Source organism: Solimonas variicoloris DSM 15731, from assembly GCF_000382285.1.
GTDB lineage: Bacteria > Pseudomonadota > Gammaproteobacteria > Nevskiales > Nevskiaceae > Solimonas > Solimonas variicoloris.
In genome coordinates, this window is sequence record NZ_KB907934.1 from 1 (window position 1) to 55019 (window position 55019).

Below are 55019 nucleotides of genomic sequence, written 5' to 3' on the forward strand. Positions count from 1 at the left end.
GCGCATGAGCGCCACATCGTCGGCTCGGGCCGCAAGGCCGTCGAGCATCCGGCCTTCACGGCCGTCAACATCGTGCTCGGCAATCTCAAGACCGCGATCACCGGCACCTATCACGCCTTCGATTTCGCCAAATATGGCCATCGCTATCTGGCCGAAGTCGCCTATCGCTTCAACCGTCGGTTCGATCTGTCCAGCATCCTCAGGCGCCTGATCCGCGCCGCCGCGCGGACCGCACCATGGCCTGATCCCAAGCTCAGGTTGGCTGCGATTCGCACCTAATCAGGTAGCGATTTGAATTGTCCCCGCGCGTTCACGCACATGCAATCGGCAGTTTTCTCTATGTGGCTCTGCAAAAGCCGTCTGCCGCGCTTTGCTAAAGTGCGCGCTCCATCCGTCTGACGTCGCATTCATGACCGCCCATCGGTGTCTTTTTCCGGCTCTGTTCGTCCTGACGGCGGCGCTGGGCGCCTGCAGCTCGCAGAACGACACGATCAGCACGCCGGTCGTGCGGCCGCCCAGCGTGGCCCCGGCCGGCATCTACGAAGGCACCTGGACCTCGACCGCGACCGGCGACAGCACGGCGGTGACCGCCTTCCTCGACAGCGACGAAACGATGATGGTGTTCGACGCCGACGGCGCGCTGATCGCCTCCGGCGTGTACGCGACGATCGAGGACGCGCGCAGCATCAGCTGGACGGCGCGCGTGTTCGAGCCGGTCACGAGTACCGACGCGACCACCGGCGAGACCACGACCAGCACCGCGATCACGACGCTGACCGCCGGCGGCAGCTATGCCGAGCAGGCCAGTCTGCTGCTGACCTTCACGCGTTCGGGCGGCGAGACCGGCACGCTGGCGCTGAACTACGACGAAGCGGCCTACGAATCGCGCTCCGACGTGTCGCTGATCCAGGGGCGCTGGGGCATGAAGGATGCCTACGGCGCGGCGACGATCAGCCTGAACGTCGACGCCGGCGGTGGCTTTTCCGGGTCCGACGAGAACAACTGCAGCTACAGCGGCCGATTTTCGATCATTACCCAGCAGTACAACCTCTACGGCGTGACGCTGACCAGCTCCTGCCCGGGCGACACCAGCTCGTCGACGACCTCCGGCCTGGCGACGCTGAAGGCGGCGACGACGACCAGCGCCAAAACGCTGATCTCGGTGTCCACCGCGCAGAAGGCCGCGGTGCTGCTCAAGCTCAAGCCGCTCTGAGCGGCGCCGCACCGAGGGCCGCGCGTCGCGCGCGCTCCACGCCGGCCATGCGCGCCACGCGCCCGTAGCTCCGCTGGGCAGAGCAGAGGCTTTCCAGGCCGATGCTCGCGATTTTCGCGGCAATCCGAACAGAAGCGCGGCACGGCGGGCGCACATGCGGGCACTTCCGCTTGGCGCGCGAGGGCGTTCATCCGCAGTCGATATAAGGGGCGCGCAAATCGGATACTCTCAGCGCGTTCACATAACAATTAATTATCAAGCACCTGCGGGGGATTAAATGCGCAAGGTCGACTCTGCTTTTCGTCCATGGCTGGTCTTGGCGCTTGCTCTGGCAGGGTGTAATGCGGTCACCCGGGAGGCGGGGCCGGACATCATCTTTCACGGTGGCCCCATCCTCACGATGGAAGGTGAGCAGCCGGCCTATGTCGAAGCCGTAGCTGTGAAGGACGGCAAGATCCTCTTCGCTGGCAGCGAACAGGAGGCCATGCGGCGGAAGGGCGCCAACACCGTCGTGAAGGACCTGGCCGGAAAGGCACTGCTGCCCGGCTTCATCGATCCGCACAGCCACTTCATCGACTCGCTCGCGTTGGCTGATCGCGTGAACGTCTCCGGCCCGCCGGTCGGCCCGGCCTCCAATCCGGACGAAATCGTTGCCGCACTGCAGGAGGGGGCGGCTGCCAAGCATTTGAAACCGGGCGAACTCCTGCTCGGTTGGGGTTATGACGAAAACTTGATGCCCGCGGGCCAGGTGCTTTCTCGTGCCATTCTCGACGAAGCCTTCCCGGACAATCCGGTGGGCGTCATCCATGTCTCGATGCACGGCGCGGTCATCAACTCGAAGGCGATGGAGCTCTACGGCTATCAGGATGGAATGCCGACGCCGGCGGGCGGAATCATCCTGCGCCAGCCGGGTACGCAGAATCTGCAGGGGCTCGTCATGGAGGCCGGCTATCTGCCGATGCACGCCAAGCTGCCGTCTCCGAATGCGGCGCAGGAAATGGCGGCCGCCCGCTCGGGACAGCTTCTCTATGCGGCGGCGGGCGTCACCACGGCCCAGGAGGGCGCCAGCACGCTCCAGATGGTGCAGCAGCTGCAGCGGATCGCGTCGCAAGGCGGCTTGATCATCGATGTCGTCGCCTATCCCTTCATCACGGAGCTTGATGCGATCCTGAAGGCCAATCCGCCCTCGACATTCGGACAGTACCGCAAGGGATTGAAGCTGGGCGGCTGCAAGGTCACCGTGGACGGTTCGCCGCAAGGCAAGACGGCTTGGTTCACCACCCCCTATCGCACCGGCGGCCCCGGCGGTGAAAAGGATTGGAAGGGCGAGCCCAGCATCCCGGTCGATGCCATCCGCGCCATGGTGAAGACCTGCTATGACAACAATCTGCAAGTGCTGATGCACGGCAACGGCGACGCGGCGATCGACTTTCTGATCGCCACCCACAAGCAGATGGCCGGAGCCGATCTCGCCAAGGACCGGCGCACGGTCTGCATTCACTGCCAGTTTATCCGGCCGGATCAGATCGCTGACTTCGCGAAGCTGAAAATCATCCCGGCGCTGTTCACCGATCACACTTTCTTTTTCGGCGATACGCACGTCGCCAATCGCGGGCCGGAGCAAGCGGCCTTCATCAGCCCGATGAAAGCCGCGATCGACGCAGGCCTGCGCCCCACCAACCACACCGATGCATTCGTCGTCCCCATCGATCAGATGATGACCGTGTGGACGGCGGTGAACCGGCAACTGCGTTCCGGCGGCGTGCTCGGGCCGGATCAGCGCATCACGCCCTACCAGGCATTGCAAGCAATCACGAGCAACGCTGCCTACCAATATCGGGAAGAAGCGACCAAGGGGTCGATCGCGCCGGGCAAGCAGGCGGACCTCGTGATCCTTTCCGCCGATCCCACCAAGATTGCGCCCCAGGCCATCAAGGACATCAAGGTGATCGAGACGATAAAGGGCGGGAAAACCATTTACCCGCAGCCCTGACGGTTCTGGCCAGGCTGGCACGGGATCGTCCCGGCGTGATCGTGGAGTTTCCGGGCGCGATGGGTTCGCCGAGCGGGTTTGCGATTTCACCCGCCGCCTAGCCACGGCCGAACCGGTGCTCACGCCGGAGAAAGTCGGGAAGCGCGCCGCGCTGCTGCGCGCTGAGTTGCACACGGATTGCCCGACGTGCGCCGGGCCGATACCCGCTTGCCGCACCGATTCGCGTGGACGATCGGGAATCCGCATCGGCGGCGCCCAAGCCATCCTGGCCCGAAGCGCCGCAGCGGGGGCGTGGCTGCAACCGCGTCCGCAGTGCTCTCTCGTTGTTCGGGAATGGCGCGCCCGGAGGGAATCGAACCCCCAACCCCGGACTTAGAAGGTCCGTGCTCTATCCAGTTGAGCTACGGGCGCGTCGGCGCGGAATTCTACGCGAGGTGTCGCGCCAGGTCTTCGGTCTGCAGAGGCGTAGCGCATGAGCATCTGCAGGATCCTGCAGCCGCCGCGACACGCCGAACACGGCGCTTCGGTCGGCGACGCGCGAGCTTCAAGGGCCTGTACTCGGCTTGGCGGTGGCGTTGAGCGCGCCGCTCTGCAGCTGCGAGCGGCGCAACTGTTCGGGCGTGGCGTTAAACCAACGCCGGCAGGATCGGTTCAGGGCACTCTGGTTCGCATAGCCCAGCAGGCCCGTCACCTGTGTCAGCAGCATTTCGGGTTGAGACAGGTGCGCTTCGGCAAGCCGACGCCGCTCTGCGTCGACGATGCCCGCAAGGGTCAATCCGCGTTCGGCGAGGCGTCGTTGCAGGGTTCTGGGATGGTGCCCAAGCGAACTGGCGACCGTGCCGATGCTGCAGTGCCCGGTAGGGAGCAGTCGCCGGACCACGTTCCGCACCTGGCCGTCGAGGGTGGTTCTCGTCCGACCGTGGTGGGCTTCGAGATATTCGGCGGCGATGGCGGCGGTCTCACGGTCTGCGCCGGCGACCCGCCGCTGCATCAACGACACCTCTATGTCGACGGCGCACAGGTTCTGCTCGAACCACACTTCGCAGCCGAAAGCCGCTTCGTACGTCTGCAGACTGGCCAGCCGAGCGTGGGGGAAACATATCCTTGCTGCTCGGACGTTCTCGCCGGTCAGCATGCGCGCGATCCGGGTGCCGTTGCCCATCAGCATCTCGAGAAACTGGCGCGAACGGACGATCGATGCATCGATGATCGAGATGCGCAGGCGCACCGCGCTGCGGGTGCCTCCCGCTTCGAGCGTGATCCGTACGCCGGGAGCTACGACATGCATGTAGTGGGCGACGGCCTGGAAGGCGTCATGCACCGTCGCGGCGTTGCGCACCAGGACGGCTACCGGGCCTAGCATCGCGATGCCTTGCAGCTTTGACAGTTGAATCCCGAAATCCGCGCAGTCAAGGTGCTGTGCGCAATGCTCCAGCAGGGCGATGCCCTTGTTGAAGGGGACGAACTGGTCGGCTTTGGCGGCCATGTTCACGGGCAGCTGGAATCGCCGCAGGAGATCATTCGGCTTGCCGCCCAGCGAGGTCACCAGAGCATCGAAGCCGGAAAAGACGCTGCAGCGCAGCAGGTAATCCATGGACGGAAGCGGTGTCGCGAAATGATAAAGAAGTGTCACGGAAAGATAATTGATGCGCAATGCCTGACCGTAGACTCCAGCCATCACCGACGGTCGGGAGTCTCCGCATGAAGGCAGCAGCACAGCAAGGGTTCTCATCTCGCACCGTGGCCGCTTGGCGTGCCGCGAATCTTCTCTGGGTCGTCGCGGGACTCATCCTGGTCGGCTACGGGCTGCTCGCCTTCAATGCCGGCACCAAGGTCTCGCCGCTCAATAACGACGGATCACAGTCGCTGGCCCGGGTCGAGCACATCATCGAGCAGGCCGATCGCGGCGTGGCGATGCAGGACAGCGAAGAGGCGCGAGCCGTCATCCCGTTCTGGATGAATCTGATCGCCCGCATCGAATCGAGCCAGTACGTTCACGGCAGCGACAGCCTCATGGAGGCCGAACGTCACTATTACGCGATGGCCGAAAAGAAGCGCCATGTTCTGAGCACGCACATGCTGTTGGGGGTGGTGCTGATGGCGACGGGCTTCCTGCAGTTCTGGCCTGCGTTCCGCCGTAAGCACAGGACCGCCCATCGCATCCTGGGCGTGGTCTATGGTCTGACTGCGGTCACGTCGATGAGCATGAGCAGCTACTACCTTCTCCACACCGAGGTCGCGGATGTCTACAGCCAGTTCGCGTTCTTCTCGGGGCTCTGGGCGCTCGTGGTGCTGTCCCTGTTCAGCCTCTCCATGGCGACGTGGTCCCTGCTAAGGCGCGATATCGCAGCGCACCTGGGATGGCAGGCACTCGCGTTCGGATGCTTTCTGACGGCCCCGACCCAGCGCATTCTCTGGATCTCGCTTTCTCCGTTCTCCGGCGGTGCGACCTTCAACGAGGTCAACATTGCGGTCAACGTGTTGCTCCTGCCGTTGTCGTTTTTCATTGGCTATGTCCTGTTCGTCGCCAATCGGAATTCTTCTCCGGCGAAGCCGGCTGCGGCGACCCTGTCGGCCGCGCCCGCTTGGCAACGTTGGACGTTGATCGCCCTGGCGCTTGGCATGGGAGTGCTCTCGGCGAGCCTGCTTCTGACGAACGGCCTGTCCGGCTCGAGCATCACAAAGAGCGTCGCGATGGCGTCCGCGGCACAGGCGCATGACGCGTCGGCGTTGGGGCCTCTGGGCCTGCTGGCGTTTGCCTGCCTCATCGCGACGATGATTGCCGGCATTCGTTTGCTCGCGTCCCCGAAGGGTGTCTCGGCCGGAACCAGGGCGACGATCGCTTCGGGCTTGCTGGCGTCAATGGCCCTGCTGGCGCTCGGCTATTCGATCGGCATGCCGTCCCACGCGCACTCCGTCGCAGGCTCCGCCTATACCTTCAATGGCTTGCTGATGCTCGTCGTGGTGGCATGGGGGGCTTACTACGTTCGAGCCAATGATCCCGGGAAAGCTCGCGAAATCTGCTGGTTCATCGTGCTGCTGAGCATGAGTCCGGCACTGACCTATGCCTTCATGTACTTCTTCGACGCCATCGACCTCGTTCCGTCACCGTTCGACGAGAAAGGCCACGGCTACCAGCTCGCGGCTGCCCTCGGCCTCATTCTGCCCACGATCGCGGCGCATCTGCGGGCCGTGTACTCGCAGGAGACCCGTCGCTACGCGGTCAATTGAAAGTGGGAGATCCGCGCCGCTTCGAGTCAATCAGCAATAGCGGCGACGCCGGCGCCGGGGGTTCTGCTTTTCACGTCGCGGCGCGCTAGTCCCGCCGGCTCCATTTTCTCTCGCCGCAGCGGCGGCATGCGCTTCAGAACTCGCCGTGACGGCCGCTGCCGTCGCGGAAGCGGCCGGCGCCAGCCCGCGTCTCGCCGCTGCCAAGCGTGCGCAGGCCGTGCGCGAACTCGTTGGCGATCGCCGCCGGCTCGTCGAGCCCCCATTGCTCGTAGGCGCTGTGCCGATCGCCGCGCAGGCAAGTCTGCGGAAAGGCGCTGAGCTGCGCGGCGAGTTGTAGCGCCGCCGCTTCGGCCTGGCCGGCGGCGACCACGCGATTGGCGAGCCCGATCGCCAGCGCTTCCGGTGCGTCGACCGGGCGGCCGGTGAGGATCAGGTCCATGGCCCGCGACATGCCGATCAGGCGTGGCAGGCGCACGCTGCCGCCGTCGATCAGCGGCACGCCGAAGCGGCGGCAGAAGACGCCGAACACGGCGCTTTCGTCGGCGACGCGCAGATCGCACCAGCACGCGAGTTCGAGTCCGCCAGCGACGCAGTAGCCGGATACCGCAGCGATCACCGGCTTGCTCAGGCGCAGACGGGTCGGGCCCATCGGCCCGTCGCCATCGGCGTCGAGCCGGTTCATGCGCGCCGCATCGCCGCTGGCGACGGCCTTCAGGTCGGCTCCCGCGCAGAAGTGCGCGCCTGCGCCGGCGAGCACGGCGACGTCGAACGCGGCATCGGCGTCGAAGGCGCGGAACGCATCGGCGAGCGCCTGCGCGGTCGGGCGGTCGACGCAGTTGCGCACGGCGGGGCGATCGATGCGGATCAGCAGCACCCGGCCGTGGACTTCGCGGGTGACGGTGGACGGGGATGCGGACATGGGCGCGGCGCCGGCGACGGAAGGTGCCGCAGTTTGCCGCCGCGCGCGGTCTTCGTCAGCGGGGCGCCGGCGCGTGCGGGCCGTCGGCCGCGGCGGCCGGCGCGCGCCGCCAGGTACGCGACTGGCCGAACGCACGCAGGCCACGATAGGCGTGCAGTTCCAGCGTGTCGCCGTGCACGCGGATTTCGGCGTTGGCGGTGACGCCCTGGGTGAGCCCGTCGCGCAGGTCCATCACGGTGCCGCCGCTCCAGCTGCCGTCGGCGCCGCGCAGGTTCCAGAGAAAGCGCAGGCCGGTGAGCGGCCGGCCGCGCAGCTCGCCGCCGCAGCCGGCGCAGACCGGCGCCAGCGCTGCGCCGTGGCGATCGACGATGCGGACGACACGACCGGCGACGGTCTCGCCTTCGCGATACAGCTCGACGACGGTGGTCGTGCCGGCCTCCGGTTCCTCGGCAAGCCAGCGGCCGAGCACGGCGTCGTCCGGCATGCCGGCGAAGGCCCGGCCGGCGCCGAGCAGCAACAGGAGAACGGCCAGCGAGCGTCGTTTCATGACGCTCAACGGTATCGGTAGACGAGGTCGATGCCAAACGCGCGCGGATCGCCCCAGACCACGGCACGGTCGGCGTGCGGCAGGTTGTCGACAGCGGTCAGCGGGTATTCCTTGTCGGCGAGGTTGCGGCCCCACAGCGACACGTCGAGCGCGCTGCCGGCACCGAGCCGCAGCTCGCCGGCGGTGAGCCGCGCGTTCCACACGCCGTAGCCGTCGATCGCGGTCAGGCCGCGCTTGTCCTCGGTGATGACGAAGCCCTGGCGGTCGCCGGTGTACTGGTAGTTCACGTAGGCGCGCAGATTGCCCCAGCCGCGCTGCAGGAAGGTCCAGTCGATGGTGCCGACGCCCGAATGGCGCGGCGCGGCGATGAACGGATAGAGATTGGCGACGTTGTTGCCGTTGATGTCGATGACTTCCTCGACCTTGGCGTCCAGGTAAGCGTACTGCAGCGAGACGATCAGGCCGGGCAGCGCGACCACGGCGCTGTCGAGTTCGACGCCGCGCATGCGCGCGCGGCCAGCGTTGCGCGCCTTGGTGTCGGAGATCGTGCCGGGGATCATGAAGTTGGTCTGCATGTCGCGGTAACGGCTGTCGAACAGCGCCGTGTTCAGGCGCAGGCGCCGCTGCAGCCATTCGCTCTTCAGACCCAGTTCGATCGAGCGCACTTCTTCGGGCTTGAAGCCCTCGACGAAGCCGAAGCCGTAGTTGGTGCCGTCCGACGCCGCGCCGGAGGCGGCCGAGATCTGTGGATCGCGCGTGTTGAAGCCGCCGCTCTTGTAGGCGGTCGCGTAGGAGGCGTAGGCGGTCGCGTTCCGCCTGAGGTCGTACTGCAGGTTGAAGCTCGGCGAGAAGTTGCTGTCCTTGCGCGAGGCCTGCACGTTGTCGAAGGTATCGGTGCCGCCGAGCACGAAGGACGGCACCGGCACCGCGGCGAGGCCGATCCCGAGCAGCTGCGCCTCGATGTATTGCTTCTGCACGAAGTCCTTGCGCGCCCAGCGTTCATCCCAGGACTGGCGCAGGCCGAGCGTCAGGCGCAGGCGCTGGTCGAACCATTCCGGCGCCCAGGTGAACTGGCCGAACAGCGCGGTTGCCGAATTGTCGATCGCGTAGTCGTAATCCCAGAACGCGGCGAGTCCCGGCAGCGCCGCGTCGCGCAGCAGCTCGCGCAGTGACGGGACGAGATCGAGGATGGCATTGAGCTGCGAGGGGTCGAGCTTGGTGTTGAAGATGTGATGCGTCGGTCCGCCGTGCTCGCCGCCCTGCTCGGTGAAGTAGTAGGCGCCGACGATGAAGTCCACATCGCTGAACAGCTTGCCGCTGAGCTGGAGCTCGTGCGACCACTGGTCCTGATAGGTGCGCGGGATCACCAGCGGCGTCGGCTCGCCACCGCCGGCGACGATGCCGGCCGGGCCATCATAGGCGTTGGTGTCGACGCGATAGCCGGTCGAACCGCCGCCGCCGCCGAGATCCGGATACTGATCGTCGGTCAGCTTGCGGTAGGCGCCGATGTACTTGAGATCGAGCTGCTCGGCCAGCGGCGAGGTGAGCACCAGGGCGTGGCCCTGCGTCTTCGAATGCGAGGCTTCGAGCGGCGCGCCGGTGGCCAGGTGGTCGAGACGCCGCGACGAGTAGACCGTCTGCGACTGCGCATACGGCTTGAAGAAGTCCGCCATGCCGTGCGGCGTGTTCGACGGAATCACCGCCTGGAACATCGCGTTCCAGTATTCGAGATCGGTGCGATCGTAGGTGTAGTCGGCGGTCAGCCAGTCGGCGGCGAGCCAGCGCGCGTCCAGGCGCGCCGCCCATTCGCGGCGGTCGCCGAAGTCGCCGCCGGGGCCGGTGTTCTCGACGAAGCCATCGCTGCGGCTGCCGAGCGCGGCGATCTTCACCGCCAGGCTGTCGCTGAGCGGAATGTTGAGCGAGCTCTTGGCGCGCAGCAGATTGCGCGAGCCGTAGGTGAGCTGCTGCTGCATCGAAAAACCTTCGAACGAAGGCCGGCGCGTCACCATGTTGACGGCGCCGCCGGTGGTGTTGCGGCCGTACAGCGTGCCCTGCGGGCCGCGCAGCACTTCGACGCGCTCGAGGTCGGCGAGTTCCAGCGCCAGTCCGGCCGAGCGCGCGAGATAGACGCCGTCGAGGTAGATGCCGACCGCCGGGTCCTGCGTGACCTGCGAATCGGTGATGCCGACGCCGCGGATCGTGATGCGCAGCGTGCTGCTCGACAGCGGATGCGGCTCGATGACCATGCTCGGCACGTTGGCGGCGAGGTCCTGCACGCCCTGAATGCCGCGCTGCGCGAGCTTGTCGGCATTGAAGGCTTCCATTGAGATCGGCGTTTCCTGCACCGAGGCGACGCGGCGCTGCGCAGTGACGATCACTTCCTCGAGCGCGGTGTTCGCGGCCGGCGGCTCGGGCGTCGGCGCCGGCTCGGGAGCGTCCGGCAACGGAATCGTCGCCAGCAGCTCGGGCGCTTGCGTCGCGCCGGCGTCGGCGACCTCGGCCGCATCGGTTTCGGCTGTCGCACCGGCGCTTTGCGCGAGCGCGATGCTCGTCGGCAAGGCCAGAAGGACCGTCAGCCATCGGCTGTGCTTGGACATCATGCTCCCCCTCTATTTTATGAACCGCTTGCGGCCGCGCTCTGGCGCGGTCCGTACCGCAATCGCTACAAGTTCCAGCGCAGCCCGGTCAGCGCTTCCGAGTGCTGCCACAGGCGAGTGGCCAGCGCGGCGTCGCGCGCCGCCGGGCCGAGCGGCGACACGCCCACGGGGCCGAAACTCTCGAACAGCCAGCGCGGACCGACGAAGCTGCCGGGCGTGAAGCGCGCGCCGGTGGCGACGGCGACGATCGGTTCGGCGCCGCGTTCCGGCGACTGGCCGACATAGCGCAGGCCGAAGCTCAGGCCGGCCGTCGCCAGACGCTGCCAGGCGTTGTCCTGGCTCGAGCGCGCGCGGTTGTGGCCGATCTGCGTGCGGCAGACGCCGGGATGCGCGGCGTAGCTGGCGATGCGCCGGCGGCCGGCATCGAGCCGCCGCTGCAGTTCGAGCGCGAACAGCAGGCAGGCGAGCTTGGCCTGCTGATAGGCGACGATCGGCTCGTAGGCCTGCGCGAAGGTGAGATCGTCGAAGTGCAGTTGTGCGCGGCGCTGCACGAGGCTGGAGATCGAGATCACGCGTGCCGCCTCGGCCTGCTCGAGCAGCGGCCACAGCGCGTGCGTCAGGCGGAAGTGTCCGAGATGCGCGATCGCGAAGGTCAGCTCGTGGCCTTCCGGCGACAGCCGGCGGCGCGCCGGCGGGTAGATGCCGGCGTTGTTGACGAGCACGTCGACCGGCTCGCCGCGCGCGCGCAGGCGCTGTGCGAAGGCCGCGACGCTGTCCGGATCGGCGAGATCCAGCGTCTCGGCCTGCAGGCGCGCATCGGCCGGCCCGCCGGCGGCGAGCGCCGCGACGGCACGCGCCGCGCCCTCGCGGTTCAGGTCGGCGATCGTGACGTGGTAGCCGAGGGCGCGAAAGCGCGCGGCGCAGCCCAGGCCCAGGCCGCTGGCGCCTCCGGTGATGACAACGTGCTTCTTCTCCATGCCCTCAACGATACGGTACGTATCGTACACATCGGCATCCCGCAAACGGACGAGGGTGGGCGGGCCTGCCGTGTGCTCAGGCCGGACGCGCGCGCCGCGGGCGGACGCCGTCGAGCAGCAGGCGCACGAGCTTGCGGATCCAGTCCTCGCTCAAGGCGTCGAAGAGAAAGTACAGGCGGATCGAGATCGCGCCCTGAATGACGTCGATCAGCAGTTCGGCGTCGCTGTCGTCCGGCAGTTCGCCGCGCGCGATCGCCTGCTGGATGACGTGGCGCAGCGGCGCGCGGCGGCGCTCGTTGACCTCGACCAGCAGTGCCGACAGCGCCGGATTGTTGATGCACTCGGCGACCAGCATCGGCAACACGCCGCGCAGCGGCGACTCCTGCATGATCTTCGAGAACTGGCGGAACAGCGCGATCAGGTCCGCTTCGAGCGCGCCGTGGCTTTCGGGGATGGCGATCGGCAGTTGCATGAAGACCGCGAGCACCAGGTGCTCCTTGGTCTTCCAGCGCCGATAGATCGTGGTCTTGCTGGCGCGCGCGACGGCGGCGACGCGATCGATGGTCAGGGCCGAATAGCCGCCTTCGTGGAGGAGTTGCAGGGTCGCGCGGAGAATCGCTTGTTCGGCCGCGACGCCGCGCGCGCGAGGGTTCGTGGACATGCTGCTCGATGCCATGCGGGAACCGGCATTCTAGGCGGCGCCGCGCCGAAGCGGGATCGTGTTGCCGGCGCGTGCTTGCGCGCGGCGACTGCGGGTGCCGGTCCGATGGGCGGCAGCGGACCTCAGCCGCGCCGCGTGCTGATCGGCGCGCCCTGCTTGACGGTCAGCGTCACCGGCGTCTTCTCGGCGATGGCGAGCAGCTTGTCCCACTGCTCGTCACTGAGTGTCGCATCGCTGTGCAGGCTGCGCTCGATCTGCGTGTTGCCGTCGCGATCCTTCAGCAGCGTCAGCTCGACCCGGAGCTCGCCGATATTCCAGCCTTTCTTCTCGGCATACATGCGCAGCGTGATCGCGGTGCAGGCGCCGAGCCCGGACAGGAACAGCTCGTACGGTGCCGGACCGGCGTCGAGGCCGCCGTGCTCGGTCGGCTCGTCGGCGAGCAGCGCGTGGCGGCCGGCCTGGATCTCGTGCCGGTAGTTCGGTCCGTCGGAGCGGACGTGGGCGTTGGCGATCGGTTTCATCGGCGATGGTCCGTGCAGGTGCGCGCGTCAGCCGCGCACGAAAGTGGCGTAGGCATGCAGGAAGTCGGCGAGTTGCCGGCGCAGGTTTTCGTCATTCAGCTCGCCGTCGGCGCCGAACACCTGGTGCGCGCGCGACACCATCAGGCGTCCGCCCGCCCAGTGCCGCACGCCGAGCGTGCGCAGCACCGGCAGCCAGCCATTCTGCGCGAGGATGGTGCCGAAGCCGCCGGGCGAGGCGCCGACCAGGGCCACGGCGCGCCCGCCGAACACGGCGCTGATGTCGCTCGCCGGCCGCGACAGCCAGTCGATCGCATTCTTGAAGACGCCCGGCACGCCGTTGTTGTACTCGGGCGTCGCCAGCAGCAGGGCATCGCAGGCCTGCACGCGCTGCTTGAGCGCCGTGACCGCTGGCGGCAGGCCCTCACGCTGCTCGAGGTCGCCGTCGTAGAGCGGGATGCCGTGCAGCGTCGCCAGCTCGATCTGTATGTCGTCGCCGGCCAGTTTCTGCGCGGCGCGCAGCAGCGCGGTGTTGTACGACTGCGCGCGCAGGCTGCCGGAGATGCCGAGGATCCTGATCATGTCTGCTCCCTGGGGTCCGCCGCAGTCTACGCGTTCGTCACCGGTCGCGGCGCCTGTGCGTTTCGTGTCTGGCGGTTATGCTTGCCATCTTGTACTTCCCGACCTTTCCGCGGCGCGGCGTCGCCGCGGGCTTCCCCCTCATTTCGCCATGCCTTCTCGAAAATCCCCCGCCGCCGAGCAGTGGCTCGACGTGCCGGCGCGCCTGCTCGCCGAGAGCGGCACGATCCGCCTGCGCGAGCCGCGCGGCAGCAATGTCTCGGACATCGTGCGGCGGCTGCGCGCCGGCGAGTACGACAAGCCTTTCGTCGTCGACGACGGCAAGTGCCGGCGCCTGCATTTCAATCTCGATTTCGTGCAGAGCGAGATGCGCATCGACGATCCGTACGCGCTGAATTTCGCGTACACGCGCAAGATGATGTCGTTCCTGCTCTTCGTGCCGCGCCCGAAGCATGTCGTGCTGGTCGGGCTCGGCGGCGGCTCGCTGAGCAAGTTCTGTTACCGCGAGCTGCCGCAGGCGCGCGTCACCACGATCGAGATTGACGGCGACGTGCTGGCTTTCTCGCAGCTGTTCGAGCTGCCGGACGACGAGGAGCGCATGCGCATCGTGCACGCCGACGCCGCCGACTATTTCGCGACCACCGAGGAACGTGCCGACGTGGTGCTGATCGACGGCTGCGACCGTCAGGGTGTGGCCCCGGCCCTGTGCAGCGAGGCCTTCTATCGCGACGTCGCCGCCCGCCTGCGGCCGCGCGGCATGCTGGTGATGAACCTGATCGGCCCGGCGCATGTCGCCGAGACGCATCTGCGCCTGGTCGCCGGCGCGTTCTCCGGCCGCATCTGGCTGCACAAGCTCCCGGTCGGCGGCAACCGCCTGCTGTTCGCGCTCAAGGATCGTCGCTACATGCCGGACTGGACGGCGATCCAGGACGCCGCCAAGCAGCTGAAGGAGGCGCACGGCCTCGACTTTCCGGCGTTTGCGCGCCAGCTGCGCCACGCCCAGCAGTTCCAGTTCGCCAGCTGAGCCGCCGAGCCGGCATGGCGGCGCCGCGCCTTCAGTGCAGTGCGGCGAGCTGTTCGAGCGTCTGTGTCCAGAGCCGTGCGGCGACCGCGGTGTCGCGCGCGTCGGCGCTCGCTTGCGCCGGCCGGCAGTCGCGGAAGTAGCCGCCGCCGGCGAGGCCGGGCTGCGTCGCGCAATACAGCGACGTCTGCGCGCCTTCGTCCGGCGTGCGCAGGAAGAAGGCTTCGACCGGCGCCAAGGTGCGGCGCAGCGCCTCGACGGCGCGCTGACCGGCGAGACCCTTGGCGGCGATGTTGGTGTAGACGGCGCCGGGATGCAGGCAATAGGCGCCGATGCCGTCGCCGCCGTAGCGGCGCTGCAGCTCGGCAGTGGCATGGACGAGCGCCAGCTTCGAGACGCCGTAGGCCACCCAGGCGTTGTACGGCTGCAGCGGCGCGAACAGGCCGGCGTTGCGGCCGCGCGCGTGCAGCATCGAGACGACGTTGACGACGCGCGCTTCGCCGCGCGCGGCGGCGGCGCGGCGCAGCGCCGGCAGCAGCGCCAGCGTCAGCTGCATGGTGCCGAGATAGTTGGTGCGCCAGTGCAGCTCGTGCCCGTCCTCGCTCAGCGGCGCGGTCTTCCAGGTCGACATCAGGTCGAGATGGATGCCGGCGTTGTTGACGAGCAGATCGAGGCGGCCGTCGAGCGCGGCCTGGCTGTCGCCGGCGAAGCGCGCGACCGACGCCGCCTGCGCGAGATCGAGCGGCAGGCCGTGCACGTCGGCCGGACGGTCGTCGGCGCGCAGCTCGGCGGCGAGCCGCGCGGCCAGCGCCGCCGCGTCGCCGCGCGTGCTGACGAGCACGCGCGCGCCCCAGCTCGCCAGGGTGCGCGCGGTGGCGTAGCCGAGCGAGCCGGGCGCGGCGCCGGTGACGATTGCGTGGCGGCCGCCGAGATCGACCGGCGTCGCGTAGCGTGGGCGGACGAGCCGGGCGCGCAGGCCCGTGACGCGGCGCTCCGGCATCGCTCAGGCGCCCAGATCGATGGCGTGCAGAATCGGCTCGCGGCGGTCCCAGTCGCGCGCGGCGACGACGCCGGCGGCGAAGCCGTCGCTGACCGCGGGCGTCGCCTCGATGTATTCGAGCAGCAGGCCGGGCTCGGCCGGGGATTCCAGATAGGCGACACGCACCGCGCCGTTGCCGGCCTCGAACACCGGCTGCAGGCCGCGGGCGCGCGCCGCCGCGAGATCGGCGTCGAGATCGTCGCTATGCCAGGCGATGTGGTGCAGGCCGAGGCGCGGCCGGCCGTTGGCGTGCTGGTACGGCGACGGGGTGCGGCTGCGGACCTGGATCAGCTCGATCTGCAGCTCGCCGCGATACGACAGGCCGACGTCGATCACCACGCGGGTGTCTTCGCCGCGATAACGGCCTTGCATCGCCGTGCCGCGGAACAGCGTCCACGGCCCGACGCCCATGCCGGCGGCCCAGTGCCGGACGCTGGCGTCGAGGTCTTCGACCAGATAAGCGATCTGCCGTATCGGCTTTTGCGTCAGCGCGTTCATGGCCGCCGTCCGGAAAGTGCGCCGGCACTACAGCAAGCCGCGAGCGGTGGCGCTTGCCCCGAACGGATGACGCGTGCCGCGGCTCAGGCGCCGGCGTAGAACGGGGCCACGCCCGGCGGCTGGCGGCGGAAGCGCTTGTAGCCCCACCAGTACTGCTCGGGGCAGGTGCGCAGGCACTGTTCGAGGCCGCGGTTCATCGCCGCCGTCGCCGTCTCGACATCGGCGTCGGCGATGCCGTCCGGCGCGGCGATGAAGTGCGCGATGAAGCCGGCGGCGTGCGCCAAGCGCTCGCCGAACATGAAGACCACCGGCGAGCCCGATTCGCGGGCGAGCTTGGCGACCAGCGTCGGCGTGTGCGCCGGCACGCCCATGAACGGCGCGAACACGCCGCGTCCGGGCGGCGGATCATGATCGGGCATGAAGTAGACGCCCATGCCGTCGCCGAGCAGTTCGAGCGATTGCTGGCGCACGCCGGCCTCGGTCGCGCGCAGATGGCCGCCGAAGCGCGTCCGGCCGCGGATCGACAGGGCGTTGAGCGCGCCGCGCTGTGGCTTGTACAGGCCGCAGAACGGAAAGCGCGCCGACATCGGGATCGCCACTGCCTCGAATGCGCCCTGGTGCAGCGTCAGCAGGATCACGCCCTTGTTCTGCGCGAACGCGGCTTCCAGCACCTCGATGCCGCGCCATTCCTTGACGGCGTCCTTGATCGCCTGCGCCGGGCCGAGCCAGACGCGCATCGTTTCGATGTAGGTCGTGAACTCGTGGCGCAACGAGGCGCGGGCGATGCGCTCACGCTCGGCGGCGTCCAGCTCCGGCATGCAGCGTTCGAGATTGCGCAGGGCGACGCGGCGGCGGCTGGAGCCGCTGACCCACGACAGCCAGCCGGCGAAGGCGCCGAGCGCCTGCAGCACGGACAGCGGCAGCTGCCCGAGCAGGATGAGAAGGATGCGCAAGGCTGGTCCTCGGTGAATGGAGAGCACAAGCCATGAATCCGGGGACCGAGAGCCTGCGGCGCGCATCATGCCACGCGGCGCTCGCCGTTGCCGGCGCGCCGCCGCCGCGGCTCAGGGCCGCCGCGTGCCGCCGTAGCGCTTCTCGACCCAGGCCGGATGGCGGACGAGGATGCGCGGATCCTTGTAGCGCCACAGATCGCGCAGCAGGGTGCCGAGTTCGTGCAGCTGCAGGAAGAAGGGGTTGTACGAGCGTGGCTGGCGTTCGGTGACGCCGTAGGCGATCGGGCCGGCGTCCTTCTCGGCGCGGAACGTGCCGAACAGGCGGTCCCAGACGATCAGCACGCCGCCGAAGTTGCGATCGATCTGCAGCGCGTTGGAGCCGTGATGGACGCGGTGGTGCGAGGGCGTGTTGAGCACGGCGCCGAAGCGGTCGAGGAAGCTCGGCGCCTCGGTGTGCAGGAAGAACTGGTAGAGCAGGCTCATCTCGATCGCGACGATCGCCCAGGTCTTGTTGAAGCCGACCAGCGCGATCGCCACGGCGATGATCAGCGTGCCGCCGTTGAAGATGACGAGATAATTCTGACGCAGCGCCGTCGAGTAGTTCATGCGCTGCGAGGAGTGGTGGACAGCGTGCGAAGTCCAGAACCAGCGCACCTTGTGCCAGACGAGGTGGGCGACGTAGAACGCGAAGTCGCTGACCACGAACAGCAGCAGCACGCTCCAGACGCCGTGCACCGGCTGGTACTGCAGGCCGAGCGGGTAGACGAGGTCATAGAAGGCGCTGCCGACCAGGGCGACGATGACGCCGTCGACGACCTTGTAGGTGAAGCCCATCGTCATGTTCGACAGCGTGTCCTTCAGCTCGTAGGCCTGCGCGCGGCCGTGCCGGCGCCAGTACCAGGCTTCGGCGAGGATCACGACGACGAAGACCGCGCCGGCCAGGGCAATGAACGACAGCGCGTGCAAGACATCCTGCATTGACGACTCCGATGCGCGCGGCGGACCGCGGGGACGATGCCGCGATCTTGGCGCCGGCGCTGTCCGGCCGTATTGACGCTGGATTTGCGTTTTTGACATTCTCCGCCAAAACATGGAGGAGAGGACCTTGGCCGAAGGCGGCGTTTACGTCTCGGCGGCGCTCGCCGAGCTCTTGCGGCTGTATCTCGACGAGCGCCGCATCGCCGCGCCTGCCGTGCGTGCCGAGCTCGACGCCTATGCCGGCGCCCAGCGCATGCCGGTCGAAACCTGGTGGTCGCTGTTGCAGGCGATCGCCGAGGCCGATCCGCAGCCGGCGATCGGCCTGCGCATCGGCCGGTTCGCCAAGCCGCATCACGTCGGCGTGCTCGGCTATCTGGCGATGTCCTGCGCGACGCTCGGCCAGGCGCTGATCCGCTTCCAGCGCTTCCAGCCGCTGCTGCACAACCTGACGCCGACGCTGGCGACGCGCCGCGGCGAGGATTTCGGCCTGAGCTGGGACCCGGCCTACGGCCGCTCGACGCGGCTGTCCGATGAGGTGCTGGTGTCGGCGATGCTGACGCTGGCGCGCTCGCTGACCGGTCACGCCGAACTGGCGCTGCGCGCCGTCGAATTTCCGGGGCTGCCGCCGGACGATCCGACGGTGCATGCGCGCTTGCTCGGCTGCCCGGTCCAGTTCGGGGCCCGGACACTGGTCGTGCATCTGCCGGTCGCCGCGCTCGATCTGCCGATCGACAGCCGCGATCCGCACCTGATGCGCCTGCTCGAACAGCAGGCCGAGGCCTTGCTGCACGTGCTGCCGCAGCCGGATGCGCTGATGTCGGGCCTGCAGCGGGCGATCGTCGATGCGCTGCAGGACGGCGAGCCGGCATTCGAGCAGATCGCCGCGCGGCTCGGGGTGCCGTCGCGCTCGCTGTACCGGCGGCTGCAGGAGCGCGGCCTCAGCTACAAGGGCGTGCTCAATCACATGCGCCTGCGGCTGGCGCGAACCTATCTGGCCGACCCCACGCTCAGCCTGCCGCAGATCGCGCTGCTGCTCGGCTATTCCGAGCAGAGCGCGTTCACGCGCGCCTTCAAGGGCTGGTGCGGCGAGACGCCGCTGCATTACCGCCGCCAGGCACTCGGGGCCGCCGCGTCGGCGTGACGCGGGACGCCGCCGGCCGCGGCCCCGGTGTCAGCCGCGCAGGAACGCCAGCAGCGCCGCGTCGAAGTCCGCCTGTGCCTCGATGTTCGACAAATGTGCCGCCGGCAGCGTGACGAGGCGTGCATCGCCGATCGCCTCGGCGAGCCGGCGTCCGTCGGCGACGGTCGTCGTCCGGTCCTCGCTGCCGGCGATGACCAGCGCCGGACCGCGGATCGTTGGCAGGGCGGTGCGGAAATCGGCGTCGCGCACCGCCGCGACGCCGCCGATGTAGCCGGTCGGCGAGGTCGCAAGCAGCTGCTCGCGCACCGCCTCGACCGCCGCTGTCGCGCGCGCGACGAAGGCCGGCGTGAACCAGCGGGTAATGGCGCCGGAGGCGATTTCGGCCATGCCTTTTTCGCGGACCAGCGCGATGCGCGCATCCCAGACGTCCGGCTGCGCGATGCGCGCGGCGGTGTTGCACAGCACCAGCCGGTCGAGCCGTTGCGGGGCATGCAGGGCCAGCCACTGGCCGATCAAGCCGCCGATCGACAGGCCACAGAAATGTGCGCGCTCGCAGCCGACGGCGTCGAGCAGTCGCAGCACATCGTGGCCGAGCTCGTCGACCCGGTACTCGCCGGCCGGCACGTCCGAAGCGCCGTGACCGCGCATGTCATAACGAAGCACGCGAAAGTGCGGCGTCAGCGCCGGCATCTGCGCGTCCCACATCGACAGCGAGGTGCCGAGCGAGTTCGACAGGACGAGGATGGGCGCCTCGGCGCGCCCCTCCAGCCGATAGTGCAGGCGCAGGCCTTCGATCGTCAGGGCTGGCAAGTGAGGCTCCTCTTTGTCCTGGGTGAGGAAAGGATCAGCTGACGCTCTCGGCGCTGTAGCGCGCGAGCAGGCCGCTGCGCACCGCGTGGCGATGCACGGCGGCGAAGCACCAGCCGGCGGCGAGGATCTGCACCACGGCGAGCGCCAGTCCGGCCGCCAGCAGGGCCGGCGAGAAGCCCTGACCGGCGACGATCGCGCGCATGCCTTCGAACACGTACGACGGCGGCAGCAGATGGCCGATCCACTGCATCCACGCCGGCAGCGTCGCCAGCGGATAGAACACGCCGGCGAACGGCGACAGCAGCGCCGGGATCGGCCAGACCAGCCATTCCGACGCCGGGCCGAGGCGCAGCACCATCGCGCTCGCGAACACGCCGAGCGCGATGCCGAACAGGAACAGCACGAGCAGGAACGGCAGCAGCAGCGCGCCGTAGATGAAGAACGAGAAGCCGAACACGCCGGTCGCCAGCAGCAGCATCACCGCCAGGCCGATGACACTGGTGGCGACGCTGGTCAGCACCAGGCCGCTGACGTATTCGCCGATCGTCAGCGGCGTCGCGAAGATATTGAGGAAGTTGCGCGACCAGACGTCCTCGAAGAAGGCCGTGGTCACGCCCTGCATGACGCGCGTGAAGAAATCCCAGAGCAGCACTGCGCCGAGCAGCGTCGGCACGAAGTTGACGCCCGGCGTGCCGAGCGAATTCAGATAGCGCGTGATGAAGCCCCACAGCACGACGTCGACGGCGACCCAGGCGAAGGTCGGCAGGATGCGGGTCGGGCTGCTGCGCAGCAGGTAGTACTGGCGCAGCACCACGCCGGCGATGCGGCGGCGGTTCATGCGGCGGCCCCGGCCTGCGCCAGCGGCTCGCGCGCCAGCCGGATGAACAGTTCCTCGAGCGTGGCGACGCCATGTTCGGCCGGCAGGCGGCGCGGGTCGCCGGCCAGCAGCACGCGGCCGTGCGAGACGAACAGCACGTGGTCGCAGACTTCCTCGACTTCGTACATGTTGTGCGAAGTCCACAGGATGCCGCTGTGGCCGTCGGCGGCGATGGCGCGGATCAGACGGCGGATGTCATGCGCACTGGCCGGGTCGATCGAGGCGGTCGGCTCGTCGAGCAGCAACAGGCGCGGCCTGTTGAGCATGGCCTTGGCGAGACAGACCCGGGTCTGTTCGCCGGATGACAGCACGCCGCAGCGCGTGTCGCGGAAGCGCACCAGGTCGAAGCGCTCGAGCAGGCTTTCGATCCGGGCCTTGAGGTCGGGCACGTCGTAGATCAGCCCGAACACGCGCAGATTCTGCCAGACCGTCAGATTGCCCGGCAGCGGCGCGTAGACCGCCGCGAAGTTGGTTCGCGCCAGCGCCTGCGCGCGCTGCCGGGCGACATCGTAGCCTTCGATGCGGACGCTGCCGCGGCTCGGCGCGAGCACGCCGAGGATCATGTTGAGGGTCGTGGTCTTGCCGGCGCCGTTCGGGCCGAGCAGCCCGACGATCTGGCCGGGCGCGACATCGAACGAGACATCGTCGACGGCGAGCGTCGAGCCGTACTGCTTGCGCAGCGAACGGACCGCGAGCACGGGCGGCATGGAAGCAGGCATCGGCGGCCGGATCGGGGCGGGGGACATCGCATTATGTCCGGCGCACGACAGAGGCTCCATATATGAATGAAACCCGCCGGTTTCCGGGGCGCGGCCGGGCCCGGCCGGCCCGTGAACACGCCGATCAAAAAAATGCGCGAGATGGGATTGTTGTCGCGTAATTCGTTCTGTTATAGTTCGCGCCCCTGAGCGGTCCCCACCCTGCGGGGAACGTTCCCGGTGGTGGCCGTAGCTCAGTTGGTAGAGTCCCAGATTGTGATTCTGGTTGTCGCGGGTTCGAGCCCCGTCGGTCACCCCAGTTTTTTAGCGGGCTGTTAGCTCAATGGTAGAGCAGCTGACTCTTAATCAGTAGGTTCGGGGTTCGAGTCCCTGACAGCCCACCAACAAAATCAATGACTTGGACGCGATCTTGCCTCCAAGTCCGATTTTGCGCTGCAATTGCGCTGCAACTCCTGCTGATTATGCACCTGGAGAGCAGTTGCATGGCCAGCATCATCGAACGCTTCGACCGCGACGGTCACTCCATCGGATTCCAGGCTCAGGTTCGCCGCAAAGGGCATCCTGTGATGGTGAAGACGTTTCGCACGAAACGCGAGGCCAAAGCCTGGATTCACGACACTGAAGCCGAAATCGCGCGCGGCGCCGATCTGAGCGGTCGCAAGGAAGCCGAACGCACCACGCTGGCGGAAGCCATCGCACGGTTTCGCACCGAGTATTTCCCGCGGCTGCGAGAGGGGACGCAGCGCAGCTACCACTATGCCTCCGAGCGCCTGCTTGAAAGCAAGCTCGCGCCGCGCTTTCTGTCCGCTATCCGCGGCGGTGACATCGTCGACTACCGCAACGAACGGCTCAAGAAGGTGGCCGGCAATACGGTCCGCATCGAGATGGCGCTGCTTGAGCGCCTCTACAACGTGGCGCGTGGCCCGGAATGGAAGATGTACGGCCTGGTCAATCCGGTGGAGGGCGTCGATCGTCCCGCCAACCTCACCGAACGCGATCGGCGTCTGGTCGGCGACGAGGAACAGCGGCTGCTCGAAGCCTGCAAGGTCGAAATCTCGGGCAACGCGCAACTGCGCGACGTTTTCATCATCGCGCTGGAAACCGCCATGCGCGTCGGCGAGATTCTCCAGATGCGCTGGTCGTGGATCGCGCCGGACCACTACATCGTCATTCCCGCCAAGATCGCCAAGACCAAACGGCCGCGCAAGGTGCCGATGACGAGCAGCGCGCAGTCCGTCATCGCAGCGCTGCCGTCGCCGCACGAACTGGATGATCTGATCTTCCCGGTCAGGTACGACACGCTCCGCCAGGCGTGGGAGCGGGCGCGTGCCGCCGCAGGGTGCAAGGACCTGCACATTCACGATCTGCGGCATGAAGCGACGACACGGCTCTTCGAGGTCCACAAGATGACCATGCTCGAAGCGCAGGCGGTCACCGGACATTCGACCGCGCAGATGATCAAGCGCTATGCGCACCTCGACGTGCGGCACATCGCAGCCAAAATGCAGGGGGCTTCATCCACGGCGTGAGTGTTGAGCAGTGCGCGGTTGAATTGACATCACTGCGCATGCAGTGCTAAAAATTTAGTCGAGCGCACGCGCAGAGACGTGCTTTTTGCATCAGATGTACTGCTGATCCATCAGCAGCTTGAAAACGAAGCGCCGCAGCAGCGGCTTGACGCAACGCCATCAGGTCGCGTTGCACCTTTGAGTTTCCGAACCGTCGCGCGCCGGCGGAGTCGGCGCGCATATCGCGCGGCTCGTTCTCACCTCTGCGCGAACCTGAGCAATAAAAATCTTTCTCGCCGCGGCGCGCGCGGTGAGCGAGAGGATTGCTCATGTCTCAATTGCTTGATCCTGCTGCGCTTGCAGCGCGCTGGATGTACACCACTCGCGCGATCTACGACTGGCTCCAGCACCACCCGGATCGCCTGCCGCCGTGTGTTCGCCTCGGGTCTGGCCGGACCGTTCGATTTCGGCTCGAAGATGTTGAGGCTTTCGAGCGCGCTCGTGTGCAGGTCGCAGCAGCCCGTCCGCGACCGCGGCGCGGGCGTGGTCGGCCGCGAATCGTCGCGCAAGATGAAGCGAATACCGCGCAGGATTTTCATGCGCAGCGTCTCGGCATTGTCGAGGACCCGCGCGGATGAAAAACAAAAATGCCCGCGCGCCGGCTGGCACCAGCGCGCAGGCGGATGACACAGCACTGACGCGCGATGATGATAGCTCCAGTCCTGCTGCTGTAGTCGATCCGCCACCCTCCGACCGACCGCCCAGCGGTGGCGACCCGACTCCCGAACCCTCCGGCAAGCGCCCGCGCGTGGTCAGCCTACCGGAAACCGATGACCGGACGATTTTTCATCACTTCGACACAGTGTTCGACGCCGAGGGCGTCAAGCCGTGGTACTGGTCGGTTCGGTCGGGCCTGCCGGTGAAGGTGGCTTCGGCAGAGGTGCCGCTCACGACTCAAATGCTCGCGGCCTGGCTGGCGCCACGAATCACATTCCTGAACAGCAGCGGCGAATGCACCAGCATTCCGACGGCGCGAGTCGGACTGTGGGAACAGCAGCCGACGACGACTGATCGCATGAAATCTGGCCTCCGTCCCTTGGCCGGGGTCCTGACCAGACCGGCGATCGTCCGCAATTGCGTGAAAACCGAGCTGCTCGCGCAACCCGGCTACGACACGATCACGCACTACCACCTCAACATCGCTGATCCCGACGCGCAGGCATGCGCGACCGGCGCGTCGATGCTCGACGACTTCCGCGCCCGCGCGCTCGCGATGCGGCGCGCGGGGGACCTGCCCGAGGAGCAGGTCGCGCAACGTGCTGAGCGCGCGCTTGCGGCGTGGTCACTCGTGTTCCTGCTGCGCGATCACGTCCTCGCCGACTTCGACTTTTCCTCAGCCGCCGACGAGGCGAACGCATGGGCGGCGGCGCTGACGCCGCCAGTCGCGCCGTCGGCGGGTCACACACCACTGATCCTCATCACGGCGCCGATGCGCGGGAGCGGCAAGACGACGCTCGCCAACCTGCTGACCTCCCTTTGGGAGCGACCGGTCAGCTTCGGCTGGCCGTCATCCGACGAGGAACTTGAAAAGTGCCTCGGCGCCGCTTTCGCGGCAGGCCGCTCGCTGATCCTCATGGACAACGTGACGCGCAAGCTGCAATCCGACGTGCTGGCGCGCGTCGTGACTTCGCCGGACCTGTCGATGATCCGGCGGCTCGGCACGAACGACACCATCGCCGCGCCGCTGGGCCTGACGCTCTACGCGACGGCGAACAATCCCGACGTGCACGAGGACATCAAGCGCCGCGTGCTGCCCATTCGGCTCGACCCGCGCGGCCTCGACCCGGCCAAGCGCTCGCCGACGGCCTTCCGGCATCCAGACATCGAGGGCTATCTCGCCGGCGAGACGCCGCGCATCCGGGCGAGGCTGTACGCGGCGCTCACGGCGTGGGCGCGCGCCCACGCGCCGGAGTCGCCGTCGAACGTCCCGCTGACCGGATTCCACCAGTGGCAACGCTCGGTCGCGGGCCTGCTGCGTTTCATCGGACGGCAACGCCACGTCACGAACCTGCTCGGCAATCGCGACGCCTTCCTCGAAGGCAGCGATCAGGCCAGCGAGGAGACGGACCGCTTCATGCAGGCGTGGGCGGATGCGCGCGACCCGCAGCAGTGGGCCGCGCCGGCCGATCTGGTCGAGATCGCGAACGCGAACGACCTCCTCGCCTGGGTGCTCGAAGCCAAGCTCGATGCCGCGAAGGCGAAGCGCCTCGGCCACTGGATCAAGAGCCTCGTCGGCCGCAAGTTCGAGCTCGGCGGCCAGGTCGTCGTGCTCGAACGCAGCGATACGCAGATTCGTAAGGACGAATTTCGCGGCCACGCCTACCGACTGGCGCCGGCGGCTAGGGAATCTTTGTCTGTGCGCAGCTATCGGCCTGAAGAACCGCTCGAGTTCACGCCGGACGAGCTCGAACTTCAGCGGCTGCTCGACGTGGCCGGCGCCGACCCGGACATGGAGACATGGTTCGCGCAGGCACTGCCCTGGATACTGGGTTGCGCAACGCAGGAGCGCTAGTTGTCGAGATGTTGCAATGTTGTCGAGATGTGGAAGCTCAACATTGCTACAGCGCAAGTCAATGACTACAGAAGATATTTTCAGTTTTGTCGAGATGTCGAGATGCTTTTGCGGGTCCAGCGTTTACGCATCACGCGCGCATACGCGCGCGTGATGCGTCCGCGCGCGGGGGGTGAAAATGAATTCGACATTTCGACAATCGCGAATGACAGTTTGAAATCAAGCACTTGACTGTAGCAATGACATCTCGACAGCAATTCGACAACTCGACAGATTTTGCCCGGGTCTGTAGGAACACCCCCTGCAAACGCCTTGGCGCTCGGCGCGGGCCATCTCCGCCGAGGGATGTTGCACATCCCCCGGCGGAGGGCCGGTAGCCTACATCGCGCCCGGCAGCGTCAAGGCGGACCCGCGCAAGCGCGGGCGGCTTGCGCCCGTTCACCGCGCGCTGCGCGCGCTTCGGATGCTCCGCATTCGATGAACGGTGCCGCCGACCTTGACCCTGCCAATCGCCTCCTGCCGTCCAGGACCACGGACCTTGCCTCGGCTCGTCGCGCCGAGGTAGCGCACCGTGCGCCGATCCTTGGGCGAAGCCGGTGCAGGGAGCGCAGCGACCGTCCCCGGTTCTGTCTGAGCGCGCAGCGCGAGTCCCCGGGGTTCTCAGGGGCGCGGCGCGAGCGCCCTTGAGCGGGTCAAGGGCAGCGCCCTTGCGGGTGTCGGGCAGCGCCCGACTGGCCACGTAGCGGCCACCAAGGAGTTTGCAGTCGTTGCCCCTGCAAGCGGAGCGCGCAGCTTCCGTGTCGGCGCTGTTGCGCAGCTGGCTACACGAGCCGCCGTCCCGGGTAATAGACGGCATCCAGGTTCGCGAGCGACCGGACCTTGAGCAGCGGTTTCATCCAGCCGCGCCACGGCCCGGTGCCGTCGCGACCGCCGGCATGGTAGCGCCGGCCGTCGCCGCGACCTTCGGCTGAAACACTCGGCAGGCGCTCGCACCATCGCGCCTTGTAGATCGAAACGACCGATCGCCGGGTACTGACGTAGAGCACGCCATCGATCCGCCGCCGCTGGCGTTCGGCCGCGTCTCTCCTGGCGCGCTCGTCATCGGAGTCCGGGTGGCCGATGCTGATCGCCTCCGCGTAGAAGCTCAATTTCCGCTCCGGCGGCGAGGCCCATCGCTGCTGCGGCGCGGACCAGGTTTCGTCCGATTGCTGGACTTCAATGACGATGCGCAGCTCGTGCTCGCCGAGCTCGGCGCGAATCATCGCGTCCGGCAGCAGCCCGCCCGGGCGGAGGTCGAGTCCGCGCGGACCCAGGTAGCGGCCCGGCAGAACCTCGATCGCGTTCGCGAGCTGCTGGTCAAGCCAGTCGGAAAGGTCGATGTCGCGCTCAGCCGCCGCCTTGTGGATCAGGCTGTGCGCGATCCATCCGACGCTGACCGCGCGACCGACCGCGTTCTGGCTTCTGTAGCCGTTCTGGATCGCCCAAGCCGCGTGCTGCAGAACCAGCTCATGAATGACCTTGGGGCCGCCGACTTCGCCGCGCCGGGTGACCGGCCGGATCGCACGTTCAGCCGGACTCAGGTGCTCCGCGATCGCGTCGGCGCCGGCCTGGGTCAGCACATACACCGCCGTCGGTGCCGGGCTGATGATGCGCTGGATGTAGCCGTGCTTTCTTGCGCGCTTCAGCAGGTCGTGCGCGCCGGATCGCGAGAGGTTCGCGATGGCCGCGAGCACTTGCCAGTCGATGACCCGCCAGGCCCAGAGCTGTGCCAGCAAGAGACGCATCTTCTCGCGGCCGCGCGCGCGGTCCAGGCCGCCGGGCTTCCATTTGCCGGGCGGCCTGCGCGGTTGCCGCAGCTCCTGCGGCGCTGGAGCGGACTGGGTGTCCGGTGTTGTCGTCCTCATGTGCGCGTCCTGTCTGAGCGAGGTTGCTTGCTCCAGGTGCGCGCCTCTTCTGCGCCGACCACCACCCCGCTTGACGCGGGGCCCCGGACGGTCGGCTGCGCGCCAAATCCCTGCCTTCGCTTCGCGAAGTCATTGATTTGGCTTGCCTACGTGCCGCTGCGCGGCACTGCGCGCCCGCGTCCACCCCGCTGGCGCGGGGCCCCGTACCGCCGTGCTTGCCCTTCGGACGCTGCGCGTCCTGCGCCTCGCTGCACTCGTTGCGCGCGCGCCACCGCTACGCGGCGGCACGCCGTCTTCGACGGCTCTCGCGGACTCGCACACTTCGTGTGCTCGACCTCGCGGAATCCGACCCCAATTTTCCGTGCTGCGCACGAAAAATCGGGGACCCCGCCGGATTTCGCGAGGCAACCGCTCGACCTCGGTTTCAGCGTCGTCGCTGCCGCGCCGCCGCTGAAACCGAGGCTGCGCGCCGCACGTTCCGTGCGCCGCTTGGCCGCGAACCCGGCGTGCCGCCGCGTCGTCTTTTTTTCGTGCTGACGCACGAAAAAATCCATGCCGCCTGCCGCCCCCGGCGACGGCTGCGCCGCCGTCGGGGACCCCCTAGCGGCAGCCGACATGGACCGACTAGCTCTGGCGCGCGCTCGCGTTCCGGTCGCGATATTTCTGACAGCCCCGAACGATCGCTGCGCGACCGCGCCTGCGGCGCTTCGTCCGGGTCCCGTGGCTGTCAGAAATGCGACCTGCACGCGGAAGCCGCCGTGCGTCTGCAGCTTCGCTGGCGCACGGCGATCGTGCCGGGATCACTGCATCCGGCACGTAGGCTGCACCGCTGTTCCGCTGTCGCGAACAGCGCGCCAGTCCGCTATGATTTGCATCGGTCACATCGCATCCCCAACGCCGCCACCGCTGATGACCTGACGTTCGCATCTCCTCATTGATCTGCATATCCGCAGACCCATTGCGCCCGAAATTCGGGCAAGGAGATCGACATGAACGTCACCACCAACCGCCTCGCCGGCATCGTCTGTTCGCGCTGCCAGTACCGCAGCGAATCGCCCGCCGAGCAGACGAAGTTCACCCGCTTCACGCTCCGCGATCAGTCGCCGAGCAGACCGGCGATCCTGTGCCCAAGATGCACCGAGAAGCTGCTCCGCCAGTTGCACGAGTTCCTGAGCAGCTACACTCCGCCGCCGGCGTTCTGGCGCGACGGCCGGAGCGTTCGATGAACGTAACCGGCAACGAAAACTCCGCGCTGATCGCGCACCTTGGCGCGCACGGGATCACCGTGCGCGCCGTCGCCAGCGACGCGCCGGCGTGGCGCGATCGCGTCGAGCGCTGGTGGCCGATGACCACGTGGCTGGCACAGAACGCGGTCGGCCTCGACGCGCTGTTCGGCAAGCTCAACTACGCGGCGCGCGAGGCGCGCGAGCAGTGGCCGGCGCAGTCCCGGCAGTCGCTCGTGGTCGGCGAGTACGGCCGCGAGACGCTGGAGCGGGCGCAGGGCGTGCGGGCTCGTGAAGTGGAGCACCGAGACGGAGGTCGAGTTCGCGTCGCGCGAAGCCTGTCGCTACCTGAGCGGGGAAATGGTTCGAGCACTGGACCTGGAGCATGGTGAGCGACAGCGGCCCGCGGTGCTGCGCCGCGAGTGTCACCGTCAGCTGGCGCGATGCCGGCGGACAAGACCGCCACGGTGAACTTGATCTCGCCGTGCTCGATCATGAGCGCCTGCTTGTCGTCGAGTGCAAGACTTCCAGCAGCGTTTTCCACAGGCAGCGCCGCTACGAACGCGCGCTCGCGCGGCTCGATCGCTGGCGCAGTCAGGACGGTTCGGGCGCCGATAGCGTGCTGTTGTCGGCCCGATGGATCGGCCCAGACCTGCGCGACGACATCCGGGCGCGCGGTGTCGAGTGCTTCGACAATACGCAGCTTGCCGTATTTCAGGCGTTCGTCAGAAAGTGGGCTGCGTCGCCGGAGCGCGCCGCCGCGTGACCGGATGCCTCAAGGGTCGCGCAGCGACGGGCGGACTACCTGCGCGAGCATGTCTCGCGCGATCGCTTTCGAGCGCGTGACGCCGACAGGAACAGGCCCTTTCGATCGCAACTTGACCCATTCGCGGGCTTCCTGTTCGCCGCCGACCAGCCGGCAGAAGTATTTCCAGAGGTCGCCGTCGATGGACACTGTGCTGCGGCCTTCCGGTGTCCACACGCGCACGCGCGCGGTTCCGTAGTCGTCTGGGGAAATGGGCACTTGAGGACGAGGCACCCGGCCACTATAGTAGCCGAGAATGGTATGAAAGTACCATTTAAGATGCAAACGACCGACAAGGTAAGAAGGGGGCAGGGATGATCCGGTTATTCGTGTTCTTGGGATTGGCACTGATGGTTGGCGACGCGATGGCGGCGAAGGCGGTCCAGCACACGCTCGACGCGGGGCCAGCCTCGGTGACCGATGCGGCGAGCGCTGAAACCGCGCCAGACGTTTTCTGGAAGATCAGCCAGCATCGACGGCTGCAGGGTCAGCTTTTCACGACGGACGAAATCGTCGTCCGTGTATCAAGCCAATGCGGGCCGGCTGACGCTTATTGCGTGGACCTCATCAACCGGGAGACGAACGCCCCTTTGGTGTTCCACCTGCGCGACGGATGGAAAGTCACGCACATCCCGGCGGACAATCTCGCGTCATACGAGGGGAAGAAGTCCGGTTCGTTGTGTGAATGGCACACAACGACCAGGACAGGCAATACCTACAAGACCGGATTCTTTGGTGGCGACTGCGCCAGCTTCTTCGTCTACATGGATGTGGCCACGTATTCGGAGCATGCTAGCTATCACTACGAGCCCGTGCCTTTCAGGCCCGCGCACCGGAGTCTGTACGATGTCGATACCTTCAGCCCCGGCAACATGCCTTTCACGTTGCAGGCCGTGACGCAGGCGGAGTACCAAGCTTTTCTCGCGAGGATGAAGTGAGCTCGAGCGAAGAGAGAGCGTCGCCACCAGGCATGATCTGGAAGTGCTCGACCAAGCCGCCGGGCGAGGGGGCCGGTAAGCCGAAATCGCCCCGTCTGTAGACGGAAACATGGCTCGTCGAGGCACAATCGAAGCTCATGACCGTGAAACGGCGGAAGTTTCCGCGCGCCCGCGGCGCGCTGCCGCAGGGGCGCTGCCCTGCACCCTGATGCCCAGACTTCGCGCCGGGTACCATAGCCGGAGCGGAGGAAGCCTTGGAAATTTCGTGAGTCGGCAGGAGGATTGCGGTGGATTCCACTGCAGGAAAGAAGGGGCGTCTCAGGCCGATGACCTGACCATGCGGCGTCGGGCCGCCGAGCTTGAGCAACTGGCGGCGCAGACCCGGCTGCTCAAGGCTCAAGCGGAACTAATGGCGGTGAAACAGCGCTGGAACACCATCGCCGTCGTCGCCATCGCCGCCATGTTTGTCGTCGTTCTGCTCGTGAAAATGTTGCGGCATTGATGCCCGGCAGTACGCCGCAGGCTCGGCTTTTGAGCCAGAAGCTGCGCCAGAATTCAGCACTGACAGTCGCGGCGGCTGCGCGCTCGTGGCCCCGAATAACACACAACAAGACCAATGGATCAAAGCCAGCTCAAGTGGATCGCCGACTTCATCTGGAACATCGCCGATGACCGCCTGCGCGACGTGTACGTCCGCGGCAAGTACCGCGATGTCATCCTGCCGTTCATCGTCCTGCGCCGCCTCGACGCCGTGCTGGAACCGACCAAGGATGCGGTGCTGGAGCGCAAGAAACTGCTCGATGCCGCCAATGTCGCCAATCAGGACGGCGCGCTGCGCGCCGCCGCCGGGCAGGCGTTCTACAACACCTCGCAGTTCACGCTCGCCCGGCTCAAGGCCGGCGGCAAGGGCCAGCGCCTGCGTGACGACTTCACCGACTACCTCGACGGTTTTTCGGCGAACGTCCAGGACATCCTCACCAAGTTCAAGTTCCGCGAACAGATACAGACGCTGGTGGACGCCGACATCCTCGGCTTCCTGATCGAAGACTTTCTCGATCCGGACATCAACCTCTCCCCGCTGCCGGTCAAGGACGCGGACGGCCGCGTCAAGCTTCCCGCGCTCGACAACCACGGCATGGGCACCGTGTTCGAGGAGCTGATCCGCCGCTTCAACGAAGAGAACAACGAGGAAGCCGGCGAGCACTTCACGCCGCGCGACGTGGTCAAGCTGATGGCGAAGCTGCTGTTCATGCCGGTCGCCGAGCAGATCCAGTCCGGCACCTACCTGCTGTACGACGGAAGCTGTGGCACCGGCGGCATGCTCACCGTGGCCGAAGAAGCCCTGCACGAACTGGCGAGGCAGCACGGCAAGGAAGTTTCCATCCACCTCTACGGGCAGGAGATCAACCCGGAAACCTACGCCATCTGCAAGGCAGACCTGCTGCTCAAGGGCGAAGGCGACGAGGCCGACAACATCGTCGGCGGCGCCGACAAGTCCACGCTCTCGGCCGATCAGTTCCGCTCGCGCGAATTCGACTTCATGCTCTCCAATCCACCATACGGCAAGAGCTGGAAGACCGATCTCGACCGCATGGGCGGCAAGCAGGGCTTCAATGATCCACGCTTCATCGTCAAACACGGCGGCGACCCGGAGTTCAAGCTCATCACGCGCTCATCCGACGGCCAGCTCATGTTCCTCGTGAACAAGCTGTCGAAGATGAAGCACGGCACCCCTCTCGGCAGCCGCATCGCACTCGTCCACAACGGCTCGGCGCTGTTCACTGGCGACGCCGGGCAGGGAGAAAGCAACATCCGCCGCTGGGTGATCGAGAACGACTGGCTCGAAGCCATCATCGCCCTGCCGCTCAACATCTTCTACAACACCGGCATCGCCACCTACATCTGGGTGCTCACCAACCGCAAGGCCGGGCACCGCCGTGGCAAGGTGCAGTTGATCGACGCCAGCGGCTGGTCCCAGCCGCTGCGCCGCAACCTCGGCAAGAAGAACTGCGAACTGTCCGACAACGACATCGCGCGTATTCTCGGCGGCTACCTTGCTGAGCCGCAGGACAGCGCCGAGTGCAAGTGGTTCGACAACGAAGACTTCGGCTACTGGAAGATCACCGTCGAACGCCCGCTGCGCCTGAAAAGCCAGTTGAAGCCCGCCGCCATCGAAACGCTGCGCTTCGCCTCGGGCGATGAGGCTCTGCGTGCCGAACTGTGGGCCAGATACGGCGACAAGCTCTACACCGGCTTCGCCAAGCTGAAACCGGAGATTGAGGCATGGCTGAAAGGCGACAGCGAGGATGAGGACGCCGACGGCGGCGGCGAGGATGGCGAGGACAGCGCACCGGCCAGGAAAGCCGTGCCCGAAAAGCGCCGCAAGAAGCTGCTCGATGCCACGACATGGCAGCGCGACAAGGCGCTGCTCGATCTGGCGCTGCTGGCGCAGAAGGACTTGGGCGACGCCGTGTTCGACGACCACAACGTCTTCCGCGCCAAGTTCGACGCGGCGATGAAGGCGCACGACAAGAAGCTCTCCGCCTCAGACAAGAAGGCCATCTTCAAGGCCGTGAGCTGGCGCGACGACACCGCGCCGCCGGTGGTCGCCAAGCGCACAAAGCTGAAGAAGGGCGAGCACTTCGAGCCGGGCTTTGACGGCGCGACTCTGGAAACCGTGGGCAAGGATCGCTTCATGGTCGAGTACGAACCCGATAGCGACCTGCGCGACACCGAGCAGGTGCCGCTGAAGGAGCCGGGCGGCATCGAGGCGTTCTTCGCGCGGGAGGTGCTGCCGCACGCAGGCGATGCGTGGATAGACGGCGAGAAGACCCAGATCGGCTACGAAATCTCCTTCGCCCGCTACTTCTACAAGCCCGCGCCGCTGAGATCGCTGGCGGAAATCCGCGCGGACATCCTGAAGCTGGAACAGCAGACCGAAGGCTTGCTGCACAAGATTGTGGGGGCGGCGTGATGGCGGTGGCGTATCCGAGCTATCGCGCCTCCGGCACGCCGTGGGCGGCGCGGGTTCCCGAGCACTGGCGCACGGCGCGCTTGCGCTATGTGGCTCGCGTGGGAAACGGGACGACGCCCGCGCGTGACCGCTTCGATTACTGGTCGAATGGTTCCGTTCCATGGCTGGCGAGCGGACAAGTCAATGACTACATCGTTCGCAAAGCGCGTGAGCACATTACGCCAGTGGCATTGAAGGAATCGTCCCTGCGCTTGCTCCCGGCCGGCAGCGTCATTCTCGGCATGGTCGGGCAAGGCAAGACCCGTGGCATGTCGGCCTATCTGGGCATCGAAGCAACCATCAACCAGAATTTGGCGGGCGTCACGCCTGGCAGAGAACTGGATGGGCGCTATCTGCACTACACGTTGATTGCGGCCTACGACTTCCTCCGCAACTACGGGCGTGGCGGAAACCAGGCTGCGTTGAACTGCGCCATCGTCGGCAGCTTTACCACGCTGCTGCCCCCGCGCCCCGAGCAAGACCAGATCGTCGCCTACTTGCGCGCGCAGGACGCACACATCGCCCGCTTCATCAAGGCCAAGCGCGACCTCATCGGCCTGCTCACCGAGCAGAAGCTGCGCATCATCGACCACGCCGTCACGCGCGGCCTCGACGCGAATATTCGCCTCAAGCCTTCCGGCATCGAATGGCTGGGCGAGGTGCCGGCGCATTGGGAAGTCCAGCGGCTGAAAAACATCGCAGATGTGGTCTTGGGCAAGATGCTGACCACAGAAGCTAAGGGTGACAACGGCGAGTTCAAGCCTTACCTGCGTTCCACAAACGTGCAATGGCTCAAACCGGACGTGCTTGACGTGAAAGAAATGTGGATTGCCCATGCGGAGATGCCGCAGCTTCGCATCCGCAAGGGAGATTTGCTGGTCAGCGAAGGCGGCGAAGTTGGCCGTGCCTGCATTTGGGACGAAGAGCTTGCCGAGTGTTACATCCAGAATTCCGTGCATCGAGTCGCGGCCAAACCTGTCGTGCTGCCGGAGTTCTTGCTGCATCAGTTCTTCACCTATGGAAAACGCGGTCGTTTCAACGCCATCGTCAATCGCGTGAGCATCGCGCATCTCACGCGCGAAAAGCTCGTGACCGTGCCATTCGCGTTGCCGCCCATCGAGGAGCAGCAAGCCATCTGCCGCTGGATCGCCGAAGCAACGCAACCGCTCGACGAAGCCATCGCCCGCGCCGAGGATGAAATCAAGCTCATCCGCGAATACCGCGACCGTCAAATTGCCGATGTGGTCACCGGCCAGGTGGACCTGCGCGGCTGGCGGCCTGGCCCGGGCGATGCGGTGAGCGACGACGATCTGGCCGCACTGGGCGGCGACGAGCCGGAAGAAGCCGAAACCGCCGAGTCGGAAGAAGGCTGAAGCCTGGCGGCCGGAATCTCGACGCCGGGCGGCTGGCTGGCAGAGAATCAGTCACTTGGAGGCTGTTCCAGCCGGTGAAACCGGCTGGACACGGGTCGGTCTATAGGCGGCTATGGCGACGATTGCACTGAAACCGGATGTCCTGCGCTGGGCGCGCGAACGCGCCGGGCTGGACGTGCCTGCGCTCGCCAAAAAGGTCGGTACCAAGCCGGAGAAGGTTCAGGTCTGGGAGCAGACCGGCGAGCTGACCTTCGGCCATGCCGAAAAGCTCGCGCACCACACGCATACGCCCATCGGCCATCTGTTCCTCGTCGACCCGCCGGAAGACCGGCTGCCGATCCCCGATTTCCGCACGGTCGGCGACCGGCCAGTGCGCCGGCCTAGCCCGGAACTGCTGGACACCGTGCAGGCCATGCAGCGGCGCCAGAGCTGGATGCGCGACGATCTCATCGAGGAGGGCCAGCCGCCGCTCGCGTTCGTCGGCAGCCGCCCGCTGAACGACATACCGGACGCCGTGGCGGCGGACATCCTCAAGGTGCTGGGCCTTGAACGCGACTGGGCGCGCGGACAGAGCACCTGGGAAAACGCGCTGGTCGAGCTGCGTCATCGCGTGGAGGCCGCCGGCATTCTGATCGTCATCAACGGCGTGGTCGGCAACAACACGCATCGCCCGCTCGAAACCGAGGAGTTCCGCGGTTTCGCGCTCTGTGACGCCCATGCGCCGCTGGTTTTTATCAACGGCTCCGATGCCAAGGGCGCGCAGATGTTCACCATCGCGCATGAGCTGGCGCATCTGTGGATCGGGCAGGACGGCGTCTCCAACTTCGAGGCTTTGCAACCCGGTTCTGCCGCGCCGGAGCAGTTCTGCAACAAGGTCGCGGCCGAGTTTCTGGTGCCCGAGGCCGTGCTGCGCGAGTGCTGGCAGGAAGCGGCGCGACAGACGGAGCCGTACCAGTATCTGGCGCGTCGCTTCAAGATCAGTCCGCTGGTCGCGGCGCGACGCGCGCTGGATCTCGCGCTGATTTCGCGCGATGCGTTCTTCACGTTCTACCGTGAATATCAGGATGACGACCGGCGCGTGCGCGACAGCCGCGAAGGCGGCGGCGATTTCTTCAAGGTGCAGAACGTCCGCGTCGGCGAACGCTTCGGCCGCGCCGTCGTGCGCGCGGCCAAGGCGGGCCGGCTCCTTTACCGGGATGCCTTTCAGCTCACGGGCCTGAGCGGCGCGACGTTCGACAAATACGCCAGATCGCTTGGGTTCGATACTCCATGACCCCAACCGATCCGAAGTTCGTGCTGGATACCAATGTCTTTGTTCAGGCCCACCGCGCGTACTACGCCTTCGACATTGCGCCGGGGTTCTGGGCGAGCGTGCTTACGCATGCCAAGACCGGCGGTCTGGTGAGCATTGACCGCGTGCATGAGGAAGTGCTCAATGGCGGCAAGGGTGATGCGCTGGAGGACTGGGTCAAGAAGCACGCGCCAAAGGCGATGTTCGCGTCGTCGAAGACGGCGGACATTGCTGCCGAGTTCGCCCCGCTGATGCAGTGGGTGCAATCCGAGGCGCGGTTCACGGCGGAGGCCAAGGCCGAGTTTGCGGTCAAGGCCGATGGCTGGCTCATTGCGTATGCGAAGAAGCACGGCCTCACGCTGGTGACGCACGAGGGGTTCAATCCCGACAAGAAGAACAAGGTGCTCATCCCGGTCGTCTGCAAGCAGTTCGGCGTGAGCTACACCGATACGTTCGGCATGCTCCGGGCACTCAAGGTGCAGTTCGACTGGAAAGGGCCGTAACGCATGGTCACGGACACGAGCGAGAAGGGACTCGAAGTCCTGATCGTACGGCACCTCGCAGGCATCAGCGAGCATCCAGCTGTTCCTGCTGGCGAGATCAAGGAGGCGCGCGGGGCGTTCGGGCCGGGTGGTTATGTGCTCGGTCGAGCGTCCGACTACAACCGCGACGTGGCGATCGACGTGGCGCAGCTGCTGGCCTTCCTGCGCGCAATGCAGCCGAAAGCCGTCGAGGCGCTGGAACTGGAACACGAGGGCATCAAGCGCACGCAGTTCCTGCATCGCGTGCAGGGCGAGATCACCAAGCGTGGCGTCGTCGACGTGCTGCGCAAGGGCGTCAGCCACGGGCAGGCGCACGTCGATCTCTACAAGCTGCTGCCGACACCGGGCAATGCCAGTGCGGCGGAGAACTTCGCCAAGAATATTTTCAGCGTCACGCGGCAGCTTCGCTACAGCAACGACGAAACCCTGCGCGCGCTGGACATGGTCATCTTCGTCAACGGCCTGCCGCTGCTGACCTTCGAGCTGAAAAACTCGCTGACCCGGCAGACCGTGGCCGACGCCATCGTCCAGTACCAGAACAACCGCAACCCGAACGAACTGCTGTTCCAGCTGGGCCGCTGCATCGCGCACATCGCGGTGGACGATGCGGAGGTGCGTTTCTGCACGCAACTTTCCGGAAAGTCCTCGTGGTTCCTGCCGTTCAACAAGGGCCACAACAGCGGTGCCGGCAATCCGCCGAATCCGAACGGCCTGAAAACGGATTATCTGTGGAAGGACGTACTTCACAAGGAATCGCTGGCGAACATCATCGAGAATTACGCGCAGCTCGTCGAAGAGGAAATCGAGGAAGAGGGCCGGGACGGCAGGAAGCGTCGCCGAAAGGAGCGCAAGCAGGTCTTCCCGCGTTTCCACCAGTTGCGCACGGTGCGCGCGCTGCTGCGCCGTGCCCGCGAGGATGGCGTCGGCCGCCGTTACCTGATCCAGCACTCGGCGGGCAGCGGCAAGAGCAATACCATTGCCTGGCTGGCGCACCAGCTCGTCGAGCTGAAGAGCAAGGACGATCCGCTGAAGACGCAGTTCGATTCGGTCATCGTCATCACCGACCGCCGCGCGCTCGATACGCAGATCGCGCGCACGATCAAGTCCTACGATCATGTGGCCTCGATCCTCGGCCACTCGGAGAATGCCGAGGAACTGCGCGATTTCCTGCGTCGCGGCAAGAAGATCATCGTCACCACGGTGCAGAAGTTCCCGTTCATCCTCGACGAACTGAGCGATCTCGGCGCCAGGAACTTTGCGCTGCTGATCGACGAGGCGCATTCCGGCCAAGGCGGCAAGACCACGGCCAAGATGCACCTCGCGCTGTCCGGCGGTGCCGAGGAGGAAGAAGAGGAAGAGTCGGCCGAGGACAAGGTGAACAAGGCGGTCGAGGAATTGATCCGCTCGCGCCGCATGCTGTCGAACGCCAGCTACTTCGCGTTCACGGCCACGCCGAAGCTCAAGACGCTGGAGCTGTTCGGCGAGAAAACGGGTACGGGCGATGAGGCGACGTTCCGCTCGCCGGAGGAGCTGACGTACACGACGAAGCAGGCGATACAGGAGGGTTTCATCCTCGATGTGATCGCCAACTACACGCCGGTCGAAAGTTTCTACCGCATCGCCAAGACGGTCGAGGGCGATCCGAACTTCGACAAGAACAAGGCGTTGAAGAAGATGCGCCGCTATGTCGAGTCGCACGACAAGGCGATCCGCAGGAAGGCCGAGATCATGGTCGATCACTTCGTCGAGCAGGTCATCGGCGCGAAGAAGATCGGCGGCAAGGCGCGCGCGATGATCGTCTGCAACGGTATCGCGCGCGCTATCGAATACTGGCAGGCGGTTTCGACCTATCTCGGCGAGATCAAGAGTCCGTACAAGGCGATCATTGCGTATTCCGGCGAATCCGAAGTCGGCGGCAAGATGAAGACTGAGGCCGACCTCAACGATTTTCCGAGCAAGGACATTCCGGCACGGCTCAAGCAGGAGCCATATCGCTTCCTGATCGTCGCCAACAAATTCGTCACCGGCTTCGACGAACCGCTGCTGCACACTATGTATGTGGACAAGCCGCTGGCGGGCGTGCTGGCCGTGCAGACTCTGTCGCGGCTGAACCGTGCGCGCCCCGGCAAGCACGATACGTTCGTACTCGATTTCGCCGGCAACGCCGAGGCCGTGAAGGCCGCGTTCCAGGAGTATTACCGCGCGACGGTTCAGGTAGGTGAAACCGATGCCAACAAGCTGCACGATCTGAAGAGCGATCTGGATCAGCAGCAGGTTTATGGCTGGAAGCAGGTGGAGGATTTCGTCGCCCTGTACGTGGCAGGTGCGGAACGAGACCACCTCGATCCGATTCTCGACGCCTGTGCCGCCGCCTATGTCGAAAATCTGGGCGAGGACGATCAGGTCAGGTTCAAAGGCAGGGCCAAGGCGTTCGTGCGCAGCTACGGATTTCTAGGCGCCATCCTGCCTTACGGTCACTCGGAGTGGGAGAAGCTGTCGATCTTCCTGAACTTTCTGATCCCGAAGCTGCCGGCCCCGAAGGAGGAGGATTTGTCCGTCGGCGTGCTCGATGCCATCGACATGGACAGCTACCGCACCGAGGCCAAGGCGACGCTGAAAATGGCGATGGATGATGTTGATGCGCAGATCGAACCATTGCCGCCGGGCGGCGGTGGTGGGCAGGGGGAGCCTGACATCGACACGCTGTCGAACATCATCAAGACCTTCAACGAGCAGTTCGGCAACATCGAGTGGAAGGATGCCGACAAGATTCGCAAGGTCATCGCCGAAGAAATCCCGGCGCGCGTCGCACAGGACAAGGCGTACCAGAACGCGCAGGCTAACTCGGATCGTCAGAATGCGAAGCTGGAGCACGACAAGGCGTTGAACCGCGTCGTGCTCGAACTGCTGGCGGATCATACGGAGCTGTTCAAGCAGTTCAGCGACAATCCGAATTTCAAGCGGTGGCTGACGGATGTGGTGTTTGATGCGACATACCACGGCTCTCGGCCTGCTGCATCGACTTCTCCCGTTGGATAAGGCGTCTCAACCGTTTCGCCAGTCTTCACTTGTCATTGCAACGTTGCAGGAGGAAGCGTGCTTACTCTGATCAAGGCACAGGTCTGGAAGTACAAGTCCATCGAAGATTCGACGCCGGTCGAGTTCGCGGACGCCGTGACGGTGCTGGTTGGCAAGAACGAGTCCGGCAAGACTGCTTTTCTCGAAGCCTTATACAAGGCGTTGCCGCTTGATTCGGCGATGCGATCCTGGTGCCTGTCGGGGGCCTCGACAAGCTCGCGACCTTTGTGGCCTTGTTGGGTGCTAACAAGCTGAAGATTGCCGTGCTGCATGATCGTGCGAGCGCGCCGCACCAGAAGCTTGATGACCTCATCCGCCAGAAGCTGATCGAGCGGAAGCGCGTGCTCGACTTCTCGATGTTTCTTGATCCCGTACCGAACGAGGCTGACATCGAGGACTTGCTGCCGGCAGATGCCTACATTGCGGCCTTCAACAAAGCCTATTCCAAGGAACTGAACGGAGTGACGCTCGCGATTGGTGAGCTTGGGTCACAGCCGCGTATGGTCGAGCGAATCAACCAGTGGCTGAAAGGCAAAGGCATTGCGCTCATGAAGGACGGCGGATTCAATCACTATCGCGTTGCTCAGGCGATTTTGCCTGCCCTCACGGCCACTTCTTTGAACACGGAGGAGTTGGCTCGTTTCGAGCGGCTGTTTACCCGGATTGCGGATGTGCTGTGACTGCGGGTGATTCTATTTTCGTACACGAAAATGCCCCCCGGCAGGAGCCGGGGGCGGTGCCACGCCTTGCCATGAATACCGCGGCTACGATGCCGCCGCGGTGGCTTGCTTCTACTGCTACTACGCTTTGTGCCTTGCCCGGGCTACCACGCCGCCCGGATGGCGAGCCGGAGATTTATCCGGTTATCTACTCCAGGTGCAAGCTTTTTTAGAACTCTGGCATGGGCACGATTTTATTGCACAGTCATTGCGCTCTATCGGATCGCCGGCACCCGCACGCCGGGAAAGCACAGGCGCAACTGCGTCAGATCATCCGGGTCCGAGGTCAGCACGGCGTCACTTCGCTTGGCTGCGGAGGCCATGACGATCGCATCGATCGTGGTGGCTCCGGCCGCTGCCACGGCTTCGCCTGCCGTGCGCGCCAGCGGCTCATCGACGACATCGACTTCACAGGCAGCGAGCAGCCGTGCGATGCGGGCGGAGCGCGGACCGTCGCGCCAGGCTTCGGCGACGACCACGGCCGGAACCGTCACGTCCCGTCCGTCGAGCAGCGCCGCCTTAAGGTGCGCCAGCACGCGGCGATCATCGCGTTCCACACCGATGAGCGCGCCGGTATCGAGGGTCAATCCCGCCATGCTGCACGGGCCTGGGCCAGCTCGCTCTCGCTGATGACGCCAGCGGCGGCTTCGTACTCGGCCACCAGCTCGGCGAGCCTGCGGCGGCGCAGATCGCGGGCCAGCGCCTGGCTGATGTGAGCGCTCAAGGTCTGGCCGGATCGTTTGGCTGCCGCCTTGATGTCGCGCAGCACGCCGGAATCCACAGTCACGGAGATTTTCGCGGCGTTACCGCCTGCCGCGGTTGAAGCCTTGCGTCTGCGCATCGCCAAGCCTAAATCCTACCGCTGGTAGGATTCAGTGACAACTCGTGGGTGCGGCTGCAATTGCTTCGTGCCTTGTCGCGTTATTCGTCGCCGAACAGGATCGTCTCGTAGTCGCGCGAGCCGTGAAGGACGTGTAGAACCTCGATGCGCTCGCCGACGATCCGGTAGAGGATCAGGTAGCTGCCGTGAACTCGCCGCCGCACGCCAAAGCGCTCGTAGCGAGGGATCAGTGGAGAGCCCAGTGGCTGATCCGCGAGGCTTTCGCAGCGGTCTATCAGCTCGTCGACGAAGCTCTCGGCGCGAACCGGGTTGTCGGCGGCGATGTAGTCGCTGATGTCGCCGAGGTCATGCAGCGCGGCTTCGGTGATGACGACCTTCACGCCTGACGCTTGCCGGCGATCCGCTTCTTCAATTCATTCCGCGCGCGATCCAGCGTCAGCACGCGGCCGGCTTCAGCATCCGCGACGCCGCGCGCGATCGCCGCGTCCAGCGCCACGAGCTTGCGCTCCCGTTCCATCCATCCGCGCAACGCTTCGCGGATGACTTCGCTGTTGGAACTGTAATCGCCGGCTTCGACCTTGGCGCGGATGGCTCGCGCCATTTCCGCCGGCAGGGTGATCGAGAGTTTTTCCGCGACTTGCATGGTGACCTCGCTCGGTCGGATTTCATCCGATTTCATACTACCAGCAAAGCAGCGGATCAGCTAACCGCTTCCACGGACAGGTGGTCACTCGATTCTCAAGAGAAGGGGGCGAACTCGCAGACTGCGCTGCAATTGCGCTGCAGTCTTGATCCGTAATCGGTTCAGTGGCATGATAATCGCTGTTAATTGATTCACATGAAAATCATGGAGTTGCAGTGTAACCCCATGATTCTGTTGGGTTAAAATCGAGACTCTTAATCAGTAGGTTCGGGGTTCGAGTCCCTGACAGCCCACCAAAACAATAAAGCCCGGCATCGCCGGGCTTTTTGCTAACAGGCGCCGTTAGCTAAAGAGAGACCAGGCATGCTGCAAAGTATCCGTGATCGCACTTCCGGCCTCGTCGCCGGTTTCATCGTTGCCATCATTGTCGTGCCGTTCGCGTTCTGGGGCGTCGAGTCCTTCATGACCGGCGGCGGCGATCCGGTGGTCGCCAAGGTCGGCAGCGAGAAGATCAAGGAATCGCAGTTCCGCCGCGCCTACGAGCAGCGCTACCAGCAGTATCTGCAGCTGATGGGCGACAATTTCCGCGCCGACCAGTTTGACCAGAACCGCTTCCGCCAGAGCGTGCTCGACGACATGACGCAGGAAGCGATGCTGCGCCAGTACACGCGCGAGGCCGGCTACCACGCCAACGACGCGCTGCTGTTCAATGCGATCTCGTCGATTCCGGCGTTCCAGAGCGACGGCAAGTTCGATACCGAGACCTACAAGGCGATGCTGGCGCGCCAGAACCTGACGCCGCAGCGCTTCGAGACGCAGCTGCGCGAGTCGCTGGAGATCGACCAGATGCGCGAGGCGGTGGTCGACACGGCCTTCATGGCGGACGTCGAGCGCAAGCAGCTGCTGCAGCTCGCCGGCCAGCAGCGCCAGCTCAGCTACGCGCTGTTCGACCTCGCCAAGTACGAGGCGCAGATCGTGGTCGCCGACGCCGACGTCCAGAAGCGCTACGAGGACACCAAGAGCCAGTACATGGCGCCGGAGCGCATCAAGCTTGCGTATGTCGAGCTGTCGCCGGCGGCGGTGGCCGTCGCCGCGGCGCCGGGCGAGGACGTGCTCAAGGTGCTCTACGACGCCGAGAAGGACAGCCGCTTCACGACGCCGGAGGAGCGCAAGGTCCGTCATATCCTGATCAACTTCGGCGCTGACAAGTCGGCATCGGAGAAGAAGGCCGAGGACCTCGAAGCCCAGCTCAAGGGCGGCGCCGACTTCGCGGCGCTGGCCAGGACGAATTCCGATGACGCCGGCTCCAAGACCAGCGGCGGCGATCTGGGCTGGCTCAAGCGCGGCCAGATGCCGGAGAGCTTCGAGAAGGCGCTGTGGTCGCTGAAGTCCGGCGAGACGAGCGCGCCGGTCGAGACCGAGTTCGGCTGGCACCTGATCCGCGTCGACGAGATCAAGACCTCGGCCGTCAAGCCGTTCAATGATCCGACGGTGCAGGCCGAGCTGACCGAGCTCTACCGCAACCGCGAACAGCAGAAGCACTTCCAGGAGCTCAGCGACAAGCTCGAGCAGCTCGCATTCGAGAATCCGTCGTCGCTGGATGCGGTCGCCAAGGAGTTGAACCTTCAGGTGCAGACCACCGACTGGTTCACGCGTGCCGGCGGCAGCGGTCTGGCCGCCGAGGATGCGGTTAAGGAAGCGGCGTTCTCCACCGAAGTGCTCAAGGACGGCGAGAACAGCAAGCCGCTGGCGATCGGCGACAGCAAGCTGGTCGTCGTGCGCAAGGCCGAGTACGAGGCGCCGCGCGAGCGCAGCTTCGACGAGGTCGCCGACCAGGTTCGCAGCGCACTGCGCGCCGAACAGGCCAAGGCCAAGGCGCAGGCCGACGCCAAGGCGCTGCTCGCGGCGCTGAAGGGCGGGGCGACGCTGGCCGATGCGGTCAAGGCCGCGCCGGCCGCGGAGTTCAAGGATGCCGGCAGCCTGCGCCGCGACAACCGCGGCGAAGATCCGGCGCTGGTCGAGGCCGCGTTCAAGCTGCCGCATCCGAAGGAAGGCGCGCTCAGCTACGGCGAGGCCACGCTCGGCAACGGCAGCGTCGCCGTGCTGGCGCTGAACAAGGTCGAGACGCCGGCGCCGGAGGCGCTGCCGCCGGAAGCCGCGGCGCAGTTCAACCAGCTTGCCGCCGGCCAGGAGTTCAACGCTTATCGCCGCCGCATCGGCGACGAGATCAAGGTCAAGATCATCAACGCGCCGCAGGCGGAAGCGCCGGTGTCGCCGGAGTCGTAAGCCGCCATCGCGTCGGCTCCGCGCCACGCAGCAAGGCCGCCCATGTCGCAGGACATGGGCGGCCTTTTCTTTTACGACGGCGGACTTTTGAAGGGGTGCGAGCCGCGTGGCCGGCGGCCCGCGGCCCGCACCAGCAGGGGCTCAGGCGGGGCTCAGCTCGATGCAGTCGAAGCGCACGTCCGGGTCGACCTCGGCGTCGTAGTCGACGTCGCTGCGCGTGAAGCCGAACAGCTTGAGGAACTCCTGCTTGTAGCCGGCGTAGTCGGTGAGCTGGAACAGGTTTTCGGTCGTGACCTGCGGCCACAGCGCCTTGCAGGCGCCCTGCACGTCCTCGCGCAGTTCCCAGTCGTCGAGGCGGAAGCGCTGTTCGTCGTCGGCCTGCGGGCGGGTGCCGTCGGCGCGATAGAGGAAGTCGCGGAACAGGCGGTTGAGCTGATCGATCGTGCCTTCGTGCAGGCCCTTCTCTTTCATGATCCTGTAGACCATCGAGATGTAGAGCGGCATCACCGGGATTGCGGCGCTGGCTTGGGTGACGACTGACTTCAGCACGGCGACGTTGGCGTGGCCGCCGAGGCTCTGCAGCTTCGCGTCGAGGCGGCGCGCGGTGGCGTCGAGGTCGGCCTTGGCGCGGCCGAGCGCGCCGTGCCAGTAGATCGGCCAGGTGATCTCGGTGCCGATGTAGCTGAAGGCGACGGTGCGCGCGCCCGGCGCGAGCGCGCCGGCGGCGGCGAGCGCGTCGAGCCACAGCGCCCAGTCCTGGCCGCCCATGACGGTGACGGTGTCCTCGATTTCCTGGTCGCTGGCCGGCTCGACCGAGGCCTGGATGATGCTGTCCTTGTTGGTGTCGATCGCGGTGGCCGTGTAGGTCTGGCCGATCGGCTTGAGCGCCGAGCGCTTCACTTCGCCGGTCGACGGCAGCTTGCGCACCGGCGAGGCGAGCGAATAGACGACGAGGTCGACTGCGCCGCCCATTTCGGTCTTGATCAGCTCGATGACCTTGGCGCGTGCCTCGTCCGAGAAGGCATCGCCATTGATCGAGCGGCTGTACAGGCCCTGCGCCTTGGCGAACTTGTCGAAGGCCGCCGAGTTGTACCAGCCGGCCGTGCCGGCCTTCTTGTCGGTGCCCGGCTTTTCGAAGAACACGCCGAGCGTGTCGGCGCCGAAGCCGAACGCTGCGGTGATGCGCGCGGCCAGGCCATAGCCGCTCGAAGCGCCGATGACGAGCACCTTCTTCGGTCCGTCGCTGCGCACGCCGCGCGCGCGGGTCGCCTCGATCTGTTCGAGCACGTTGCGCTCGCAGCCGAGCGGATGCGTGGTGGTGCAGATGAAGCCGCGGACCTTCGGATGGATGATCAACTTGCGTACCTCGTCGCTGGGTGGGGGCAGCGGCATTCTACTGGCTGCAGCGCCGCGTGCGGGTGGTCGTTGGGGCAAATCCGGCGCCCGTCGCGAGCGGCGGCCGGATAAGAAAAAGGCGCCGTCGCCGGCGCCTCGATCCCACGGCTTCCGCCGCCTCAGGACGGCAGGAAGTTGATGGGATAGTTGGGGTAGGTGAACGGCGGCACGTTCTTCGGGCCGAAGTTCAGCAGCAGCACGCGCTGGATCACCTTGCGCTCGAGGTCGGCGTCGCCGAAGGTGCTCGACACGAGCTTGCAGTCGGTGACGCTGCCGTCCGGCGCGATCGTCAGGCTGACGACGATCTTGCCGGGGCCGATGCCCGGGTTCTCGCGCATCGCCCGGTTGAAGATCGCGTAGAACGCGCCCTTGTTGCGGTCGAATGTCAGCTGGATCTCTTCGAGCGTGCGACCGGCGAGCAGCTTGTCGCCGCCCTGGCCGGGTTTGCTGCGGTCGGGGCCGGTGCCGCGCGGGGCTTCGACCGTCGTCGTGCGGCGCTGGCCGAGGCCGGCGCCGGACTGCGTGCGGCGCTCCTCGCCGGTGCCGGTCGCGCCGATGCCGCCGCTGCCGCTGGCTGCGGCGTCGGCGAACGCCGCGCTCGAACCGCCGCTGGCGCCGGTGCCGGCCTGGGCCGCCACCCGCTCGCTCGACAGCGCGCGCGTCGTATCGAGGCCGCGCAGCGACTGGTCGCGCAGCTCGGCGAGCTGATCGGCCATCGCCAGCACGCCGGATTTCTGCGCGACGGCGCGGGCCTGCGCCTGGCGCTCGGCCGGGGTCGGCTGCGGCGGTGCCTCCGGCTTGTCCTGCTGCGGCTTCTCCGACTTGGCCTGCTCCTGCGGCGGCTTCTTGCTGTCCTCGGGCGAGGGCTTGGGCTCCTCGACCTGTTCGGCGATCGGCGCGTCCGGCAGGATGCTGACGTAGCGCTGCTCGATCGTTTCGCCGCCGCCACGCTGCAGGCCGGTGAGACGGATCAGCGGGATCACGATGCCGAGCACGACGAAGATCGCCAGCAGCACGCCGGCGATGCGGCGGAAGCGGCGGTCGGCTTCGGCGTTGAGATCCCAGCCGTCGAAAGCGGTCACGAAGCTCGCGTTCACGGCGCGCCTCCGTTCTTCTTCTCGACCACCGCCAGCGAGATCTTGGCGAAGCGGGCCTCGGTGCAGGTCGCCATGACCTTCTTGAGGACCTGATACGGAATCGCCTTGTCGGCCATGATGTTGACGTCGCCGCGCGTCACCGATGCCGCGTCGGCGCCTTCGACGCGCATCAGCGGCGCGCGCAGCAGCTCGGCCTTCAGTGCCGGCAGGAAAGCGGTCGCCGTACCCATGGCTTCGTCGGTGCCCATCACGCGCACGTTGTCGACGAGGATGTCGTTCTTGGTGACGACGATCACGGGAATCTGCTTCGGCTCTTCCTTGATGACCGACTTCGGCAGCTGCAGCGACTGCGGGTTCGGCAGCACCTCGACGGCGAGCGCGTTGACCAGCAGGTAGAAGACCAGGATCGCGAAGATGTCGATCAGCGAGACGACGTTCATCTCCACTTCGTGGCCGGCGATGCGGAACTTGCGCTGGGCGCGCTTGGCCATGCGCGTTCTCATGGCGCACCTCCCGGAGCGTCGCCGAGCGAGACGTTCGGGAACATCTCCAGTGGCAGGCCGGCGGCGCGCGCCTCGGCCGGCGCGAAACGCGCGGCATCCATGATCCGGATCAGATCGTCGTACGGGATGTCGGCTTCGAGCAGCAGCGTCACGTTCGTTTCGCTGGGCGCGGTCTTCTTGACCTCGACCAGCAGATCGCCGAGCGCCTGCACGTTGTAGCCCTCCGGCGTGTTGTCGAGATGACGCAGCGCGCCGTTGCGGTCGGAGACGTCGAGGCCGTTCTTGCGCAGCGTGATCGTCAGCTGCAGCGGCAGCTTGTCGGGCACGGCCTGCTGGTCCGGCGACGGCAGATTGAGATTGATGACGTTGAGCTTGGCGGCGGTGATCGACGAGCTGACGAGCAGGAAGAACACCAGCACCGCGAACACGTCGATCATCGAGACGATGTTCAGCGACACCGCGCGCGCCCTCATCCTCTGATGGCGTTCGAGGCGCCGCGTTCGGCGGGACATTTTCATCCGGAACCCCCGGTGAGACTGGGCCGTGACAACGGCAGGGGCAGGATTACTTGCGCGCGGCGGCGCTGACGAACTTCGCGCAGGCGGCTTCCAGCCTGTCGACGAGCTCCGTCGTCTTGGCCTGCAGCCAGGCGTGGACGAGCAGGGTCGGGATCGCGACCAGCAGGCCGAAGGCCGTGCAGTTCATGGCCTCGGAGATGCCGCGCGACAGCAGGTCGGCCTTTTCCGTCGGGTCGGCGGTGCCGAGCGCCGCGAAGGCGCCGATCAGGCCGATGACGGTGCCGAGCAGGCCGAGCAGCGTCGACATGTTCGAGAACGTGGCGAGGTAGTGCGTGCGCTTCTCGACCGCCGGCAGCACTTCCATCAGCGCTTCCTCGGTGGCCGTCTCCACTTCGTTGCGGTGCGGGTCGACCTTGGCCTGGGCGGCGCCGGCGGTGAAGATGCGGGCGACGGCCGCGTCGGAGCCCGAGGCCAGCTGTTCGACCGTGGCGAGGTCGCCCTTGGCCAGCAGCGGCACGGCGTCCTGCCAGATCTTGCGGTTCTCGCGCTCGACGCGGCTCAGGAACAGCCAGCGTTCGATCGCGATGGCGACGCTCAGCGCCAGCACGATGGCGATCGGGTACATCATGAAGCCGCCCTTCTGGAAGAAGTGCAGGATGGTCACAAAGAAATCCATGTTGCGTTCCCTCGAATGGTCAGTCGTTACAAATGTCTCTTGTGCAGCCAGTCTTCCCTGATCAGGCTGCGCCGCTAGCGTGCCACAGGCGTCACCACGCCCTTTTTCTTCAGTTCCGCCGCGAGCACCTCGTAGTACTCGACCTGGCGGTTGAACACGACACGGTCGATCGGCACCGGTTTTTCTTGCAATAGCCGCGCCGGCCGGTCGATATCCTTCTCGGCCCGTGCATCGCGCCAGGGCATGATGTAGAGGCCGATCGGCGATTCGCGTTCACCGAAGATGGTCGTGCCGCCGCCTTCGGCGTGCGGCGTCAGCGTTTCCGGCCTGGCGACGACCGGCTTGTCGGCGGCCCCGCCGCCAATCGCCGGCATCTCGTCCTGCGCCGATGCGCTTGCGGATGCGGCCAGCAGCGCGAGCCCCAGCAGTGCCGGGTGCAGCTGCGCGGACAGGAACTTCATGGCGTCTTCTCCGCCGGTGCGGGCACTGCGGGTGCGGCCGGCGTCGCGGCCTTGAGCCGGGACTCCAGCTCGGCGACCCAGGCCATCACGCGCAGGTCTTCCTTGCCGGTCCGCGACTGGTATTCCTTGTACTGCACCAGCGCCGCCTGCGGCTGCTTCAGGTACTGGTCGAGCAGGATCGCGTAGTTGAGGCGGGCGAGGGGATCGCCGGGATCGGCTTGCAGCGCCTTCTCGTAGGCGAGCCTGGCGCGGTCGTAGTTGCCGGCCTCGCGGTTGAGGATGCCGAGCCAGTTGAAGGCGGCGGCATTGGCCGGGTTCAGCGTCGCGGCGCGCGTGAAGGCGTTGATCGCGGCGTCGCGGCGCTTGGACTTCGCGTAGAGGATGCCGAGGTTGGTCCACGGGCCGGAGAACTGCGGGAAGTCCTTGGTCAGCGCCGTGAGCTCGGCCTCGGCCTGCTGCGCGTCATTGTTCTTCATCAGCTCGAGCGCGGCGTCGAAGCGCTGCTGCGGGTCGCCCTTGTCGGCGACCGGCGCCGACGGCTTGGCGGCCGGTGCGGGCTTGGCGGCCGGACGCTCCGGCTGCGTCGGCGCGCTGCCGCAAGCGGCCAGCCCGAGCACGGGCAAGGCCAGCAGTGCGGCGCGCAGGAGGCGCTTACTTGAGGCTTTCATAACGATCCTGGCCCTGCTCGTGCTTGCCGTACTTGGCCGGCGCCAGCGCGGCGAGCTGCTGGGCGCTCTTGGCGATCCACTCGTCGTAGAGGCCCTGGCCGATGCGGCGCAGGTTGGTCTCGTAGGTCTGGATCGCCTTCTCCTCGAACGGATAGGCCTGCTCTTCGAGCAGCACGTTGTACTGCTCGATCTCCAGTTCCGACAGTTTCTTCGGTCGCTCCGAATCGAGCAGCGCGCGGCCGAAGCCCTGATACAGGCGGCCGGTTTCGTAGGTCGCGGCCGTCGTCACGTCGGCGTAGCCATAGGTCGCGGACTTCTCGAACCAGGCCAGCGCCTGCTCCATCGCCTGCTTGCGGCGCGGCAGGCTCTTCTCGACCGGCGCCGACAGCGCGATCGCCTGGGTGTCGGCGGCGGCGACGCGACCGAGTTCGAGGCTGGCCTTGGCGGCCAGCGCCTTCGAGCGTTCGGTGGCGCGTGCGCCGGCGCCGTCGCTGACGGCAACCTGCTCGCGCAGTGCCGCGGACAGCCGCTGCGGGTTGCCGGCGGTGCGGGCGTAATCGACGAGCCGGCTGCGCGCTTCGACGTTGCGGTCGAAGGCGGCCGGGAAGCTCTTCACGTAGAACTCGTAGGCAGCCGCCGCATCGGTCGACTTGGCTTGGTCGTAGAGGCTCGCCGAACGCCAGGCCGCTTCTTCGCGCGTCTCGGTGCTCTCGCTCGTGCGGCGGGCGATGCGGCCGTAGGCCTGCGCCGCGGCCTGCGGCTTGTGGTCCTTTTCGTAGGCGACCGCCAGCTTCTTGTCGACGTCGGCCTCGAGCGCGTGGTTCGGGAACAGGCTGCGGAAGTTCTCGAGCACCACGGTCGCGCGCGACCAGTCCTCGAGCGCGAGCAGCGCGGCGGCGCCGTCGTACTCGGCGGTCGCGCGGATCTTGGCCTGCGGCGTGACCTGGCCGACGCGCAGGAAGTGCTGCGCCGCGGTGTTCAGGTCGCCGGCGCTGCGCGCGGTTTCGCCCTGCTTGTAGATCGAGGCGGCGAGCTGCTCGACGACGTCGGCGCGCTGCGGGGCGCCGGCCGGCGTCAGCTTGAGTTCTTCGGCGAACGCGGTCTCGGCCTGCGCGTAGCGGTTCAGCGCGAACTGCGCGTCGCCGGTGACGCTCCAGGCGATACGGCGCTGCTCGGCGGTGACATTGCCGCCGGCCTTGATGACGCGCTCGGCGACGGCGATCGCCGGCTCGTAGTCCTTGAGCTCGTACAGATCCTCGGCGGTCTGCGTCAGCACCGCGTTGCGCTGCGCGTGCGCCGGGTAGGTGTCGGCGAGCTTGAGGCTTTCGGCGATCGCCAGCTTCAGCGCTTCCGGACGCTGTGTCGCCGGGACTTCCTTGGCGTGTTTCTGGTACGCGAGCACGGCGGCGTAGGCCGCTTCCGGCGCCTTGACGTGCGGTCGGTAGCCGTAGGCGGTCTTGCTGTACTCCTGCGCGGCTTCCAGCGTGTGGCCGCCGTCGAGCAGGGCATCGCCGAGCAGGAAGTTGATGTCCGGCAGCTTGGCGTCCTGCGGGTACAGCTCGATGATGCGGCGATACGACTGCGCGGCGGTCAGGAACTCCGCCGGCGGCGTTGCCGGCGCGGCGTTCGGTGTCTTGGCCTGCGCCTGCTGCGCGGCGGCGAGCTTCTGCTGCGCCGTTGCGTGGTAGTACTTGGCGATGTCCTCGAGATGCGCGCGCAGCGCCGTCATCACCTCCGGCGTCGCCGGCCGGCCCTGCCAGTACGGCGCCGACGGATCGTAGGTCGCCGCGTAGCGTTCCTTTTCCTTGATCGTCAGCTCGGTGAAGCCGCCCTGGTCATAGGCGGCGATCACGCGGGTCTGGAAGCCGGGCGCCAGCGGCGAGCCCGGATAGCGCTCGATGAACGCGGCATTGGCGTTCGCCGCGTCGGTGTAGCGCGATTTTTCGAGCAGCGCATCGCCGAGCGCGATGTACAGCAGCGGATAGAAACGCGGGTCGCCGTGGCGCGCGAGGTAGTCGTTCAGCGCCGGGCCGCCGCCGAGCGTGGTCAGCGACAGCGTGACGACGCGCAGCGCGTCCTTGGCCAGATCGTACTTCTCCTTGGCGACGCCGTTCAGCGCGGCCTCCGGATCGGTGGTCTCGCCGGCCGGCAGCTCGCGATCGAGGATGTCGAAGAAGGTTGCGATCGCCGGTTCGTATTTCGACTGCTTGTACAGCGCCCAGCCGTACTTGTACTGCGCCGGCACGAAGAACGGCGTGCCGTCCTTCAGGTCCATGACGGTCCTGTATTCGCTCTCGGCTTCGCCGTAGCGGGCCCGCGCGAACAGCAGTTCGGCGCGGCGGAAATGGGCATCGCCGGCCAGGTTCGAATCGGGCAGGCGCTCGTTCAGGCGCTTGAGCGTGTCGATCGCCGCATCGGTCTCGCCGATGTTCTGCTGCGCGCGGGCCAGCTGGTAGTAGATCCGGTCGTTCTTCGGATCCTGCGGGTGCGCGTACAGCAGCTCGTTGTAGAGCTTGATCGATTCGCGCAGGTTCTTCTCGGATTCCTGCGTCGTGCCGCTGGCGTCGGCCATCTGCACCTGCAGATCGGCGAGGCGGCGCGTCGCCTCGTTGCGCGTATCCGTATCCGGCTGCAGTTCGAGCAGTTTGCGATAGTTGGCGGCGGCCTTCTGCGCGTCCGGCGCGACGTCCTCGGACTTGATGACCGGCAGGACGTTCTCGTCCGGCGCCTTCTGCTTGCCGATGGCCTGGCGGATCGGCGGCGCGGCTTCCTTGACGACCTGCGGCGTACAGGCCGACAACGCCAGCGCCGCCTGCGCGACGGCGGCGAGCACGAACAGCGGGCGGGTCGGGAAGCGATGCGGGCGGGCCGCTCTGCGATTGGCGTTCATCGTGTCAGTCACGGCCGAGCTCGCCCTTCTGCTGGCGGTCGTACAGGCGCGCCAGCGCGAAGCGCGCCTCGATCAGATAGCGTTCGATCTGCTTGCGCTGGCCTTCGAGTTCCTGCGTCGCCATGTCCTTCAGCAGCTGCGCCTGCGCGCCGCCGGCGACGCCGAGCTGCTCGCGCAGATTGCCGACGCGGGCCTTCAGCGCCAGCGTGCGCTCGTACGGACCGTTGAAGCGGGTGGGCGGCGCCGCGAGCGCGAGCGCTGGCAAGTGCGGCGTCGCCGCCGCGGTCTTGGCGGCGTAACGGCCCGGCACGGCGAGATGCGTATCGAGCCGCAGCGTCGCCTTGGTGCCGGCATACGGGAGCTCGGCGTCACGCAGGGCGCGGCGCACGAGCTCGTCCGGATTGCCCGGTGCCTTCTCGGTCGCCAGGTAGCCACGCTCGATGCCGTCCAGGCGCGAGCGCCAGGTCTCGAGATTGCGCGACAACATGCGCAGGTCGCGGTAGTTCTTCAACGCTTCCTGGAAGCGGTGTTCGGCGAGCAGGCTTTGCAGGAAGTAGGTTTCCGGCGCATCCGGCAGGTCGCGCAGCTTCCAGTCCCAGCCGGCCTCGGAGTCGAGATCGCGGCGCACGATCGTCTCGACCATGCGGCCCTGCTTGATCGAAGCCATCGCGGTGTTCATGCGCTCGCGGCTGGTCTCGAGCACCTCGACCGCCTTCTCGTAGTACTGCAGCGCCTGCGTATGCGCGCCAAGCTGGTCGAGCGTGTACGGAATCGCCAGCCAGGCTTCCTGCACGGCGGGGTCCATCGGATCACGCGAGATCAGCTCGACCCAGGCGACCAGCGCGCGGCGCAGCGCTGCCTCGCTGTCCGGATTGCCGCTGCGCAGGCGGAACGAGCGCATGCCGGCGCGATCGAAGACGTCACGGTCGAGATAGCCGGGACGGATCAGGACGCCGAGCGTCGAGAACGAGGTATAGGTCCGCGATTCCGGGGCCTGGTCATCCGGCGTTTCCGATTTCTGGATGCGCGAGCCCTGCGGGGCCAGCTCGGCCCAGCCGAGGCCGAGCAGCGCTCTGTTCGAGAACGGGCCGTCGACGCGCACGCGGCTCAGCACCGGCTTGGCGGTGCCGCCCTGCTGCGTCTGCAGGAAGTGCCAGCCGAGCGTGAGGTTGGCGCGATCGCGCAGCGACAGGTCTTCCTCGTTGCCCGGGCGCATCGTGCCGACGCGGTCGAGCACGGTCTGGCCTTGCGCGGTGCGCCCGTCGTTGAGCAGGGCGACGCCGAGGTTGTAGCGCGTGAACGGCGACTGCTTGGAGGCGTTGTCCTCCTTGAGCAGCACATCGGCAGCTTCGCCGTAGCGGCCTTCGGCCATCAGCACGCGCGCCAGCAGATCCTGCCAGTCCGGGATCAGTTCCGGGGCCAGCTTCTCGCGGATGCGGTACAGCGTGGCGCGCGCCTCGGCGTTGTAGCCGCGCTGGAAATCGAACTCGCAGAGCCGCAACTGGGCGCGGGCGACGTCCTTGGCGTTGCCGCCGGAGGCGGCGATGCTGCGATAGATCGCCTCGGCGCGATCACGCATGCCGAAGCCGAGATAGTTGTCGGCCGTGCGCCACTGGAACTCCAGCGGCATCTTCAGCGGATCGGCGCCGCCGGCGAGCTGGCGCAATTCGACCAGCGCCGAGAAATGGCGCTTGTCGTTGTCGAGGTAGCGCGACAGCCGGACCTGCGGATCGTCGGCGCTGCCTTCCTTATAAGTCTCCACAGCGGAGGCGGCGAACGGCAGCAGGGCGGCGAGCGCGGCGAGCGGGAACAGGCGCTTCATTGCGCGGCCCTCCACTGCTTCATCGTCAGGCGCGGGCGGCCGCCGAAGCGGCTCTCGCGGCTGATGACGAACTCGATGTCGGTCGCCTGCGCCGGTTTGTCGATCGTCGTCTCGTAACGGTCGGTGAGCAGCGGGTCGCTCGGCTTGGCATCCGCGTACTTGCCGGTGAAGCTGATGCGCAGCTTGTGCGGACCGGGATCGGCCGACACGCGCATCAGGCGCTGCAGGCTGTTCTTGCCGAGGATCGCGCGCGCATCGAATTCATCGTAGTGATAGACCTCGGCGGGGCGGTCGTCGAGCGCGACGGTGACGTCCTGCAGCAGCAGGCCGCCGGCCTTGACACTCAGATAGACGTTGAGCCGGTCGTAGGCGGGCAGCAGCGCGTCGACTTCGACGGACGCGGCCTCGCTGTTGAACTCGAGCACCTCGTCCTTGAGGGCCTGCACGGTTTGGTCGAGCTTGATCGCCTGCTCGCTGAGGTCCGCCGCGGCGGCCGCAAGGGGCAGGCTGCACACGAGCACGAGGCTCGCGCCTAGGGCCTTCAGGCCTCGAGTTCTCGGCATCTGGAGGATTGGATCCGAATGGGTCCGCTGGAGTGTAGCAAAGCCGTACTCGCGATAGGTCGTCCAAACCCGGATCCTGATATGGAAGAATGCGTACAGGCGCACGTTCGTTTGGCGATGGCCGTTTGAACGGCACGCGCACGCGGACGAAAGGCGCGGCCTCTCGATTGACGTCGCCGCGAAGGGCGGGAACGCGCATCGAAGGTGTCGAAAAAACGTCCGCGCACTAGGCAGATGCGCGCGATTCGTCGTGTTGACGCTCGAAAACCCGCTTGCTATAAAGCGCCGCAACCCGCAATGACCCACGTGAACGCGCTTGCATCGGCGTGCGCAGATATATCGTCGAAACAACGGGCACGCCGCCTCACACTTAAAGCAGCATTACTTCGGCCCACGCCGTCATCCATATTTAGGGGACG

The 55019-nt window shown here is 66.5% G+C and carries 54 protein-coding genes and 3 tRNA genes; 24 read left to right on the plus strand and 33 right to left on the minus strand.

The features are described from left to right. From H149_RS20800 to H149_RS0112090, 3 genes are all read left to right on the plus strand, one after another. On the plus strand, positions 1-279 hold a 279-nt coding region (locus tag H149_RS20800), incomplete at its 5' end, for a transposase (RefSeq protein WP_020650020.1). A 130-nt stretch (positions 280-409) separates the two neighbouring features. Continuing rightward, entirely contained in the window at positions 410-1213 is an 804-nt protein-coding gene (locus H149_RS0112085; protein WP_020650021.1) for a hypothetical protein, read from the plus strand. A gap of 277 nt (positions 1214-1490) precedes the next feature. Next, a complete protein-coding gene (locus H149_RS0112090; RefSeq protein WP_154654772.1) occupies positions 1491-3206 on the plus strand; it encodes an amidohydrolase in 1716 nt (571 codons plus the stop codon). A 334-nt stretch (positions 3207-3540) separates the two neighbouring features. Here H149_RS0112090 and H149_RS0112095 read toward each other — a convergent pair. Further along, positions 3541-3617: transfer RNA gene (locus tag H149_RS0112095), tRNA-Arg, on the minus strand. A gap of 133 nt (positions 3618-3750) precedes the next feature. Then, a complete protein-coding gene (locus H149_RS23215) occupies positions 3751-4800 on the minus strand; it encodes an AraC family transcriptional regulator (protein WP_020650023.1) in 1050 nt (349 codons plus the stop codon). A gap of 107 nt (positions 4801-4907) precedes the next feature. On the opposite strand from H149_RS23215, the gene H149_RS0112105 reads away from it, so the two are divergent. Continuing rightward, positions 4908-6437, plus strand: a complete 1530-nt coding sequence (locus H149_RS0112105) for a DUF2306 domain-containing protein (RefSeq protein ID WP_020650024.1) — start codon at positions 4908-4910, stop codon at positions 6435-6437. Between the two features lie 133 nt (positions 6438-6570). On the opposite strand, the gene H149_RS0112110 is transcribed toward H149_RS0112105, so the two are convergent. From H149_RS0112110 to H149_RS0112140, 7 genes are all read right to left on the minus strand, one after another. After that, on the minus strand, positions 6571-7356 hold the full coding sequence (locus tag H149_RS0112110; protein WP_051101857.1) for a crotonase/enoyl-CoA hydratase family protein: 786 nt from the start codon (positions 7354-7356) through the stop codon (positions 6571-6573). A 55-nt stretch (positions 7357-7411) separates the two neighbouring features. Then, entirely contained in the window at positions 7412-7903 is a 492-nt protein-coding gene (locus H149_RS0112115; RefSeq protein WP_020650026.1) for a DUF2147 domain-containing protein, read from the minus strand. A 5-nt stretch (positions 7904-7908) separates the two neighbouring features. After that, positions 7909-10500, minus strand: coding sequence for a TonB-dependent receptor (locus tag H149_RS0112120; protein WP_154654774.1), 2592 nt, complete (start codon positions 10498-10500; stop codon positions 7909-7911). Between the two features lie 65 nt (positions 10501-10565). Continuing rightward, entirely contained in the window at positions 10566-11507 is a 942-nt protein-coding gene (locus H149_RS0112125; RefSeq protein ID WP_245540511.1) for an SDR family NAD(P)-dependent oxidoreductase, read from the minus strand. 46 nt (positions 11508-11553) lie between these two features. Further along, a complete protein-coding gene (locus tag H149_RS20810) occupies positions 11554-12138 on the minus strand; it encodes a TetR/AcrR family transcriptional regulator (RefSeq protein ID WP_169518345.1) in 585 nt (194 codons plus the stop codon). A gap of 122 nt (positions 12139-12260) precedes the next feature. Further along, a complete protein-coding gene (locus H149_RS0112135; protein WP_020650030.1) occupies positions 12261-12659 on the minus strand; it encodes an OsmC family protein in 399 nt (132 codons plus the stop codon). A 27-nt stretch (positions 12660-12686) separates the two neighbouring features. After that, entirely contained in the window at positions 12687-13238 is a 552-nt protein-coding gene (locus H149_RS0112140; RefSeq protein WP_020650031.1) for an NADPH-dependent FMN reductase, read from the minus strand. A gap of 148 nt (positions 13239-13386) precedes the next feature. On the opposite strand from H149_RS0112140, the gene H149_RS20815 reads away from it, so the two are divergent. After that, on the plus strand, positions 13387-14259 hold the full coding sequence (locus H149_RS20815) for a fused MFS/spermidine synthase (RefSeq protein ID WP_169518346.1): 873 nt from the start codon (positions 13387-13389) through the stop codon (positions 14257-14259). Positions 14260-14290: 31 nt separating this feature from the next. Here H149_RS20815 and H149_RS20820 read toward each other — a convergent pair whose 3' ends face one another. The 4 genes from H149_RS20820 to H149_RS0112165 all read right to left on the minus strand — a co-directional run bounded on the left by H149_RS20820 (position 14291) and on the right by H149_RS0112165 (position 17724). Next, a complete protein-coding gene (locus tag H149_RS20820) occupies positions 14291-15256 on the minus strand; it encodes an SDR family NAD(P)-dependent oxidoreductase (protein WP_020650033.1) in 966 nt (321 codons plus the stop codon). A gap of 3 nt (positions 15257-15259) precedes the next feature. Further along, complete coding sequence (locus tag H149_RS0112155) at positions 15260-15793, minus strand: VOC family protein (protein ID WP_020650034.1); 534 nt, start codon at positions 15791-15793, stop codon at positions 15260-15262. A gap of 83 nt (positions 15794-15876) precedes the next feature. Continuing rightward, entirely contained in the window at positions 15877-16746 is an 870-nt protein-coding gene (locus H149_RS0112160) for a lysophospholipid acyltransferase family protein (RefSeq protein ID WP_020650035.1), read from the minus strand. A gap of 111 nt (positions 16747-16857) precedes the next feature. Then, entirely contained in the window at positions 16858-17724 is an 867-nt protein-coding gene (locus tag H149_RS0112165; RefSeq protein ID WP_020650036.1) for a sterol desaturase family protein, read from the minus strand. Between the two features lie 127 nt (positions 17725-17851). On the opposite strand from H149_RS0112165, the gene H149_RS0112170 reads away from it, so the two are divergent. Further along, complete coding sequence (locus H149_RS0112170; RefSeq protein WP_020650037.1) at positions 17852-18865, plus strand: AraC family transcriptional regulator; 1014 nt, start codon at positions 17852-17854, stop codon at positions 18863-18865. Between the two features lie 30 nt (positions 18866-18895). Here H149_RS0112170 and pcaD read toward each other — a convergent pair whose 3' ends face one another. From pcaD to H149_RS0112185, 3 genes are read right to left on the minus strand one after another with little or no spacing between them, the layout of a single operon-like run. After that, entirely contained in the window at positions 18896-19675 is a 780-nt protein-coding gene (pcaD, locus tag H149_RS0112175) for a 3-oxoadipate enol-lactonase (RefSeq protein WP_020650038.1), read from the minus strand. Between the two features lie 34 nt (positions 19676-19709). After that, positions 19710-20513, minus strand: a complete 804-nt coding sequence (locus H149_RS0112180; RefSeq protein ID WP_020650039.1) for an ABC transporter permease — start codon at positions 20511-20513, stop codon at positions 19710-19712. Continuing rightward, complete coding sequence (locus H149_RS0112185) at positions 20510-21259, minus strand: ABC transporter ATP-binding protein (RefSeq protein WP_020650040.1); 750 nt, start codon at positions 21257-21259, stop codon at positions 20510-20512. Before H149_RS0112185 ends, H149_RS0112180 begins: the two co-directional genes overlap by 4 nt. Positions 21260-21493: 234 nt before the next feature. Here H149_RS0112185 and H149_RS0112190 point away from each other — a divergent pair. From H149_RS0112190 to H149_RS0112200, 3 genes are all read left to right on the plus strand, one after another. Beyond that, a tRNA-His gene (locus H149_RS0112190) sits at positions 21494-21569 on the plus strand. A gap of 10 nt (positions 21570-21579) precedes the next feature. Beyond that, positions 21580-21654, plus strand: a tRNA-Lys gene (locus tag H149_RS0112195). Positions 21655-21753: 99 nt separating this feature from the next. Then, positions 21754-22800: a site-specific integrase gene (locus H149_RS0112200; RefSeq protein WP_020650041.1), complete on the plus strand. Its 1047-nt coding sequence runs from the start codon at positions 21754-21756 to the stop codon at positions 22798-22800. A 46-nt stretch (positions 22801-22846) separates the two neighbouring features. On the opposite strand, the gene H149_RS23220 is transcribed toward H149_RS0112200, so the two are convergent. Further along, positions 22847-23110 carry a hypothetical protein gene (locus H149_RS23220; RefSeq protein ID WP_154654776.1) on the minus strand — a complete coding sequence of 88 codons (264 nt, stop codon included), beginning with the start codon at positions 23108-23110 and terminating at the stop codon, positions 22847-22849. Here H149_RS23220 and H149_RS23225 point away from each other — a divergent pair. Both H149_RS23225 and H149_RS0112205 read left to right on the plus strand, forming a co-directional pair. Next, entirely contained in the window at positions 23109-23417 is a 309-nt protein-coding gene (locus H149_RS23225; protein ID WP_154654777.1) for a helix-turn-helix transcriptional regulator, read from the plus strand. The genes H149_RS23220 and H149_RS23225 overlap by 2 nt on opposite strands. Beyond that, on the plus strand, positions 23414-25351 hold the full coding sequence (locus tag H149_RS0112205) for a hypothetical protein (protein ID WP_154654778.1): 1938 nt from the start codon (positions 23414-23416) through the stop codon (positions 25349-25351). Before H149_RS23225 ends, H149_RS0112205 begins: the two co-directional genes overlap by 4 nt. An 821-nt stretch (positions 25352-26172) precedes the next feature. Here H149_RS0112205 and H149_RS0112210 read toward each other — a convergent pair. Then, positions 26173-27255, minus strand: a complete 1083-nt coding sequence (locus H149_RS0112210; RefSeq protein ID WP_154654779.1) for a replication-relaxation family protein — start codon at positions 27253-27255, stop codon at positions 26173-26175. A 989-nt stretch (positions 27256-28244) separates the two neighbouring features. Here H149_RS0112210 and H149_RS0112215 point away from each other — a divergent pair. Genes H149_RS0112215 through H149_RS0112225 form a run of 3 tightly spaced genes read left to right on the plus strand, consistent with a single transcriptional unit; the run spans position 28245 to position 29244 of the window. Beyond that, positions 28245-28481 (plus strand): hypothetical protein, encoded by a 237-nt coding sequence (locus H149_RS0112215; RefSeq protein ID WP_020650044.1) that lies wholly within the window; start codon positions 28245-28247, stop codon positions 28479-28481. Next, the gene (locus tag H149_RS0112220) at positions 28478-28870 is read left to right on the plus strand and encodes a hypothetical protein (RefSeq protein WP_020650045.1); all 393 of its coding nucleotides are present in this window, start codon (positions 28478-28480) and stop codon (positions 28868-28870) included. The genes H149_RS0112215 and H149_RS0112220 overlap by 4 nt, the downstream gene beginning before the upstream one ends. Next, positions 28864-29244, plus strand: coding sequence for a PDDEXK family nuclease (locus tag H149_RS0112225; protein ID WP_020650046.1), 381 nt, complete (start codon positions 28864-28866; stop codon positions 29242-29244). Before H149_RS0112220 ends, H149_RS0112225 begins: the two co-directional genes overlap by 7 nt. A gap of 9 nt (positions 29245-29253) precedes the next feature. Here the strand turns inward: H149_RS0112225 and H149_RS23230 are convergent, their stop codons facing one another. After that, a complete protein-coding gene (locus H149_RS23230; protein ID WP_154654780.1) occupies positions 29254-29466 on the minus strand; it encodes a hypothetical protein in 213 nt (70 codons plus the stop codon). A 131-nt stretch (positions 29467-29597) separates the two neighbouring features. Between H149_RS23230 and H149_RS0112230 the strand changes: the two genes are divergently transcribed. The 9 genes from H149_RS0112230 to H149_RS0112265 all read left to right on the plus strand — a co-directional run bounded on the left by H149_RS0112230 (position 29598) and on the right by H149_RS0112265 (position 40198). Continuing rightward, the gene (locus tag H149_RS0112230; RefSeq protein ID WP_020650047.1) at positions 29598-30221 is read left to right on the plus strand and encodes a hypothetical protein; all 624 of its coding nucleotides are present in this window, start codon (positions 29598-29600) and stop codon (positions 30219-30221) included. A gap of 265 nt (positions 30222-30486) precedes the next feature. Next, complete coding sequence (locus H149_RS0112235; RefSeq protein WP_026353126.1) at positions 30487-30723, plus strand: hypothetical protein; 237 nt, start codon at positions 30487-30489, stop codon at positions 30721-30723. A 114-nt stretch (positions 30724-30837) separates the two neighbouring features. Then, positions 30838-33195 (plus strand): type I restriction-modification system subunit M, encoded by a 2358-nt coding sequence (locus tag H149_RS0112240; protein WP_020650049.1) that lies wholly within the window; start codon positions 30838-30840, stop codon positions 33193-33195. Continuing rightward, the gene (locus H149_RS22785) at positions 33195-34607 is read left to right on the plus strand and encodes a restriction endonuclease subunit S (protein ID WP_039748882.1); all 1413 of its coding nucleotides are present in this window, start codon (positions 33195-33197) and stop codon (positions 34605-34607) included. The genes H149_RS0112240 and H149_RS22785 overlap by 1 nt, the downstream gene beginning before the upstream one ends. Before the next feature lie 112 nt (positions 34608-34719). Then, entirely contained in the window at positions 34720-35880 is a 1161-nt protein-coding gene (locus tag H149_RS0112250; RefSeq protein WP_020650051.1) for an ImmA/IrrE family metallo-endopeptidase, read from the plus strand. After that, entirely contained in the window at positions 35877-36401 is a 525-nt protein-coding gene (locus H149_RS0112255; RefSeq protein WP_020650052.1) for a DUF4411 family protein, read from the plus strand. The genes H149_RS0112250 and H149_RS0112255 overlap by 4 nt, the downstream gene beginning before the upstream one ends. A 3-nt stretch (positions 36402-36404) precedes the next feature. Next, entirely contained in the window at positions 36405-39479 is a 3075-nt protein-coding gene (locus H149_RS0112260) for a type I restriction endonuclease subunit R (protein ID WP_020650053.1), read from the plus strand. 57 nt (positions 39480-39536) lie between these two features. After that, positions 39537-39773 (plus strand): AAA family ATPase, encoded by a 237-nt coding sequence (locus H149_RS23235; RefSeq protein WP_154654781.1) that lies wholly within the window; start codon positions 39537-39539, stop codon positions 39771-39773. Between the two features lie 8 nt (positions 39774-39781). After that, the gene (locus H149_RS0112265) at positions 39782-40198 is read left to right on the plus strand and encodes a hypothetical protein (protein WP_154654782.1); all 417 of its coding nucleotides are present in this window, start codon (positions 39782-39784) and stop codon (positions 40196-40198) included. A 254-nt stretch (positions 40199-40452) separates the two neighbouring features. On the opposite strand, the gene H149_RS0112270 is transcribed toward H149_RS0112265, so the two are convergent. The 4 genes from H149_RS0112270 to H149_RS0112285 all read right to left on the minus strand — a co-directional run bounded on the left by H149_RS0112270 (position 40453) and on the right by H149_RS0112285 (position 41721). Beyond that, positions 40453-40824, minus strand: a complete 372-nt coding sequence (locus H149_RS0112270) for a PIN domain-containing protein (protein ID WP_051101859.1) — start codon at positions 40822-40824, stop codon at positions 40453-40455. Further along, positions 40821-41078: a hypothetical protein gene (locus tag H149_RS0112275; RefSeq protein WP_154654783.1), complete on the minus strand. Its 258-nt coding sequence runs from the start codon at positions 41076-41078 to the stop codon at positions 40821-40823. The genes H149_RS0112270 and H149_RS0112275 overlap by 4 nt, the downstream gene beginning before the upstream one ends. A gap of 80 nt (positions 41079-41158) precedes the next feature. Beyond that, entirely contained in the window at positions 41159-41458 is a 300-nt protein-coding gene (locus H149_RS0112280; protein WP_020650057.1) for a type II toxin-antitoxin system RelE/ParE family toxin, read from the minus strand. Then, the gene (locus H149_RS0112285; protein WP_020650058.1) at positions 41455-41721 is read right to left on the minus strand and encodes a type II toxin-antitoxin system ParD family antitoxin; all 267 of its coding nucleotides are present in this window, start codon (positions 41719-41721) and stop codon (positions 41455-41457) included. Before H149_RS0112285 ends, H149_RS0112280 begins: the two co-directional genes overlap by 4 nt. Before the next feature lie 363 nt (positions 41722-42084). On the opposite strand from H149_RS0112285, the gene H149_RS0112290 reads away from it, so the two are divergent. Next, a complete protein-coding gene (locus tag H149_RS0112290; RefSeq protein ID WP_020650059.1) occupies positions 42085-44007 on the plus strand; it encodes a SurA N-terminal domain-containing protein in 1923 nt (640 codons plus the stop codon). Positions 44008-44148: 141 nt separating this feature from the next. Here H149_RS0112290 and fabV read toward each other — a convergent pair whose 3' ends face one another. The 10 genes from fabV to H149_RS0112340 form a co-directional block, all read right to left on the minus strand. Beyond that, the gene (gene fabV, locus H149_RS0112295) at positions 44149-45363 is read right to left on the minus strand and encodes an enoyl-ACP reductase FabV (protein WP_020650060.1); all 1215 of its coding nucleotides are present in this window, start codon (positions 45361-45363) and stop codon (positions 44149-44151) included. Positions 45364-45521: 158 nt separating this feature from the next. Beyond that, positions 45522-46499: an AgmX/PglI C-terminal domain-containing protein gene (locus tag H149_RS0112300; protein ID WP_020650061.1), complete on the minus strand. Its 978-nt coding sequence runs from the start codon at positions 46497-46499 to the stop codon at positions 45522-45524. Beyond that, positions 46496-47002 (minus strand): ExbD/TolR family protein, encoded by a 507-nt coding sequence (locus H149_RS0112305; RefSeq protein ID WP_039748887.1) that lies wholly within the window; start codon positions 47000-47002, stop codon positions 46496-46498. Before H149_RS0112305 ends, H149_RS0112300 begins: the two co-directional genes overlap by 4 nt. Next, positions 46999-47475 carry an ExbD/TolR family protein gene (locus tag H149_RS0112310; protein ID WP_020650063.1) on the minus strand — a complete coding sequence of 159 codons (477 nt, stop codon included), beginning with the start codon at positions 47473-47475 and terminating at the stop codon, positions 46999-47001. The genes H149_RS0112305 and H149_RS0112310 overlap by 4 nt, the downstream gene beginning before the upstream one ends. Before the next feature lie 91 nt (positions 47476-47566). After that, positions 47567-48196, minus strand: a complete 630-nt coding sequence (locus tag H149_RS0112315) for a MotA/TolQ/ExbB proton channel family protein (protein WP_020650064.1) — start codon at positions 48194-48196, stop codon at positions 47567-47569. Between the two features lie 74 nt (positions 48197-48270). Next, on the minus strand, positions 48271-48657 hold the full coding sequence (locus tag H149_RS0112320; RefSeq protein WP_020650065.1) for a hypothetical protein: 387 nt from the start codon (positions 48655-48657) through the stop codon (positions 48271-48273). Then, positions 48654-49325 (minus strand): tetratricopeptide repeat protein, encoded by a 672-nt coding sequence (locus tag H149_RS0112325; protein ID WP_083930955.1) that lies wholly within the window; start codon positions 49323-49325, stop codon positions 48654-48656. The genes H149_RS0112320 and H149_RS0112325 overlap by 4 nt, the downstream gene beginning before the upstream one ends. Beyond that, positions 49309-52227, minus strand: a complete 2919-nt coding sequence (locus H149_RS0112330; RefSeq protein ID WP_245540513.1) for a tetratricopeptide repeat protein — start codon at positions 52225-52227, stop codon at positions 49309-49311. Before H149_RS0112330 ends, H149_RS0112325 begins: the two co-directional genes overlap by 17 nt. Further along, a complete protein-coding gene (locus tag H149_RS0112335; RefSeq protein WP_154654784.1) occupies positions 52220-54037 on the minus strand; it encodes a tetratricopeptide repeat protein in 1818 nt (605 codons plus the stop codon). The genes H149_RS0112330 and H149_RS0112335 overlap by 8 nt, the downstream gene beginning before the upstream one ends. Continuing rightward, positions 54034-54600, minus strand: coding sequence for a hypothetical protein (locus tag H149_RS0112340; protein ID WP_154654785.1), 567 nt, complete (start codon positions 54598-54600; stop codon positions 54034-54036). The genes H149_RS0112335 and H149_RS0112340 overlap by 4 nt, the downstream gene beginning before the upstream one ends. Positions 54601-55019 lie beyond the last annotated feature (419 nt).

What these genes read in the sequence shown, in the direction of transcription:
- H149_RS0112135 (WP_020650030.1), bottom strand. Translation starts at nt 12,659, where the DNA reads ATGAAACCGATCGCCAACGCCCACGTCCGCTCCGACGGACCGAACTAC.
- H149_RS20815 (WP_169518346.1), top strand. Translation starts at nt 13,387, where the DNA reads ATGCCTTCTCGAAAATCCCCCGCCGCCGAGCAGTGGCTCGACGTGCCG.
- H149_RS0112205 (WP_154654778.1), top strand. Translation starts at nt 23,414, where the DNA reads ATGAAAAACAAAAATGCCCGCGCGCCGGCTGGCACCAGCGCGCAGGCG.
- H149_RS20820 (WP_020650033.1), bottom strand. Translation starts at nt 15,256, where the DNA reads ATGCCGGAGCGCCGCGTCACGGGCCTGCGCGCCCGGCTCGTCCGCCCA.
- H149_RS0112310 (WP_020650063.1), bottom strand. Translation starts at nt 47,475, where the DNA reads ATGAGGGCGCGCGCGGTGTCGCTGAACATCGTCTCGATGATCGACGTG.
- H149_RS0112165 (WP_020650036.1), bottom strand. Translation starts at nt 17,724, where the DNA reads ATGCAGGATGTCTTGCACGCGCTGTCGTTCATTGCCCTGGCCGGCGCG.
- H149_RS0112105 (WP_020650024.1), top strand. Translation starts at nt 4,908, where the DNA reads ATGAAGGCAGCAGCACAGCAAGGGTTCTCATCTCGCACCGTGGCCGCT.
- H149_RS0112220 (WP_020650045.1), top strand. Translation starts at nt 28,478, where the DNA reads ATGAACGTAACCGGCAACGAAAACTCCGCGCTGATCGCGCACCTTGGC.
- H149_RS0112120 (WP_154654774.1), bottom strand. Translation starts at nt 10,500, where the DNA reads ATGTCCAAGCACAGCCGATGGCTGACGGTCCTTCTGGCCTTGCCGACG.
- H149_RS0112275 (WP_154654783.1), bottom strand. Translation starts at nt 41,078, where the DNA reads ATGCGCAGACGCAAGGCTTCAACCGCGGCAGGCGGTAACGCCGCGAAA.
- H149_RS23215 (WP_020650023.1), bottom strand. Translation starts at nt 4,800, where the DNA reads ATGGATTACCTGCTGCGCTGCAGCGTCTTTTCCGGCTTCGATGCTCTG.
- H149_RS0112320 (WP_020650065.1), bottom strand. Translation starts at nt 48,657, where the DNA reads ATGAAGTTCCTGTCCGCGCAGCTGCACCCGGCACTGCTGGGGCTCGCG.
- H149_RS0112215 (WP_020650044.1), top strand. Translation starts at nt 28,245, where the DNA reads ATGAACGTCACCACCAACCGCCTCGCCGGCATCGTCTGTTCGCGCTGC.
- H149_RS0112250 (WP_020650051.1), top strand. Translation starts at nt 34,720, where the DNA reads ATGGCGACGATTGCACTGAAACCGGATGTCCTGCGCTGGGCGCGCGAA.
- H149_RS0112255 (WP_020650052.1), top strand. Translation starts at nt 35,877, where the DNA reads ATGACCCCAACCGATCCGAAGTTCGTGCTGGATACCAATGTCTTTGTT.
- H149_RS0112240 (WP_020650049.1), top strand. Translation starts at nt 30,838, where the DNA reads ATGGATCAAAGCCAGCTCAAGTGGATCGCCGACTTCATCTGGAACATC.
- H149_RS0112315 (WP_020650064.1), bottom strand. Translation starts at nt 48,196, where the DNA reads ATGGATTTCTTTGTGACCATCCTGCACTTCTTCCAGAAGGGCGGCTTC.
- H149_RS0112115 (WP_020650026.1), bottom strand. Translation starts at nt 7,903, where the DNA reads ATGAAACGACGCTCGCTGGCCGTTCTCCTGTTGCTGCTCGGCGCCGGC.
- H149_RS0112155 (WP_020650034.1), bottom strand. Translation starts at nt 15,793, where the DNA reads ATGAACGCGCTGACGCAAAAGCCGATACGGCAGATCGCTTATCTGGTC.
- H149_RS0112110 (WP_051101857.1), bottom strand. Translation starts at nt 7,356, where the DNA reads ATGTCCGCATCCCCGTCCACCGTCACCCGCGAAGTCCACGGCCGGGTG.
- H149_RS0112340 (WP_154654785.1), bottom strand. Translation starts at nt 54,600, where the DNA reads ATGCCGAGAACTCGAGGCCTGAAGGCCCTAGGCGCGAGCCTCGTGCTC.
- H149_RS0112285 (WP_020650058.1), bottom strand. Translation starts at nt 41,721, where the DNA reads ATGCAAGTCGCGGAAAAACTCTCGATCACCCTGCCGGCGGAAATGGCG.
- H149_RS0112090 (WP_154654772.1), top strand. Translation starts at nt 1,491, where the DNA reads ATGCGCAAGGTCGACTCTGCTTTTCGTCCATGGCTGGTCTTGGCGCTT.
- H149_RS0112085 (WP_020650021.1), top strand. Translation starts at nt 410, where the DNA reads ATGACCGCCCATCGGTGTCTTTTTCCGGCTCTGTTCGTCCTGACGGCG.
- H149_RS20810 (WP_169518345.1), bottom strand. Translation starts at nt 12,138, where the DNA reads ATGTCCACGAACCCTCGCGCGCGCGGCGTCGCGGCCGAACAAGCGATT.
- H149_RS0112290 (WP_020650059.1), top strand. Translation starts at nt 42,085, where the DNA reads ATGCTGCAAAGTATCCGTGATCGCACTTCCGGCCTCGTCGCCGGTTTC.
- H149_RS0112325 (WP_083930955.1), bottom strand. Translation starts at nt 49,325, where the DNA reads ATGAAAGCCTCAAGTAAGCGCCTCCTGCGCGCCGCACTGCTGGCCTTG.
- H149_RS0112335 (WP_154654784.1), bottom strand. Translation starts at nt 54,037, where the DNA reads ATGAAGCGCCTGTTCCCGCTCGCCGCGCTCGCCGCCCTGCTGCCGTTC.
- H149_RS0112305 (WP_039748887.1), bottom strand. Translation starts at nt 47,002, where the DNA reads ATGAGAACGCGCATGGCCAAGCGCGCCCAGCGCAAGTTCCGCATCGCC.
- H149_RS0112210 (WP_154654779.1), bottom strand. Translation starts at nt 27,255, where the DNA reads ATGAGGACGACAACACCGGACACCCAGTCCGCTCCAGCGCCGCAGGAG.
- H149_RS0112200 (WP_020650041.1), top strand. Translation starts at nt 21,754, where the DNA reads ATGGCCAGCATCATCGAACGCTTCGACCGCGACGGTCACTCCATCGGA.
- H149_RS0112140 (WP_020650031.1), bottom strand. Translation starts at nt 13,238, where the DNA reads ATGATCAGGATCCTCGGCATCTCCGGCAGCCTGCGCGCGCAGTCGTAC.
- H149_RS23225 (WP_154654777.1), top strand. Translation starts at nt 23,109, where the DNA reads ATGTCTCAATTGCTTGATCCTGCTGCGCTTGCAGCGCGCTGGATGTAC.
- H149_RS0112180 (WP_020650039.1), bottom strand. Translation starts at nt 20,513, where the DNA reads ATGAACCGCCGCCGCATCGCCGGCGTGGTGCTGCGCCAGTACTACCTG.
- H149_RS0112260 (WP_020650053.1), top strand. Translation starts at nt 36,405, where the DNA reads ATGGTCACGGACACGAGCGAGAAGGGACTCGAAGTCCTGATCGTACGG.
- H149_RS23220 (WP_154654776.1), bottom strand. Translation starts at nt 23,110, where the DNA reads ATGAGCAATCCTCTCGCTCACCGCGCGCGCCGCGGCGAGAAAGATTTT.
- H149_RS0112230 (WP_020650047.1), top strand. Translation starts at nt 29,598, where the DNA reads ATGATCCGGTTATTCGTGTTCTTGGGATTGGCACTGATGGTTGGCGAC.
- H149_RS0112185 (WP_020650040.1), bottom strand. Translation starts at nt 21,259, where the DNA reads ATGCCGCCCGTGCTCGCGGTCCGTTCGCTGCGCAAGCAGTACGGCTCG.
- H149_RS0112225 (WP_020650046.1), top strand. Translation starts at nt 28,864, where the DNA reads ATGGTGAGCGACAGCGGCCCGCGGTGCTGCGCCGCGAGTGTCACCGTC.
- H149_RS22785 (WP_039748882.1), top strand. Translation starts at nt 33,195, where the DNA reads ATGGCGGTGGCGTATCCGAGCTATCGCGCCTCCGGCACGCCGTGGGCG.